This window comes from Pantoea endophytica, from assembly GCF_002858935.1.
GTDB classification, from domain to species: domain Bacteria; phylum Pseudomonadota; class Gammaproteobacteria; order Enterobacterales; family Enterobacteriaceae; genus Pantoea; species Pantoea leporis.
The window spans coordinates 115344-172456 of sequence record NZ_PJRT01000028.1; the positions used below are offsets into that span (position 1 = coordinate 115344).

Below are 57113 nucleotides of genomic sequence, written 5' to 3' on the forward strand. Positions count from 1 at the left end.
AGCCGACCCGCAGATTATTTAGCGCGAATCACTGGTGCTCAGCGTGACCGGTTCAGGGATGGCTTTCTTTTGCTGATGATGCTCGATGGCACCGGGAATGATGAAAAGCAGGCGGCCGAACAAAATTAAGAAGCTGACCAGTAAAACAATGCGGGTCATGGTGCCAGTTTTGCGACGTCTTCGTGCAGAGATAGCGCTGTTCACGCGGGGTGGTTCCTGTAAATGCCCGATGGGCGGAGGCAATATTTAGTCACACTTAGATCGCTAAAGCAATCGCTGTGTGAAAAATGAGCAAAAAAGATTCAGCGCACTGATCGACATCAGACAATCTAACGGCCGCACAAAGCGGCCGTTAATTCAGTAACTGGCTTTCTGCGCCAGCAGCGTGGCAAAACGGGTTTTAATGCGGTTACCGTTTTCATCACGACGATGCAGTTCACCGACCTCTTCGTTGTATTTCACAATATGCCAGTTGCGGTAATAGTGGCTGAGTTCACCGGATTTAAACGCAAATGGGAAGTTTTGCGTATTGGGATAATCATCGGTATCCATCGCCGCCACAATCAGGTTGTAGCCATATTTACGCGTGCTGGCCTGCATATCGGCAATCAGCTGCGGAATGGTTGCCGGCTGCAGGAACATCATCACCACGGTCGACAGCACAAACTTATAGTCGCCGTTGAAGCGCACGCTATTGAGATCGCACAGCTCGGTGTGAATGTTCTGTAGATTCTCTTCCGCAATGATGCTGTTCAGGCGCTCCAGACTGGCGGGATTGCTGTCCCAGGCCGTCACGTCAAAGCCATGCTGATTGAGAAACAGACTATTGCGGCCCTGGCCGCAGCCCAAATCCAGTGCTTTCCCTACTTCAAGATGAGGCAGGGCCGCCAGCACTTCAGAATGGGTCGGCGTGAGGCCGTATTTTTCAGCGTAATAGTTATCGGGGCGTGTAGTCATAACCAGATTGCGGGCCAGCTGCCCGCATTACTCCTCTTCTTCCAGCATCAGTTTCCAGCCGGTGACATCATTCCAGTAAGCTTGCTCGCGTTCCAGATCCAGCTGCACCAGCGTATTCTGGCTCAGGAAGCCGGCAGGGAAGGTCAGCGTCCAGTGGCCGTCGTCGGTGCTGAGCTTGAGAGAATCCGGTTTGGTGGTCGCCTGGCGCTGATTATTCAGCAGCGTGCCAAGACGCAGCAGGAATACCATCGGCAGAAACTGTTTCTTTTTAAACAAGGTGAAACGCGGCATCTCATCCTGCTTCACCGCTTTGCGGTGATAACGTACCAGCGTGGCCAACAGCATCTGTTGATCCTGATTAAAGCCCGGCATGTTGGAGTTCTGCAGGATGTAAGCCGAATGGCGCTGCATGCCGCTGTGATTGATGGTCAATCCCACTTCATGCAGCAGCGCGGCCCATTTCAGCAGCGCCGACAGTTGTGGATTAGCTTGCTTTGGATTCTGCTCCTGCCATTGCAAATAGAGCTTCTCGGTGGTTTCCAGCACACGGCGCGCCTGATCGCTATCAATCGCATAGTGATTTGCCAGACTTTGCGCGGTGCGGCTGCGAATGTCCTGATGACGGAAACGGCCTTCCATCTCATACAGCACGCCTTCACGCAGTGCGCCGTCAGAGAGACGCAGCTCGCGAATCGCTAACGCATCAAACACGCCACACAAAATTGCCAAGCCCGGTACAAATACCGCCTTACGCTCTTCCGACAAGCCTGGCAGGCTCAGCGCATTAAACGACTTATGCTTCAGCACTTCGCTGGTCAGCAATTCCAGCGTTTCTGGCGTAATCAGCTTCTCTTTTTCGCCCATCGCTAGCAGCACTTCGCAGGCCGCTTTAATGGAGCCCGACGCGCCTAGCGCATATTGCCAGCCGTGCAAACGATATTGCCACGCCATGGTTTCCAGCTTTTGCGCAGCGGACAGGCGCGCACGGCGGAAGTTTTCTGGCGTGATTTCGCCTTTGGGGAAGAAGAGATTGGCGAAGCTGACGCAGCCCATGCGGCGGCTTTCAACCAGCTGCGGCTCAAAGTCTTCCCCAATCACCAGTTCGGTGGAGCCGCCGCCGATATCGATCACTAGCTTGCGGCCTTTTTCCGGCTGCGTGTGCTCCACGCCCATAAAAATCAGACGCGCTTCTTCGTTGCCGGAGATCACCTCGATCGGATAGGGAATCACCTCGGCCGCGCGCTGCAGAAACTCTTCCGCATTGCTGGCGATACGCAGCGTGTGCGTGCCGACGATCGTCACGTTGGCGGAACTGAAGCCCTGCAAACGTTCGGCGAACAACGCCAGACAGCTCAGCCCGCGCTCAATCGCTTCTTCGCTCAGGCGATTATGCGCATCCAGCCCATCGGCGAGATGCACGCGCTGTTTCAGGCGTCCCAGCACTTGCAAAGCGCCATCCACCACGCGGGCAATGACCATATGGAAGCTGTTCGAGCCGAGGTCGATTGCCGCGAATTCCTGAGGTTTCGGCGTACTTTTATGTGAGATTGGCATAGGCGTTATTCGGGTTGTTCCAGTTTCTTGATGTAGTCATAAATGGCCAGTTGCGAACGCACCTTTTTACGGTTGCCGCGCGGCACATAACGATTACTCAGCTCTTTATCGACGATGCGGGCTTTCACCGTATCACTAAACAGAATGGCGATGATGTCCAATATGCGCTGCTTTACGCGGGGATCAAGAATCGCCACGGCTACTTCAATGCGGTGGTCTATGTTACGCGTCATCCAGTCCGCGGAAGAGAGGAACACCTTTTTCTCGCCGCCGTTCTCAAAAATATAGACGCGGTCGTGTTCGAGATAGCGGTCAACGATGCTGGTAATGCGAATATTTTCACTGATGCCCGGTAAATCAGGAATCAGCGAACACATGCCGCGCACCAGCAGATTCACTTTCACGCCTGCCGACGAGGCGGCGTAAAGTCGATCAACTAAACCATTATCCACCAGGTTGTTGATCTTCAACGTAATGCCAGCAGGATTGCCTTGCTGCGCGTTGGCGATCTCGGCATCAATGAACTTATACAGCACGTCACGCGAGTTCTGCGGTGACACCAGCAAATGCTCGAAGGTGACCGGACGATACGGATTCTCAATGAAGTTGAACACGCGACGCACTTCATTGGTGATGCGCGCATCGGCGGTCAGCAATGAATAGTCAGTATAAATGCGCGCGGTTTTTTCGTTGAAGTTCCCGGTACCGATATGCGCATAACGCACCACTTCTTCGCCTTCACGGCGCGAAATCAGGAACAGCTTGGCGTGAATTTTCAGACCCGGCGCGGAGAAGATCACATGCACGCCCGCTTCGGTCAGGCGTTTCGCCCAGCGGATGTTGGCCTCTTCATCGAAGCGCGCCTGCAGTTCCACCACCACCGTGACTTTCTTACCGTTATAGGCGGCGTGAATCATCGCATCCATGATGCGCGAGTTTTTCGCTACGCGGTAAATATTGATCTTAATCGCCAGCACGTTCGGGTCGAACGAGGCCTGACGCAGCAGCTCCAGCACATGCTCAAAGGTGTGATACGGATAGTAGAGCAGCACATCGCGATTGCGGATGGCGTCGAAGCCGTTGCGGAAGCCGTCAAAGCCGATGTGGCGAATTTGCGGCAGCGGACGGTTTTCCAGATTGCTTTTACCAACGTTCGGGAAGCCGATGAAATCTTTGAAGTTATGGTAGCGGCCGCCGGGCACAATCGAATCGTAGTTCGAAATCGACAGCTTATGGCGCAGCATTTCCACCATCGCATCCGGCATATCGCGCTGATAAACGAAACGGACCGGCTCGGCATTGAGACGCTGCTTCAGGCTCGACGACATCAGCTCCAGCAGGCTCGATTCCATCTCTGTAACCAGATCGTATTCGGCGTCGCGCGTCATCTTCATCGAATAGGCGTTCAGCGTATCGTAATCGAAGAAGCCTTTGAAAATTTCATCGAGGCAATAGCGCAGGATGTTATCCAGCAGAATCATTGGCTTGCGCCGGCGTGGCGACTCAGCCGGCAAGTTAATAAAGCGCGGCACTTTATCAGACGGGATCTCCAGCAGCGCATAACGAATATCGTCGCCGCGAATGATCTCCACCGCCAGATAGGTGTAATCGTCTTTCAGGAATTCGATCAGATCGGTGTCATGGTTAATCAGAATCGGCGTAACGTGCTGGCGTAATTGATGTTTGAAGTAGTAGCGCAGCCACTCTTGCTGATTCGGTGACAGTTGACGTTCGTTAATCAGGAAGATCTGATTACGCGCCATTTCCAGCAGCAGATCGTTGTAGAGCGCATCAAACTCCTGATCCGATTTCTGCACCCGCAGCTGAATTTTCTTTAACAGATGCCGCAAAGAGGTCGGTTTGCCTTGCTCTTCGCTGATCAGAATTCGCCGCTTGAGATCGGCAAAGCGCACTTTATAGAACTCTTCGAGGTTATTGGAGTAAATCCCGAGGAAGCGCATGCGTTCAATCAGCGGATTACTTTTATCCGAGGCTTCCTGTAACACACGTTCATTGAAGCTTAACCAGCTTAATTCTTTTTCTATATACAGCTTATCCTGACCCATTCTGACTCCGAGATGCTGATGCTGGACGGAATGTCCGGCGGAAAAGACGCAAAAATGCGTTACCGCTCAGTGTCCGTCACCATTATGGCGAGAGTATGGCAGGCTTGTCCAACGTCAAAGGTTGTCTTATCAATCAGCTACGGGCAACATAGCGACTTGTTTCCACCGGTAACCTGGCCTGCATGAGCATAAATCGTATTCCCGTCCACTTTAGCGACCGTCGTCGACGCGCCACTGATAATTTAGTGCGCCGCGTCGTCACAGCTTGCGGCGTGGGAATTTTGCTGCTGATGTTACTGCTGTTCTTCTGGTTGATCTGGGTGGTGTTGCCGCTGTTTAGCGCGCCGGGAATGCATGCCACCACCAATATTCAGCTGTGGGACAAAGCCCCAATGCTGGCGATGGGCAGCGACGGCCATTTAGGCTGGCGCATCAGCCGCAACGAAGCGCGCTTTATTCCGCTTGATGGTCAACCTGCCGCTCCCGCACTGGCGCTGAATGGCGAACCCGATGCGGCGATCGCAAGCTTTGATAACCGCAGCGTGCTGCTCAATATGCAGGGCGAACTGCTGTTAATGCAACCGGTTATCCGCAACGGCAGCGGCGAATGGGGCTTCCCGCTCGGCGATCGTCCACTGCGCTTACCGCAAGGCCCGGTCAGTAACATGGCGTTGACGTCGCTCAACGACCATCAATGGTTGATCGCGGCGCAAACCGCAGCTGGCATCAGCTTGCTGACGCTGGAAAATCAGCAAAAGGTGAATCAGATCCTGTTGCCGCAGCAGCAGGCCGATCATCTGCTGCTGTCACCGGATGGCTCTTTGCTTTACGCCAGCAGCGGGCGTTTGCTGCGCGTGTGGCAAATCACATCTGATGGCGCACAGTTACGTGAAACGCAAACCCTCAATCTGCCGCCGCAAAGCCTGCATATGCTGGCCGGTGGGCGCACCTTGCTGATTCAGGATGCGCGAGGCGTACAGCAATGGTTCGCTATCGCCAGTGATCAAGGGCCGCGCTTACAACAGATTCACACCTTCAACGGTAGCCAGCAGGTGCGCGGAATAACGCCGGAGCCGCAGCGCCGCGTGTTTGCCACTTACGATGCGCAGGGCAAGGTTCAGCTGTTCGCCAGCAAGCAGCAGGGCGCGATTTTAACGCGTCAGCTGGCACCGGGCATTCAGGCACTGGCCTTCGCGCCGCACGGTGATGCCTTGATCATTGAACGCGCCGGGGAGTGGCAACAGTTTGCGCTGGATAACCCGTGGCCGGACTTCACCTGGCGCAACCTGTGGCAAAAAATCTGGTACGAAAACTATCCTCAGGCCGATTGGGTATGGCAATCCACCGCGGCGGGTGACAGCTATCAAGCCAAGTTCAGCCTGATGCCGCTGGTACTGGGCACGCTGAAAGCCGCCAGTCTGGCGCTGCTGTTTGCCACGCCGCTGGCGCTGGCCGCCGCGATGTATACCGCCTGGTTTATGTCGCCGGGTTTACGTCGCTGGGTGAAACCGGCGATCGAAATGATGGGCGCGCTGCCCAGCGTGGTAATTGGTTTAATCGCTGGCGTGTGGCTGGCGCCGCACATCAGCACCGCGCTGGTTGGCGTGCTGCTGCTGCCGCCGGTGTTGGCCGTGACCTTATTATTGTGCGGCGTGCTGAGTCCGCGTTTGCCGGCCAGCTGGCGACGTCCCGGTTTTGAAGTGATTCTGCTGCTGCCGGTATTGTTAGTGGTGACGTTGCTGACGCTGTGGCTGCCAACGCTGTTCTGGCCGGAGATTGGCGAGCGTTTAGCCCATTACGAACAGCGCAACTTATTAGTTGCTGCGCTGGCGATGGGTTTTGCACTGGTGCCGCTGATTTTCACCCTATCGGAAGATGCGCTGTTCAGCGTGCCGGGCGCGCTCGGGCAGGGCTCGCTGGCGCTGGGCGCCACGCCGTGGCAAACCCTGACGCGTGTAGTGCTGCCGGGTGCCTCCGCGGGCATCTTCGCCGCCTTAATGATTGGCTTTGGCCGCGCCGTCGGCGAGACGATGATTGTGCTGATGGCCACTGGCAACACGCCGGTTAGCGAAGGCGGCTTATTTGCTGGCATGCGTGCGCTCTCCGCCAACATTGCCATTGAGATGCCCGAAGCCGCAGCGGGCAGCGCGCATTATCGCATTCTGTTCCTCAGTGCGTTGTTGCTGTTGATCTTCACCTTGGTGATCAACACCATCGCCGAGTTGATTCGTCAGCGCTTGCGCCAACGCTACAGCCAGCATGAGGGCCACGGATGACGGCGATGAAACAAAACGATCGCTGGCGCTGGCTCACCGCTGGCGCCGTCGCGGTTTGCCTGCTGGCGTTTACCTTGCTGATTGGTTTGCTCGGCTGGCAGGGCGTGCGTGCCTTCTGGCCGCAGCCGGTCGATCAATATCAGTTCCAGCCGCCGCAAGGCAGCCCGGTGATGGTGCTGGGTGAAACCTTGCAAAAGCAGCAGCAGGGCGAACAGTGGCGCTATGTGGTGAAAACCGGCAACCGTGATTTTGCCGCGCCGGATTTCCGCGTGCTCTACAGTCAGGGCGAGGCGAAAACCCGTCGTCCTGCTGATGTGTTGGTGCTGCAGCGCCGCAACGGCGGCAACGCCTATGGCTGGCTGGTGGAGCTGCGCCAGGATAACGAAGTCATGACCGCTCAAAGCCGCGATGCCTTGCTGCATCAGCGTTTGCAGCAGGTACATGAGCAGCTGCGCCAGGCGAGTAACATCCGCCGCATTGAGATGGCGCGCCTTAATGCACAGCTGGAAAGCCTGCAGCAGCAGGCCGATGAGCAGCAGCGTAACGGCCGCTTCAGCCTGGAGGTGCAGTCTGAGTTTGATGCCAATCGCACGGCGTTACAGCGCCGCTTTAACGCGCTGGCGCAGCAGTTAACCCATCTGCAGCACGAAAGTCAGCGCGATACGCTGGTGCTGCGCGATGTGAACGGCGTGGATCACACCATCCCATTGGCGCAGGTGGTGGATGCGTGGTACCCGAATGCCATGACTTTGACCAACAAAACGCTGCACTTTTTCGGTCAGATTTGGCAATTCGTCAGCGATTCACCGACTTCCGGTGGCGGCGAGAGCGGGGCGTTTCCGGCGATTTTTGGCACAGTGCTGATGGTGCTGTTGATGTCGATCATCGTCATGCCGCTCGGCGTCATCGCGGCGGTATGGCTGCACGAATACGCCGGACGCAATGCGTTGACGCGGCTGGTGCGCATCGCGGTGGTTAATCTTGCGGGCGTGCCGTCAATTGTCTACGGCGTGTTTGGCCTCGGTTTCTTTGTCTGGCTGATTGGCGGCACCCTCGACCAGCTGTTTTTCTCCAGCGCCTTACCCAATCCGACTTTTGGTACGCCGGGCTTGCTGTGGGCCGCGCTGACGCTGGCGCTGCTGACGCTGCCGGTGGTGATCGTTGCCACCGAAGAGGGATTGTCGCGCATTCCGGATAATCTGCGTCAGGGATCGCTGGCGCTGGGCGCAACGCAGGCGGAAACGCTGTGGCGCGTGGTGCTGCCGCTGGCGGTACCGGCCATGCTCACCGGCTTGATTCTGGCGGTGGCGCGTGCGGCCGGAGAAACCGCGCCGCTGATGCTGGTGGGCGTGGTGAAGATGGTTCCTGAGCTGCCGGTTGATGCGGTGTTCCCTTATCTGCACCTCGATCGCAAATTCATGCACCTCGGTTTTCAGATCTACGATTTGGCGTTCCAGAGCCCCAACATCGATGCTGATCGACCGCTGGTTTACGCCACCGCTTTGCTGCTGGTGGTGATCATCCTGTCGCTCAATCTGCTGGCGATGGCGTTGCGCCATCGGCTGCGTGAGCGTTACCGGATTATGACGCACTAAAAAGGTTTCTGATGACGCCCGATTACGACATTGCCCTTAGCGTTAATCAGCTTTCGCTGTGGTATGGCGAACGCCAGGCGCTGAATAACATTGATCTGCAGATTCCGAAGAACCGCATCACGGCGTTGATTGGTCCTTCCGGCTGTGGCAAATCGACGCTGCTGCGCTGTTTCAATCGCATGAATGATGTGATCGATCGCTGCCGCATTGAAGGCGAGATTCTGCTCGGTGATTACGCGGTGATGCAGGCGAATCAGGATCTTCCCGCGCTGCGTCGCCGCATTGGCATGGTGTTCCAGCGGCCGAATCCGTTTCCTAAATCGATCTATGAAAACGTGGTTTACGGCCTGCGCTTGCAGGGCGTGCGCGATCGTCGCGTGCTGAATGAAGCCTGTGAGCGTGCGCTGCGCGCGGCGGCGTTGTGGGGCGAAGTGAAAGATCAGCTGGGGCAGAACGCGTTAACGCTCTCTAACGGCCAGCAGCAGCGTTTGGTGATTGCGCGCGCCATTGCCATCGAGCCGGAAGTGTTACTGCTGGATGAGCCCACTTCGGCACTTGATCCGATCTCAACGCTGGTGATCGAGGAGTTGATGACCACGCTGAAGCAGCATTTCACACTGGTGCTGGTGACGCACAATATGCAGCAGGCGGCACGCGTGTCGGATTACACCGCGTTTATGCACAACGGTCAGTTGGTAGAGTTTGACGAAACCGACAGAATCTTCACCTCACCGAAAGCGCGGCGAACCGAAGATTATATTACGGGAAGATTTGGTTAAAAAAGTCTGCGATTTGTAGCGGCGCAATTTATTGCGCAATGCCCGGATGGGCACGATGTTGCCATCGAAATGCGCGATAAATCGCGCCGCTTCGGAATATGCATAACATTCAATCGTGAGCATAGCCTTGCGTCGGTAATAACTGACCATCCAGCCATGCTTTACCTTCACGCATCTGCAAACGCCCATCAACAAACCAGCTGATCACCAGCGGATAGATCGCGTGTTCCTGATTCTGCACGCGCGCGCTGATCTCGTCTTCGCTATCGCCAGCAAACACCGGCACACGCGCTTGCAAAATAATGGGTCCGCCATCCAGCTCGTCAGTGACAAAATGCACTGAGGTGCCATGCTCCTCATCGCCGTTTTCCAGCGCCTGACGATGTGTGTGTAAGCCTGGATATTTCGGTAACAGCGACGGATGAATATTCACCAGACGATCGTGATAGTGCGCGACAAAAGCGCTGCTGAGGATGCGCATATAACCGGCCAGCACCACCAGATCCGGCGCGTAAGCATCAATCTCCTGCATCAGCTGGCGATCAAAGGCTTCGCGGTCGGCAAAATCACTGGCGGCTAACGCATGTGACGGGACATTGGCTTCCCGCGCGCGCGTTAAACCAAACGCGCTGGCTTTATTACTGAAAACGGCAGCGACGCTGCCGTTTATACGCCCGCTTGCGCAGGCGTCGAGGATGGACTGAAGATTGCTTCCGTTGCCGGAGATCAGTACAACCAGTTTTTTCATGGATTGATAACCACACGCTCTTCTGAATCAGACGCTTTAATCACACCGATTTTCCACGCTTTTTCGCCCGCGTCGGTCATCAGCTGTACCGCTTTATCGGCTTCTGCCGGGCTCAGCGCAATCACCATGCCCACGCCGCAGTTAAAGGTGCGGTACATTTCGTGACGGCTAACGTTGCCTGCCTGCTGCAACCAGCTGAACACTGACGGCCACTGCCAGCTGCTCTCTTCCAGCACCGCCTGGGTGTTATCTGGCAACACGCGCGGGATGTTTTCCCAGAAGCCGCCGCCGGTCAGATGCGAAATCGCATGCACATCAACCTGTTCGATCAGGCTAAGGATGTTTTTCACATAGATGCGGGTTGGCGCCAGCAGGTGATCGGCCAGTGATTTGCCATCCAGCTGTTTGGTCGCCGGATCGGTCTGGCTGACTTCAAGAATCTTGCGTACCAGTGAATAACCGTTCGAGTGTGGGCCGCTGGAGCCCAGCGCGATCAGCACGTCGCCGTCCTGCACTTTCGAACCGTCAATGATTTCTGATTTTTCCACCACGCCGACGCAGAAACCCGCCACGTCGTAATCTTCGCCGTGGTACATGCCTGGCATTTCAGCGGTTTCACCGCCGACCAGCGCACAACCCGACTGCAAGCAACCTTCGGCGATGCCGGTGATTACCGATGCAGCGGTATCCACATCCAGCTTGCCGGTCGCGTAATAATCGAGGAAGAACAGCGGCTCAGCACCCTGAACAATCAGGTCGTTAACACACATTGCGACCAGATCGATGCCGATGCTGTCGTGGCGTTTGAGATCCATCGCCAGACGCAGCTTGGTGCCGACGCCATCGGTTCCGGAGACCAGCACAGGCTCGCGGTACTTCTGCGGCAGCGCACAGAGCGCGCCGAATCCGCCCAATCCACCCATGACTTCCGGGCGGCGGGTTTTTTTCACTACGCCTTTAATACGGTCAACCAGATCGTTACCAGCATCGATATCAACACCGGCGTCTTTGTAGCTGAGAGAGGTTTTGTCGGTCACTGCGGAATCCCCACGCGAGTTGCGGTTGGTGGCAAAAATTAAGCGCGGCAATTCTAACAGCGCAGGCAAACGTTTGCGAGTCCCATCTCATGCTGCCTTTGCATCGCCTCAGATTTTCGCCAATCCTTAGAGTAAGCAGGCTATTGACCGATGACATGTGGCGCAGCGGCGAAAAGGCGGTATAATCCGGCGATTTTTTTTAGCTCAACTCAATTCCGGGAGAACAATCATGAAGATCGTGGAAGTCAAACACCCGCTGGTCAAACATAAACTGGGCCTGATGCGTGAGCATGATATCAGCACCAAGCGTTTCCGCGAGCTGGCCTCGGAAGTGGGCAGCTTGCTGACCTATGAAGCCACCGCCGATCTGGAAACCGAGCGCGTCACCATCGAAGGCTGGAATGGTCCGGTTGAAATCGACCAGATCAAAGGTAAAAAAATCACTGTGGTTCCGATTCTGCGTGCTGGCCTCGGCATGATGGAAGGCGTGCTCGAGCACGTTCCAAGCGCGCGTATCAGCGTGGTTGGCGTGTATCGTGATGAAGAGACGCTGGAGCCGGTTCCTTATTTCCAGAAGCTGGTTTCGAACATTGAAGAGCGCCTGGCGCTGGTGGTCGACCCAATGCTGGCAACCGGCGGTTCGATGATCGCCACCATCGATCTGCTGAAGAAAGCCGGTTGTACCAGCATCAAAGTGCTGGTGCTGGTGGCCGCACCTGAAGGTATTGCTGCGCTGGAGAAAGCGCATCCGGATGTGGAGCTTTACACTGCATCTATCGATCAGGGATTGAACGAGAAGGGATACATCATTCCTGGACTCGGCGATGCCGGGGACAAGATTTTCGGAACCAAATAAAGAAACCAGCCGGCCAGAGAGTCGGCTTTTTTTTGGCAAAAACACAACATTGTCATCCTCGAGTTATTCGAGCCAGGGCAAGGCGGCAAACGAGTTCATCCCGATGAGCTTACTTAAGTAAGTGATTCGGGTGAACGAGAGCAGCCAACGCAGCCATGGCTCGAAGAACGAAGAGGATAGGGGAAAATAATGACTCGTCGTGCAATCGGCGTCAGCGAACGCCCACCGCTGTTACAAACCATTCCACTCAGCCTACAGCATCTGTTCGCCATGTTCGGCGCAACCGTGCTGGTGCCGATTCTGTTCCACATCAACCCGGCCACGGTGTTGCTGTTTAATGGCGTCGGAACGCTGCTCTATCTGTTTATTTGTAAAGGCAAAATCCCGGCTTATCTCGGATCGAGCTTTGCCTTTATTTCGCCGGTGCTGCTGCTGTTGCCGCTGGGTTATGAAGTGGCGCTGGGCGGTTTTATTCTCTGCGGTTTGCTGTTTTGTATTGTGGCGCTGATCGTCAAGAAAGCCGGTACCGGCTGGCTTGATGTGATGTTCCCACCGGCAGCGATGGGCGCGATTGTCGCGGTTATCGGTCTGGAACTGGCGGGCGTGGCGGCGAATATGGCCGGCCTTCTGCCTGCTGACGGCACATCGCCAGACAGCAAAACCGTGATCATCTCGATGGTGACGCTGGCGGTGACCGTGTTTGGTTCGGTGCTGTTCCGTGGTTTCCTCGCCATCATCCCGATTTTAGTCGGCGTGTTGGTCGGCTATGCGCTCTCTTACGCGATGGGCATTGTGGACTGGACCGCGGTGGAAAATGCGCCGTGGTTTGCGCTGCCAACCTTCTACACGCCGCGTTTTGAATGGGTGGCGATGCTGACTATTCTGCCAGCCGCGCTGGTGGTGATTGCCGAGCACGTGGGTCACTTGGTGGTCACCGCGAATATCGTGAAGAAAGATCTGATCCGCGATCCGGGTCTGCACCGCTCGATGTTCGCTAACGGTTTATCCACCATGATCTCCGGTTTCTTCGGCTCCACGCCGAACACCACTTACGGCGAGAACATCGGTGTAATGGCGATTACCCGCGTGTACAGCACCTGGGTAATTGGCGGCGCGGCGATCTTTGCCATTCTGCTTTCGTGCGTCGGCAAGCTGGCGGCGGCGATTCAGGCGGTTCCTGTGCCGGTGATGGGCGGCGTATCGCTGCTGCTGTACGGCGTAATTGGCGCGTCCGGTATTCGTGTGCTGATCGAGTCGAAAGTGGATTACAACAAAGCGCAGAACCTGATCCTGACCTCGGTGATCCTGATCATCGGCGTGAGCGGTGCCAAAGTGCATATCGGCGCGGCCGAGCTGAAAGGTATGGCGCTGGCGACTATTGTTGGCGTCAGCCTGGCGCTGATCTTCCGTTTAATCAGCGTGTTGCGCCCGGAAGAGGTGGTGCTGGACGCTGAAGAGAAGCGCGAAAGTTAAGGCTGCAAGCCGGGCAGGGAAGCCCGGTTCATCTCCGGCAAAGATCGTGATAAACTTGCGCGGTTTTCTGCCCGCTCATCCGTTGAGGTACTTCTGAACACGCCGGCACAGCTCTCATTGCCACTCTATTTACCCGATGATGAAACCTTCGCCAGTTTCTGGCCGGGGGAAAACACGTCTCTGCTGGCGGCGCTGCAAGGCGCACTCTCTCAGCAACACGGTAGCTATCTCTATTTCTGGTCGCGCGAAGGCGGTGGCCGCAGTCATCTGCTGCATGCCGCCTGTGCGGAACTCTCGGCGCGCGGCGAAGCGGTGGGCTATGTGCCGCTGGATAAGCGCACCTGGTTTGTGCCGGAAGTCCTGGAAGGCATGGAGAATCTGGCGCTGGTGTGCATCGATAATATCGAGTGCATCGCGGGCGATCCGGAGTGGGAAATGGCGATCTTTGATCTCTACAATCGTATTCTGGAAATCGGTAAAACGCGTTTGCTGATTACCGGCGATCGACCGCCGCGCCAGCTCAATCTCGGCTTACCGGATCTGGCTTCACGTCTCGACTGGGGACAGATTTACCGTTTGCAGCCGCTTTCTGATGACGACAAATTACAGGCGATGCAGCTGCGTGCCGGATTGCGTGGTTTTGAGTTGCCGGAAGATGTCGGGCGCTTCCTGTTGAAACGCCTCGACCGTGAGATGCGCACGCTGTTTGATACGCTGGATCGTCTCGATCGCGCCTCCATCAGCGCCCAGCGCAAACTCACCATTCCTTTTGTTAAAGAAGCGCTGGAGCTTTAGATAATCTCCAGCACCGCTTCGGGTGGACGACCAATACGCGCCTGTTCGCCCTTGATCACAATCGGGCGTTCGATCAGTTTCGGATGATCCACCATCGCTTGCAGCAGCTGAGCCTCGCTTAACGCGCTATCCGCTAAAGCCAACTCTTGATACAAATCCTCTTTACGACGCATCAGTTCGCGCGCGCTGTGCATGCCGAGCTGTTTCAACAGACGTTTTAGCGTGGGGACATCGGGCGGCGTCTCAAGATAAAGCACCACATCGGGCTTGATACCTCGCTCCTGCAACAGCGCCAGCGTTTCGCGGCTCTTGCTGCAGCGCGGGTTGTGATAAATGCTGACCATCTTCTTATCCTTTTCGATAAACCTTAAAACGCTTCTGCAGTTCACGGAACTGGTCGATACGTGCGTCATAGCGCGCTTGTTTCAGGCTGCCGAGCGGCACCTGCGCGCTGGCGCTGCTCAAGGTGGAGATCGCCTGATCGAGCTGGCCGTTGAGCGCCAAACCTTCCGCGCGCGCCGAAAGTTCTTCATCGCGCAAACCCTGCGCCGCAGAGGCCTGCGCCAGCAGATCAAAGGCGTTAACATCGTCTGGATGGGCAAAGGTGTAGCGATTGAGGATGCGGCTGGCGTTGGCGGGCTGCTTCGCTTCAACATAGGCATTAGCCAGATTCAACTGCAACACCGGATTGCTGTTGCTGCCTTTGGCGCTGCTGAGCATGGCGATCGCCTGCTGCGGCTGATTCAGGCCGATGTCGATGTCGGTCATGATATCAAGGAACCAGACGTTATCCGGCTGCTTCGCCAGCAGCGGGGCGATCACCCGTTTGGCGCTATCAAAGCTTTTGGCCTGCAGGAACTGTATCGCTTTGCCGTACTGTGCCGCCTGCTGCTCGCGCACGTTGCCTTTGGCGTATTCGTTCAGCAGGTCATCGGTCAGCTGATTGCGGCCAGTGGCGTACATGCCGAGCGAGCGCACTTTCGCCATGTAGAAATCCTGCGACGACTGCACCACCACCGGACGCATCTGGTTGGCGCGGTTACGCGCATCGGCAAGTCGGCTGTCGGGTAACGGGTGCGTCAGCAAAATTTCCGGCGGCTTGGAGGAGAAGCGGCTCTGATCCGCCAGCTTCTGCAGAAAAGTCGGCATCGCTTGCGGATCGAATCCAGCGCGTTGCAGCACCTGAATACCGATGCGGTCAGCTTCCTGCTCGTTGCCCTGGGTAAAGCTGATAATGCCTTGCTGCGCACCCGCCAGCGTACCGGTCAACGCCGCCATGCCGGCTTGCGGGCTGGCCATTGCCAGCAGAATCGATCCCAATGCGCCGACCCAGGTCAGCGGCGCATTGCGTCGCTGCTCTTCCATGGCGCGCGCCAGATGGCGCTGCGTGACGTGCGAGATTTCGTGCGCCATCACCGACGCCAGCTGGCTTTCGTTATCGGTATAGCGGAACAGCGATGAATGCAGCACCACGTTGCCGCCAAAGAAGGCGAAGGCGTTGAGTTCGTCGTTCTGGATCAAAAAGAAGTGGAACGGCGTGCGCACCGAGTTGGCATGCGCCACCAGTCGCTGACCAAGCTCGTTAATGTATTGATTCAACAGCGGGTCGTTAATCAGAGGCGCACTGGCGCGCAGCTGGCGCACGTAGAAATCGCCCATCTGCAGTTCCTGATTAATCGAAAGCGTTGAACCTGCTGTGGTGCCCATGTCGGGCAGCGTATCACTAACGTCAGCGCGCGCACTCAGCGCAGGCGTCAGCAGCAGCGTAGGAATAAGGGCCGCCAGCACTGATTTTTTCAACCGGTTAAACATGCCTTGATCCTGTAAAAGTCACCCGAAATTGGACAGGTAAGTGGTTCAAATGTTCTGCACTATTTTTCCCTTTGCGGAACGCGCTCTATCTTAACCAGACTGCGGCGACAAGCAAACGATGAAGATTCATGCGCTTTAAATGAAAAAAGGGTTACAGCATGACGAAATTGCAGCAAAAAATTGAATAGTACGCCGCGATTTAAACAGGCTTCTTCACTCGTAAAAGTTAAAGTTACGTAAAGTTGCTCAAAATTATTGAATTTGGCATGAACTTTTCCAGGTTTACTCTGAAAAGCGGCGGCAAATCAGCGGTGTTGGCCCGCTTTATCCATCAGTGTTTTTAATCGTGAAGACGACGCGCAGAGCATGCTACACAGTTATCATCGGACGGATTTTAAACGCACGTAAACTTATTCCCTCTGTATTAGGATCACAATTTCACGGCCACGCATTTCTCAACTGCTGCCAAAGCGACAATCGAAACCCTTTTTCAATTAACCTTGCTAATTATTTTTCACGCAATGAAAACGCCGGACAGCCCGTCACTACAGGACTTTTGCCTTGCTCACGCTGTGGTATAGATAAGGCACTTTATTCAAACGGACTGTGAATTGACGCGCAGTGTAAGCCGGAGAGTTTTTATGCGTTCTGTAGTTTCATACGCCCTTATCGCAATTGTCGGTGGCTTTGTTGGCGCCACCGTGAGTAAAGGTGATGACCTGTATCAGCGTGTTGTCAGCCATTTTTCCTCTGCACCCGCCGATCCCGACGGCTTCTGGAGCACGCCCGCCGTCGACGGCTACGGCAAAATCCATTACGAACCGGATGCGGCTTTCAAACCGGTGGTCGGTTTAAGCAACAAAGTGGTGTTTCAAATTACCCGCAGTGAAGGGGAGATGACGCGCCCAAATCTTGGACTGGAGCGCGTAGCGCGCGTGGTCAATCTCTATATCGCTTCGGGCGTGCCCGCTGACGACCTGCACTTTGTGGTATCGGTCACCGGTGATGCCACGCCAGCGATGCTGGATAACGCGCATTTCCAGCAGTTCTACCAGGCGGACAACCCCAATCTGGCGCTGATCGGCGCACTGAATAAGTTGGGCGTGAAGGTTTCCGTATGCGATCAGTCGGTGGCGTTCCATCACTTCCCGAGAGAGTGGATTGACCCATCGGTGATTCATGCACTCTCCAGCCCGACTACCGTGTCGACGCTGGAAAATCAGGGTTATGCACTCTTACAGATGTAAATTTCAGGCACAGGAGAAGTGAAATGCGTCCAGCATCCTATATCGTTATTGCGGCTCTGGCAGGGTTTGTCGGCGGCAATGTATTACAGCTCCCCGATTTGGTCGACAAGGTCAGCGACAAATTTGCTGACAAGAAAAGTGAACCGGCGGATTTCTGGAGCACGCCGGCGATCGAAGGTTACGGCAAAATCCACTTTGTGAATGTGCCGGACTACAATCCGGCCACCACGCCAGGGTTGAGCAATAAAATCGTTTTCCAGATCAACCGTAATGAAGGCGATGTGCGTCAGCCGAACCTTGGGCTGGAGCGCGTGGCACGCGTCACCAATCTCTATTACGCGGCGGGCGTACCGCTCGATCAGCTGAAATTTGTGGTGTCGATTAACAGCGATGCGGTTCCTGCGGCGTTGAATAATGAGCAGTTCCGTAAAACCTACGGCACCGATAATCCCAATCTCAAGCTGATTGATGAGCTGAAAAAAGCCGGCGTGAAGGTGACCATTTGCGATCAGTCGGTGGCTTTCCATCAGCTGGAGCGCAACTGGATCGACACGCGCGTCACTCACACGCTGTCGAGCGGCACCACCGTGGCGTCGCTGCAGAACGAAGGTTACGCCTTCCTGATGCTCTGATTTCTGCCTGACAGCAGTTCGCGCTGCTGTCATCCCGCTGTCATTTATCCGCGATGTTGCTGTCACAGTTCGCCGCTACTTTAAGCGCCAATGAGATCGATCTCATTGGCACTTTACGAGGCGAACATGTCCGATTTAATCAGCGTGGCCAAACTGGCTGGCGTTTCTCGCGCTACCGCCGCCCGCGCATTCTCTGATCCGCATCTGCTGCGAGCTGACACGCTGGAAAAGGTGTTGAGCGCCTCTGAGCAGCTCGGCTTTCGCCCCAATCACATTGCTCGCCAACTGCGTACCCAAAGTTCAACCACCTTCGGCGTGCTGCTGCCGTCGCTGCTGAATCCGATTTTCGCCCGTCAACTGCAAGCGATGGAGCGTCAGGCGCGTGCCGCCGGTTACGGTCTGCTGGTGGCAACCAGCGATTATCAGCCCGAGCGGGAAGCGGCGATGGTGGAGCACATGCTGAACCAGCGCGTTGCCGGTTTGGTTCTTACCGTCGCCGACGCCGACAACAGCGCCATCCTGCATACGCTGCATCAAGCCAGCATGCCGTTTGTCCTGACGCATAACGTGCCGCAAGCCACGCACTGGCCCGCGATTTGCGTCGATAACCGCCAGGCGATGCAGCAAGCCACCGAACACCTGCTGCAGCTCGGCCATCGCCACATCGGTATGGTGGCCGGTCCCATGCTGCAATCGGATCGCGCCCGTCTGCGCTATCAGGGCTATTGCGATGCCATGCAGCAGGCCGGATTGCGTGCGCTGCCGGTACTCGAAATGCCCAGCCATACCCAATCTGATTTCGCGCTGCTGCAGCCGCAGCTGAGTGGCGACACGCCGCTCAGCGCGGTGATCTGCACCAACGATCTGCTCGCCATCAGCCTGATTGGTGCGGCGGCGCGCGCCGGAGTGCGCATTCCGCAGCAGCTGTCGGTGATGGGTTTTGATGGCATCGATATCGGCGAGCACATCGCGCCGTCGCTGGCGAGCGTAAGCCAGCCAGCTGACATGCTCGGCGCCGGTGCGATCGACATGCTGTTACAACAAGCCAGCCGCGGCACGCGCGTGCTGCCACATCGATTAAGGCTCGGCGCCAGTATCGCCGCGCCAGCAACCTCTTTTTCTTCCATTGCCAATATCAGGGAACCATCATGAAAAAAGTCACAATGATTGCCGGGGCGCTCGCACTGTCCGCCGGTTCGCTGTTCAGTTCGCTGGCGCAGGCCGCCGATACGGCGATTTGCTACAACTGTCCTCCCGAATGGGCGGACTGGGGAACCCAGCTTAACGCCATTGCTAAAGACACTGGCATTCAGGTGCCGCAGGACAACAAAAACTCCGGCCAGGCGCTGGCGCAGCTGGTGGCGGAGCAGGGTAATCCGGTGGCAGATGTGGTGTATTACGGCGTCAGTTTTGGCATCCAGGCGGATAGCGCCGGTGTCATCAGCGCCTATAAGCCCGCGCATTGGGACGAGCTCCCAGCCGGAATGAAAGATCCTAACGGCAAGTGGGTGGCGCTGCACTCCGGCACCATGGGCTTTATGGTTAACCTTGATGCGCTGGGCGGCGCGCCGGTGCCGCAATCCTGGGACGATCTGCTGAAGCCTGAATACAAAGGCATGATCGGCTACCTCGATCCTGCTAGCGCCTTTGTCGGTTACGTGGCGGCCGTGGCGGTCAACCAGGCGAAGGGCGGCAACATGCAGGACTTCACACCCGCGCTGACATGGTTCAAAAAACTCCAGGCTAACCAGCCGATCGTACCGAAGCAGACCGCCTACGCGCGCCTGATCTCCGGTGAGATTCCGATCCTGCTCGACTACGACTTCAACGCCTACCGCGCCAAATATAAAGATCACGCCAATGTCGCCTTTGTGATCCCGAAAGAGGGCACGGTTACGGTGCCGTACGTCATCAGCCTGGTGAAGAACGCGCCGCACGCAGACAACGGCAAGAAAGTGATCGACTACGTTTTGTCGGATAAAGGTCAGGCGATTTGGGCGAATGCCTTCCTGCGTCCGGTACGCACCTCGGCGATGTCCGCTGACGCTAAGAAATTCTTCCTGCCAGACAGCGATTATGCGCGTGCGCAAACCGTAAACTATCAGCAGATGGCCGATGCGCAGAAGGCCTTCTCGGCGAAATACCTGAGCGAGATGCGTTAATGTCGATGGCTGACACGCTGGCGGCCTCGCGCCGCCAGACACCCACGCAACCGGGCAGCCGCTGGTTGTGGCTGACGCTGCCCGCGCTGCTGTTCTTCTGCGCTTTCTGGCTGCTGCCGTTTGCCCGCCTGCTGCAAATCGGCATGCAGAACGATCGCAGCACCCAGCACAGCGGTTACTGGACGGTGAACACGCAGCCGCACTATCTGCTGAGCCTGCTGAACACCGTGCTGCTGTCGCTGGCGGTGACGCTGGTGACGTTACTCATCGCCGCTATCGTCGGCTGCTTTCTGGCACGCCAGCGCTTTACCGGGCGCGGCACCTTGCTGGCGTTGCTGACCTTTCCGCTGGCGTTTCCCGGCGTGGTGGTGGGTTTTCTGGTGGTGATGCTGGCTGGACGTCAGGGATTGCTGGCGCAAATCAGTATGAGTTTGCTGCATGAGCGCTGGACGCTGGCCTATTCGCTGGCGGGTCTGTTTATCGGTTACCTCTATTTCTCGCTGCCGCGCGCCATCGTCACGCTGGTAGCAGCCAGTGAAAAACTCGATCGCTCGCTGGAAGAAGCGGCGCGTTCGCTCGGCGCCAGCCAGTGGCGCATCACCTGGGATGTGATTGTGCCCGGCCTGCAACCGGCGCTGCTCTCCACCGGCGCACTGTGCTTCGCTACCAGCATGGGCGCTTTTGGCACCGCCTTTACGCTCGGCACCGATTTGGCGGTGCTACCACTGACCATTTACGGCGAGTTCACCAATTACGCCAACTTCGCCACCGCCGCCGCGCTGTCAGTGTTGATGGGTGGATTCGCCTGGCTGGCACTGATGCTGGCGCGCCGTCTGGCGCAGGCTAAGGAGGCGCAATCATGAAACGTCGTGGACTGTTTAGCCTGCAACTGCTGATCACCGCCATCACCGCGCTGTTTATGATCGTGCCGGTGGTTCTGTCAATGCTGGCGGGCGTCACCAATAACTATTTCATCGGCCTGCGCAGCGGCTTCACGCTGAAGTGGGTGGAGCAAGTGTGGCAGATGTACGCCGATACTTTCTGGCTGTCGCTGCTGATCGCGCTGTTCTGCCTGCTGGTTACCTTGGTGATTGGCGTTCCCGCTGCGTGGGGATTGCTGAAAGCGCCGGGCCGCTGGGCGGCGCGTATTGAAGAGTGCTTGATGCTGCCGGTGGCGCTGCCCGGTCTGGCAACCGCGCTTGGCATCATTCTGCTCTACGGCCAGTTTTCCGGCCTGCGTGATAGCTGGCTGTTCATCCTGATTGGTCACGTGCTGTTTACCTTGCCGTTTATGATGCGGCCGGTGCTGGCGGTGATGCAGGCGGTGGATATGCCGCGCCTGGAAGAAGCATCGGCCAGCCTCGGCGCCAGCTTGTGGCAGCGCTTCTTCACCGTGGTGGTGCCGAACTGTCGCAACGGCATTCTTGCTGGCGCGTTTATGGTGATCACGCTGTCGGTGGGTGAATTCAACATTACATGGATGCTGCACACGCCGCTGACCAAAACCTTGCCGGTTGGCCTTGCCGACAGCTATGCCTCAATGCGGCTGGAAGTGGGTTCCGCCTACACGCTGATTTTCATTCTGATGATTCTGCCGCTGCTGCTGATGCTCAATGCCGTGAATCACTGGCTTAACCGCGCGGTTTCGCGCCAACACAAGGAGGCAGCATGAACCCTGCGGCCGTTACCGTGACGCTGCGCGGCTGCGCACGTCATTTTAATCATCATCAGGCGCTGCAACCGCTCGATCTTACTGTCCATGCCGGCGAAACGCTGGTGCTGCTGGGGCCGTCCGGCTGCGGCAAAACCACCACGCTGCGCATTATCAGCGGGCTGGAAAGCTGCGATGTCGGCGGCGAAGTGTGGTTTGACGATCGCAACGTTACCGCCTTACCGATTGAAAAACGCAACGTCGGCATGGTGTTCCAGAACTACGCGCTGTTTCCGAATCTCAATGTGGCGGGAAACGTAGCGTACGGCCTGAAAGTGCAGGGCGTGGCGCGTGCCGAACGGGAAGCGCGCGTACAGGAGATGCTGGCGCTGGTGGATCTCACCGCGCTGGCGCAGCGTAGCATCGCCAAACTCTCCGGCGGCCAGAAGCAGCGTGTGGCGCTGGCGCGCGCGTTAGCCGCGCAGCCCAAAGTGCTGCTGTTTGATGAGCCGCTGGCGGCGCTGGATGCGCGCCTGCGCGATCGTCTGCGTCTGGAGATCGGCGCGCTACTGAAGAAGCTGGCGATCACCGCCGTTTACGTGACGCACGATCAGCAGGAAGCGATGGCGCTCGGCGACCGTATTGCGGTGATGGAGCAGGGACGTTTGGTGCAGATCGATACGCCGCAGAAAATTTATCAGCATCCGGCGTCAAAATTTGTCGCCGATTTTGTGGGTGCGATTAACTGCGTAGATGTGGATACGCGCGGCCATCCGCAGCGCTTTTGCCGCCCGGAAGATGTGCTGCTGGCCAGCGATGAGCGTTATCCGCGCCAGGGTTTTATTGTTGCCAGCACCTTTCTGGGCGCGTCGCAGCGGTTGATGATCGACATCGGGCTGGCGACGCCCATTCAGGTGGATCGCCACGCGCGTGAAGCCTGGCATGCCGGACAAGCGGTGAGCTGGACGTTGGCGCAGGACGCCGCGCTGCAGTTTTCTTAATTGGCCCGATTGCCATAAATGGCGACCGCCGCGCTTAAACATCCAAAGGAAAAAATTCGTGTCTGAAGCAATGACGCTCATCGCGCAAATCAGCGATTTACACATCAAGGCCAACGGCCGTTTATCCTACAAAAAAGTCGACACTCAAGCCGCGCTACTGCGGGTGATTGAGACGCTAAACCGCCTTGCGCCGCGCCCCGACATGGTGGTGATGACCGGCGATCTGGTCGATTTCGGCACCGCGGCAGAGTATCAAACGTTAAAGCAGGCGCTGCGTCAGCTGCAGCTGCCGTTTCTGCTGATGGCGGGCAACCACGACGATCGCCAGGCGCTGCGTGCGGCGTTTCCGGATCATCACTATCTGCAGCACGGAGCAACCCTGAACTGGCAGATGCAGGTGAAAGGCGTGCAGCTGCTGGCGCTCGATTCCAGCGTGCCGCAGCAGCCGTGGGGCTATGTGGATGAAGCGCAGCTGCACTGGCTTGATGAGCAGTTGCAGCGCCAGCCGCAGTTGCCGACGCTGGTGATGCTGCATCATCCGCCGTTTCTTTGCGGCATCGAACATATGGATAACCAGCCGCTGCGCAATCCGGCGGCGCTGGCGGCGATTATCCAGCGCCATCCACAGGTGGAACGCGTGCTGAGCGGTCATCTGCACCGCTCGGTGCAGGCGCGTTTTGCCGGTACGCTGGCGTGCGTGGCGCCGGGCGTATCGCATCAGGTGGCGTTTGATCTCGCGGAAAATGCACCGGCGAATTTTGTGCTGGAGCCGCCCGGTTTTCTGCTGCATCGCTGGCATGCGCAGCAGGGCATGAGCACGCATTTGTGTGCTATCGGCGATTATCCCGGTCCGTGGCCGTTTTACGATGCCAACGGTTTGATCGATTAGCGCCAGCGCAGAGAAAGAATTGTGTGAGGCTGACAGGATGCTTCGTGCTCAATTTGCGTTGTGGGTGTACAATCGCCCGTTAGCTCACCAGGGCAAGTGCATCCAACTATAACAAGACTGTCAGGCACACATATCGATGAATCTATTCACTAAGGTCGGTGCGCTATGCTAACGCGCCTGCGGCCAAAAACTGACCTGCGCACGCTGATCGCGCTGTTGGCGATCACCAGCATCGTCATCACACTTGCCAACACGCTGTACGCCACCTGGCGCGTGCAACGTATGGTCCTGATCGAAAGCACCCTCGAAGCCAATCGCGCTTACGCCACTAAACTGGCGGCGACGACGGAGGTCTTCTTTCAGCTGGCTCAGTCGCAGCTGCACTACAGCGCGACGCAGCTGGGCAATGATTTTGATGATGCCGATTTAGCGCAGCAGGAAGTCAATCGCCTGCGTGAGCAAACTAATAGCTTCAACTCGGTGGCGGTGGTGGACAGCAACGGCATCGTGAAAGCCATTTCACCCGAATCGCTGATGCTGAAAGGCATGCAGCTCACCAGCCAGGCTTCGCGTGAAGCGCTGGCGCAGCGTCAGCCGATGGTCAGCAAACCCAGCATCTCCGCCGCCAATAATTTGATTGTATTTGTCTCCTGGCCAATCTGGAGCAAAGACGGACGTTACCTTGGCTACGTCGGCGGCACCATCTATCTGAAGAAGAAAAGCATCCTCAACGCGCTGCTCGGCGAGCAGTTCTATCGCGATGGCACGCATGTTTACGTGCTGGATCGCAATAATCAGGTGCTGTACCACCAGAATACCCAGCTGATTGGTAAAAGCGTGCCGGGCATCGTTAGCGATCGCCAACGCGAGGAGAAAACCAACGGTGAAGTGCAACTGACGGAAGAGAACGTGCCTAAGCTGGCCGGTTACGCCATCGTGCCCACCACCGGCTGGATGGTGGTGGCGTTGAAACCCACCGATGTGACGCTGGCGCCGCTCACCGGCTTGCTGCTGAAAGTGTTGAAAAACTCGGTGCCATTTGCGCTGCTGACCTTGCTGGTAGCGGTGATTCTGGCGCGTCTGATTGCGCTGCCGCTGTGGCAACTGGCGCGCAAAGCCAGCCAGATGGATTCCCAGGGCGTGTCGAACGAGATTGGCGGCATTCGCGCCTGGTATTTCGAAGCGGCGCAGGTCAAACGCGCGCTGCTCACCGGTATTGGTTTAGTGCAGGATAAGATTGGTCGCCTGAAATCGGAAGTGCAGAGCGATCCCATGACCAATCTGCTTAACCGGCGTGGCCTGAGCGCAGTGCTCGACTACTTCGCCACCATGCGCCAGCCGTTCTCGGTGCTGGCGCTGGATATCGACCACTTCAAACGGGTCAACGATACCTTCGGTCATGACGTTGGCGATGAGGTGATTAAACATGTGGCACGAACCTTACGCAGCAGCGCCCGTCAAACCGATGTGGTGTGCCGTAACGGCGGGGAAGAGTTCCTGATGTTGCTGCCTGCGACGTCGGTGGAAGACGCACGCATTCTGGCCGAGCGCGTGCGCATCAGCATTGCAGAAAACTGGATTGATCAGGTTGGCAATGTCACGCTGTCGGTGGGCATTGCCGACTGGCAGCCGGAAAGTGGTTCGCAGGAGCAGAGCCTCAAGCAGGCCGATGCCGCGCTTTATCAGGCGAAAAATGCCGGACGCAACTGCGTGATGATCTCCGGTCAGGATGCATTGGTCAGCAGCATTACGCATTAACGCTCCGGGTGCGGCCTGCGCACCCGTTTATCTCAGGCTGACTTCAGATAATCCAGCACGATGTCGTGGTGATTGGAGGTTTTGAAATCGTCGAACACTTTCTCAACTTTGCCGTTGGCATCAATCAGGAAGCTGATGCGGTGAATGCCGTCATAGGTTTTGCCCATAAAGGTTTTCTCGCCCCAGACGCCAAACTGCTCGCACACCTGATGATCTTCATCCGATAACAGCGTGAAGTTCAGCAGCTCTTTATCGGCAAAGCGTGACAGCTTCTCCGCTTTGTCGGTGCTGATACCCAGCACAACAACGCCTTCAGTTTTCAACTCATCCATGTTGTCGCGCAGACCGCAAGCCTGCACGGTGCAACCCGGCGTCATGGCTTTCGGATAGAAATAGACCAGAACGCGCTGTCCCTGGAAGTCGGCCAAATTTACTTGTTCGCCGTCCTGATCGGGCAAACTAAATTTCGGTGCGGTATCACCGGCTTTCAGTGGATTCATCACAACTCTCCATTTTTTTACATGCTGTGGGTAATACACCATCAAGAGCAAAAGTGCCAGGTGGTGTTTACCGTCAGGGTTATTTCACCACACGGTTTGCCGCAGCGGCAGAGTGTGTGGCGAAATAACCCGGAGCCTGATTAAACGGTGCTATTAGCATCGTCGGTGACACTATAAAGACGAATTGAGCCTTGTGCATGCAGTTCTTCGCACAGCTGATTGAAAGCCTGCTCGATGGGCGCACTGAATTGATTGGCCGGGCTGTGCGCCGTTATTTGAATATAGAGCGTCGGTGCCACGCCATCCTGCGCCGGTTTAATTCTGGACACCAGTTCGGCAATGTTCATCTGATGTTTATCGAACAGATCGGTGAAGCGCTCAATGATATGCGGTGAATCTGGCACTTCAATCTGCACCCACACGGTGGCGGGCATCGGTGGCGTGGCGCGCGCATTGGTGCGCTTCATTACAATCAGCAACTCCAGCTCGGCACCTTTCATCGGCAGCGTCGATTCAATCAGGGTGATCGCGTTCCAGCTACCGGACAGCAGCATGATAAAAGTGAACTCATCGCCCAGCATCGCTAAACGGCTGTCCTCGATATTGCAGCCGCAGCTGCTAACGTGACGGGTGATGGTATTGACGATACCCGGACGATCAACGCCCAGTGCGGTGATCACCAGATGGTGAGGCTGTGACTGCGACAAAATGGCATTTCCTGTACGTTCGCTAATAACTATAAGGTAAACATAAAAAAAACTGCTGACAAGCGCGGGAATGGCGTGGCTCGCTTGCTTTTCTTTCAATGTAAAACGTAACATGAGGCACTTGTTTGTCGAGGGGATAGCCCATGTTCACCGGAAGTATTGTTGCGCTCATTACGCCAATGAATGAAAAAGGTAATGTCTGCCGCGAAAGTTTGAAAAAACTGATTGATTATCATGTTGCCAGCGGCACCGCGGCGATTGTTTCTGTTGGCACCACCGGCGAATCAGCCACGCTCAGCCATGACGAGCACGGTGATGTGGTTATGCAAACCCTGGAACTGGCGGATGGCCGTATTCCGGTTATAGCCGGCACCGGCGCAAATGCCACGGCTGAAGGCATCTCTCTGACCAAACGCTTTACCGGCAGCGGTGTGGTGGGCTGTTTAACGGTCACGCCTTATTACAACCGTCCGACGCAGGAAGGTCTGTTCCAGCACTTTAAAGCTATTGCGGAAAGTACCGATCTGCCGCAGATGCTGTATAACGTTCCTTCGCGTACCGGTTGCGACATGCTGCCGGAAACCGTCGCGCGCTTGGCCGAAATTAAAAATATTATCGGAATCAAAGAGGCCACCGGGAACTTATCGCGTGTCTCACAGATCCAAGAGCTGGTTAATGATGAGTTCATCATCGTCAGCGGCGATGACGCTACGGCGCTGGACTCCATGCAACTGGGCGGCAAAGGCGTAATTTCGGTCACGGCTAACATTGCAGCGCGTGAAATGGTTGAACTCTGTGCCTTAGCGCAACAGGGCAAATTCGCCGAAGCGCGTCGCCTGAATCAGCGTCTGATGCACCTGCACCAGACGCTTTTCTGTGAACCCAATCCAATCCCGGTGAAATGGGCAGCAAAACAGCTAGGATTAATCGCGGATGACACGCTGCGCTTGCCAATGACGCCACTGACCGAAGCCGGTCAGACGAAAACGGCGCAAGCGTTGATTAAAGCGGGTCTGCGATAATTTAGGGAGAATCAATGAGTTATTCAGTTAAGCGCTCGACGCTGGCAACGGTAGTGGGCCTTTCCACCCTGATGCTGCTCACAGCGTGTTCCAACGATCAGCGTTATAAGCGCCAGGTCAGCGGGGATGAATCTTACCTGCAGGCGCCTGAGCTGCATGATTTAAAAGCCCCCGCGGGCATGATTCTGCCGTTGCAGAATGGCGATTACGATGTTCCGCACAGCGTGGCGAAAGGCGCGGTTGGCAAAGAGCTGGATATTCGTCCGCCAGCCCAGCCGCTGGCGCTGCTGAACGGCACGCGTGCGCAGTTCACCGGTAACACGGGCGTGCTGGCCGTGGAAAGCAGCCGCGGTTCTATCTGGTCGCAGGTTGTGGGTGTGATTCAGTCTTACAAGTTCCCGATTGCCCAGCGTGATGACGCTTCGCAACAGCTGACCACCGATTGGGTGCAGTGGAACCGTGCTGACGAAGATAACCAGTATCGCGGTCGCTATCAGATCAGCGTGCAGAATCAGAGCTATCAGCAAGTGCTGACCGTACGTTTGCTGGAACTGCAGCAGTCTGGTCAAGCCGTTACTTCTCCGGCACAGATTCAACGCTATACCGGCCAGATGTTGAACGACATCAGCACCGGTCTGGATAAAGTCGATTCTGCCAGCCAGGATGCGGCGGCCAACCGTGCCACCGGACAGATTGATGTGCAGAGCGGCGCGGATGACACCGGTTTACCGCTGTTGATTCTGCGCGCACCGTTTAACGTCACCTGGCAGCGTTTGCCAGCGGCGCTGAAACGCGTGGGCATGGAAATCACGGATGACAACCGTTCGCAGGGCAGCCTGAAAGTGACCTACAAACAGCCGGGCAGCGGCGTATGGGATCAGATTGGCGCCAAAGATCCAGAACTGCCCAACGGCGATTACAAGTTGCAGGTTGGCGATCTGGATAACCGCAGCAGTCTGCAGTTCATCGATCCGAAAGGTCACGTGCTAACCCAGGCGCAGAACGACGCGCTGGTGCAGGTGATTCAAGGTGCGCTGAAATAAATTGCCAAAGGGCCGGAGATTCTCCGGCCTTTTTGTTTTGATTTGGCATATACACAAATCCTTCAAACTGCAGATGCGTTGGCTGCTCTCGTTCACCCGAATCACTTACTTGAGTAAGCTCATCGGGATTCATTCGTTTGCCGCCTTCCTGCATCTCGAATGATTTTGTGTATAATAGCGCCCGGCGAAGTAAACGATTGCGTCACGCAATCGGCGCGCGGTGAAACACCGCTGAACACGGGTTCTTTCATGTTTGGAGTTAACAAGATGCAAAAGCGAGCTGAGTTGTATCGCGGTAAAGCGAAAACCGTATACAGCACCGATAATCCGGATCTGCTGGTACTTGAATTCCGCAACGATACGTCAGCAGGAGACGGTGCACGAATCGAGCAGTTTGATCGCAAAGGAATGGTAAACAACAAGTTTAACCATTTCATCATGACCAAATTGCAGGAAGCGGGCATTCCGACCCAGATGGAAGCGCTGCTGTCAGATAACGAAGCGCTGGTGAAAAAGCTGGAGATGGTGCCGGTGGAGTGCGTGGTGCGCAACCGAGCGGCAGGATCGCTGGTAAAACGTCTGGGTGTGGAAGAGGGCATTGTGCTCAATCCACCGCTGTTTGATCTCTTCCTGAAAGATGACGCCAAACACGACCCGATGGTCAACGAATCCTATTGCGAAACCTTCGGCTGGGTGAGCAAAGCGAATCTGGCACGCATGCAAGAGCTGACCTTCAAAGCCAATGATGTGCTGAGTAAACTGTTTGATGACGCAGGTTTGATCCTGGTCGACTTCAAGCTGGAGTTTGGTCTGTTCAACGGCGAAGTGGTGCTGGGTGATGAGTTCTCGCCAGATGGCGCGCGTCTGTGGGACAAAAACACCATGGATAAAATGGACAAAGATCGTTTCCGTCAGAGCCTTGGCGGCTTGGTTGAAGCGTACGAAGAAGTTGCACAGCGTTTGGGTGTGAAGCTGGATTAAGTCCTGTTTGCACCGGCCCGTAGCGGCGCGATTTATCGCGCTCTTTTACGGTCGGTGCACCTTCCAGACATTGCGCGATAAATCGCGCCCCTACAAATTCCTTCCTCCTTTATCACACCGTTTCTCTCATTCTTACCGTGCTGTCACTACAACACTGGTGCTTACCGCTGCCGCCAACTAAAATCATGCCAAACATGTTTAAAGGAGTTAGACCATGCGCTGGCAAGGGCGTCGTGAAAGCGACAATGTAGAAGATCGACGCAATGATTCACCTGGCCTTGGCGGCGGCGGGGGACGGCAAATCCGCATTCCACGCGGCAAAGGCGGCCTTATCTTGCTGGTGGTGGTCGCTGTTGCCGGCTATTACGGCTACGACCTCACCGCGTTATTGGAAGGCGGCGGCGGCAGTGTCGCGCCAACGTCGCAGCAGCGTCAGGTAAACACCGCGCAGAGCAACGAAGATGCCAAATTCACCTCGGTGATTCTGGCAACCACCGAAGATACCTGGAGCAAGCTGTTCCAGCAGATGAACAAACAGTATGTGCCGCCGAAGCTGGTGATGTATCGCGGGGCAACGCGCACCAACTGCGGCACTGGCCAATCGGCGATGGGGCCGTTTTACTGTCCTGCCGATCAAACCGTGTATATCGATTTGTCATTCTACGATGACATGAAAACCAAACTCGGTGCCGGTGGCGACTTTGCGCAAGGCTACGTGATTGCGCATGAAGTGGGGCATCACGTTCAAAAGCTGCTGGGCATTGAGCCAAAAGTGCGTCAGATGCAGCAGGGCGCGAGCCAGGCGCAGGCGAATCAGCTGTCGGTGAAAATGGAGCTGCAGGCGGATTGCTTCGCCGGCGTTTGGGGCCATTACATGGAGCAGCAAAACGTTCTGGAAGTGGGCGATCTGCAGGAAGCACTTAACGCAGCTGAAGCGATTGGCGACGATCGTCTGCAGCAGAAAGTTCAGGGCCGCGTAGTGCCGGATAGCTTCACCCATGGCACCTCTCAGCAGCGTTACACCTGGCTGAAACGCGGTTTCGATAGCGGCGATCCTGGCCAGTGCAACACCTTCGCTAGCAAGTGATCTCCCTGGTTGAACAAACGGCGGCGATGCAGCGTGCAGGCATTCGCCGCCTTTGCGTGATAGCGGGTGATGCGGAGTGGGCGCAGCAGCAGGCCACAGGTTGGCACACCGCGCTGCCCGGCGACTGGCTGACGGTGAGCGACAGCACCGATTTCTCGCACGCCGTTGCGCCCGCTGCCTTACGCACCTTGTTGGGACGTGAGTTTCAGCATGCGATATTCGATGCCCGCCGCGGTTTTCACGCCGAAGCTTTTGCAGCACTGGCCGGAACCTTACGCGCGGGCAGCTGGTTATTGCTGTTAACGCCTGATTGGGAAAGCTGGCCCAAGCAGACCGATGCCGACAGCCTGCGCTGGGCGGATGTCGCTGAACCGATCGCCACGCCGCATTTTATCCACCATCTGCAATCGCTGATGCGGCAAGACGCGCAGGTGATGTTGCAACGTCAGCATCAAGCGGTGCGTTATCCGGTGGAAACGCATCTGCCCGACTGGCGCTGTCAGGTACCGCAGCAGCAGGCGCAAATCCTTGAACAGCTTGAAGCGATGCCGCCGGGCGTGGCAGTGATCACCGCCGCGCGCGGTCGCGGCAAATCGGCGTTGGCCGGCATGCTGGCGCAGCGCAATCAACACTGTTTAGTCACGGCACCGGCCAAAGTCTCCACGGCGGTGCTGGCAGAATTTGCTGGTGAGCATTTCAGTTTCATGGCTCCCGATGCCGTTCTCGCGCAGGAAGCGACGCCTCAGGCGCAGTGGTTGATTGTCGATGAAGCGGCCGCCATTCCCGCGCCCATCCTGCAACAGCTGGTGCAACGTTTCCCGCGCGTACTGCTTATCACTACCGTGCAAGGTTATGAAGGCACCGGACGCGGCTTTATGCTGCGCTTCTGCGCCACCTTGCCGGATGTGCGCCTCTTCCAGCTCGACGAGCCGTTGCGCTGGTCGCCGAACGATCCGCTGGAGCAGTGGCTCAGCCAGGCGTTGCTGTTTGAAGAGGCGCAGGAGAGCCGCGCAAGCGATGAGATCGCCATTTATCCGGCAACGCCGGAACACAACATAACGGCGCTGGAAGCGGGCTATCGCCTGCTTGCCAGTGCGCACTATCGCACTTCGCCACTGGATTTACGGCGCATGCTGGATGCGCCCGGCATGCGTTTTTGGTTGGCGGGTGCAGCCGAACAGGTAACCGGCGCGTTGTGGCTGGTAGAAGAGGGCGGATTGGATCAGCCATTGGCTGACGCGGTGTGGGCCGGTCATCGTCGGCCGCGTGGCAATCTGGTGGCGCAATCGCTGGCGGCCCATGCCGGTTTCGCGCAGGCGGCAACGCTGCGCTCACTGCGCATTAGCCGGATTGCGGTGCAGGCGTCACAGCGTCAGCGTGGGATCGGCAAAGCATTGGTGGCCACCGCACGTCAGCAGGCGCAGAAATGTGATTATCTCTCGGTGAGTTTCGGCTACACCGAATCCTTGTGGCACTTCTGGCGCGCCTGCGGTTTTACGCTGGTGCGGATTGGCTCGCAGCGCGAAGCCAGCAGCGGCTGCTATGCCGCGATGGCGCTGCTGGCAATCTCGGCGGCAGGTGAAGCGCTACAACAGCAGGCAGCGCAGCGCCTGGCGCGTGATTGGCTGTGGCTGCAAGCGATTATAGATTTACCGTTAACGCTGGTAAGCGATGCCAGCCAGCAGCTAAACGAGGATGACTGGGCGCTGCTGGCCGGCTTTGCCTGGGCGCAGCGCCCGTTCGAAGCCAGCTACGCGGCGCTACAGCGGCTGGTGCGCCAGTCTCCTTCACCGTTGTTGAATGCCATCCTGCTGCAAAAACAGACGCTAACCGATGCCGCGCAACATGCCGGTCTCAGCGGTCGTAAAGCCTTGATAAACCAGCTGCGATCGGAAGCTGGCGCAGCACTGATTCGCCTCAATCCCGACGCGGCGCAGCGGCTGCGTTCATTGCAATAAATCCATTATCTCGTTCAAATTTTCCCGATATCTCTGTGCCAGCAGCGGCGTATAGTGATTTGAGGAGGATCTTATGGCACTACGATATGTAATTGTTCAGCAACCCAGCAGTGCAGCACAGCTGTTTCTGCTGTATCACGGCATCAACGACAACCCGGATTCGATGGCGCAGATTGGTAGCTGGTTCGCGAAAGCGTTCCCGCAAGCGCTGGTGGTGTCGGTCGGCGCACCTTACGCGGGCAGCGTGCCGCAAGGACGTCAGTGGTTTGCCGATATACCGCCGCACGATCGTTCGGAACAGCAGGGCGTGGATGCGATCATGCCAGAGTTCGTGGCATCGGTGCGTCACTGGCAGCAAGAGAGCGGCGTGCGTGCCGAAGCCACGGCGCTGGTGGGCTTTTCCCAGGGCGGCATCATGGTGCTGGAAGGCATGAAAGCGCAGCCGGATTTGGCGGGACGCGCGATTGTGTTCAGCGGCCGCTATGCCACGCTGCCGTTGCGGGCCAGCACGCGCAATACCATTCATCTGATTCATGGCGATTACGACGAACAAATCCCGCTGCAGCACGCCGAAGAGGCGAAGCAACGTCTGATTTCGTTGGGCGGCGATGTCACGCTGGATGTGGTGGAAGATTTACCGCACGCGATTAACGATCGCAGCATGGAACTGGCGCTGAATCATCTGCGTTATACTGTGCCGCGTCGTTACTTCGATGAGGCGCTAAGCGGTGCGAAGCCGGGCGATGATGATGTGGTGATGATGATGTAGCAGGATGCGTAACGGCGCGAGTTATCGCGCCGTTTGCGATATGACGATTATTTCTTTTTCGGCCAGTCGTCCTCGTCATCCCATTTATCGTTGAAATCACGATGCGGCGGTAACGTCGGTTTGTTGTCCATGAATTTTTTATGGTCGATACGTTTTAGGTCTTTGTAAACGTTCATCAAAATACCAACCATCAGCAGGATCACCAGGATCCACCAGTACTCTTTAAAGAATTCCATCCCCTTTCTCCTTTCGCGCTTAGGCGATCAGCTGTTCCATGATGCGCTGATACATACGGCTCAGCATCTGCAAATCTGACGCTTTCACGCACTCATTGATCTTATGAATGGTGGCGTTCACCGGGCCCAGTTCCACCACCTGCGCACCCATGCGCGCAATGAAGCGCCCATCGGAGGTGCCGCCGGTAGTTAGCAACTGCGGCTTAATTTCATTATAGTGCGCCACAGCGTTCACCACGGCATCCACCAGCTTACCGCGTGATGTCAGGAATGGCTGGCCGGAAACATTCCACTCCAGCGTATAGCGCAGCTGATGACGATCGAGCAGCTCCGCCACGCGATCTTTAATCATCTGATCGGTCAACTGCGTGCTGAAACGGAAGTTGAACTGCACAAAGAATTCGCCAGGAATCACGTTGTTGCTGCCGGTTCCGGCTTGCACGTTGGCGATCTGCATGCTGGTCGGCGGGAAGAATTCGTTGCCTCCATCCCACACGGTTTCTACCAGCTCATTCAGCGCCGGCATGGCGCGATGCACCGGATTATCCGCCAGATGCGGATAGGCTACGTGGCCCTGCACGCCATGAATAGTGAGATTCGCGGTCATCGAGCCGCGACGGCCATTCTTCACCACGTCACCCACAATCTCGGTGCTCGACGGTTCGCCGACCAGGCAATAATCCATGCGTTCGTTGCGCGCCATCAAGCGCTCAACCACTTTCACCGTTCCGTTAACCGCGCTGGCTTCTTCATCGGAGGTAATCAGAAACGCCAGACGACCTTTATGCTGCGGATTAGCGGCCACAAAGCGTTCCGCTGCCACCACCATCGCCGCCAGCGAACCTTTCATATCGGCGGCACCGCGGCCAAACAGCATGCCGTCGCGGATGCTGGGTTCAAACGGCGGGCTGATCCAGCGGTTGGCGTCGCCCGGCGGCACCACATCGGTATGACCGGCAAACGCCAGCGTTTCGCCCTGGCCGCGCGTCGCCCAAAAGTTCAGCGTATCGCCAATGTGCATTGGCTCAACCGTGAAGCCGATGGCTTCCAGACGCGCAATCAGCAGCGCCTGACAACCGGCATCATCCGGGCTGAGTGACGGGCGACGGATAAGCTGCTGAGCCAGCTCAATAACCGGACAGAACATATTATGACTTCTCCTGGATAAAGGCGGAATAAAGGGAATCTTTGAAGCCGACCAGCAGATCGCCATTCGGCGCGGCTAACACCGGACGCTTGATGATGGCAGGCTGCGCCAGCATCACCGCTTTGGCGCTGGCGGCATCGTTTACCGCGTCGCGTTCGGCTTCCGGCAGCTTGCGCCACGTGGTACCGCGCGTATTCAGCAGCGCCTCATAACCGAGTTGATCGATAAACGATTGCAGCAGCGCGTCGTCAATGCCCTCCACGCGATAGTCGTGAAAACAGTAGTCGATACCGGAAGACGCTAAATAGTTGCGTGCTTTTTTAATCGTGTCGCAATTTTTAATTCCGTACATCACCCACTGCGCTGTCATCGCTTATTCCCGTTGAGTAAAAAATAAAGCGCGAGTTTACCACAGCGCTCTAAGGGCTGTGAGCGCTGACGGTGAAAGCCGGCCTTATTCACCCATTTTTCATGACCTTTAAGCCGTTATAAATTTTATTACTTAGGGCCAAGAAGCGCTTTCACTTACGCACCTAATAATTGCCTGCGACATCATTAAGCCACTAAGGATTATCCTAAACGCAGATTTCTGCTACCCGATTTAATTCAGCCATTTTTCCTGCCGCATTATAGAGTTGCTGAAATGTGCGTCAGTACGCAATTTCAACAGATTGAAGCTTTTCTACGCTTTTGCCGATAGTGATAACAGGTGGAAACGTATTCACCACCAGAAAAAAACGGCGTAGAATTGCCGCTACAATAAGAGAGGGTTTTATGGTCGACACCGAAATGGGAAACTGGAAAGAATTCATCGAAGCGATGTTACGTAAGTAACGCGTGAAGAGAAAAGCAGGGCACTTCCCAACTTGCTGTAATTCTTACCACACACAACAATAAAGCCGCCATGGATGTTCATGGCGGCTTTTTTATTCATTTAACCGCGCGCGATATATCACGCCGCGACAAGTGTGTGCACTTGATATGCGCGGAACCTGATGTCCGCACAAGCCTTAGCGGCGCAATGGCCTGCTTAATCGTGCGGCTTCTCTTTCAGCGGGAAGCGGCGGCGTACCACCACAAAGAACAGCGGCACAAAGAAAATCGCCAGCACGGTAGCGGAAATCATCCCGCCCATCACGCCGGTACCCACCGCGTGCTGGCTGCCGGAACCGGCACCGCTGCTGATGGCCATCGGCAGTACCCCGAAGATAAACGCCAGCGAAGTCATCAGGATCGGGCGCAGACGCTGACGCGAAGCCTCCAGCGTAGACTCCATCAGCTCGCGGCCTTTACTGTTGATCTCATTGGCGAACTCGACAATCAAAATGGCATTCTTCGCCGACAAGCCAATCACCGTGAGCAAGCCCACCTGGAAATAGACATCGTTCTCCAGCCCGCGCATCCAGGTTGCCACCAGCGCGCCCACCACGCCGAGCGGCACCACCAGCATCACTGAGAATGGAATCGACCAGCTCTCATACAACGCCGCCAGACACAGGAATACCACCAGCAGCGAAATCGCATACAGCGCCGGCGCCTGAGAACCGGACAAACGTTCCTGATAGGAGGCGCCGGTCCACTGGAAGCCTACGCCCAGCGGCAGCTGCCCAACCAGTTTCTCCATCTCGTCCATCGCGGTACCGCTGCTGACGCCGTTCGCCGCTTCACCGACAATCTCCAGCGCAGAGTAACCGTTGTAGCGCTCCAGACGCGGTGAACCGGTTTGCCAATGGCTGGTGGCGAAGGCAGAGAAGGGCACCATGCTGCCGCTGTTGTTACGCACATACCACTTATTTACGTCTTCCGGCAGCATGCGGAACTCTGCCGCCGCCTGCACGTAGACTTTCTTCACGCGACCGCGATCGAGGAAGTCATTGACGTAAGTTGAGCCCCACGCGGTGGTTAAGGTGTCGTTGATGGTATCCAGCGACACGCCAAGCGCCTGCGCTTTGCGCTGGTCGACATCAATCTGCAACTGCGGGCTGTCGTCGAGGCCGTTGTGACGTACCCGCGACAGCGCCGGATTGCTGTCAGCCATCTCCAGTAACTTATCGCGCATTGCCATTAGTCGCGTGTGGCCGATGCCACCGTGATCCTGCAGCTCCATATCGAAGCCCGACGAACTGCCCATGCCGGTAATCGCGGGCGGGCTGCTGGCGATAACGCGCGCTTCGTTGATCTTGTGGAAGGCTTTAGTCGCGCGCTCAATGATGGCGAAAGAGGTGCGATCGCTGCCCGGACGCTCCTCCCAATCTTTCAAGCGAACGAACAGGCGCGCGACGTTTTGACCGTTACCGCCAGGACCCGCTCCGATAGTGGAGAACACCGAAACCACATTGTCTTTCTCCTGGGTCATATAATAATTTTCGACCTTCGCCACCACGTTCGAGGTTTGTTGCAGCGTCGAACCGGCCGGCAATTGCACCTGCGTCAGGAACACGCCGCGATCTTCCAGCGGCAGGAACGAGGTGGGCAGACGAATAAACAGGAACGCCATCACGCCGATAATCGCCAGATAGAGCAGCAGCCAGCGGCCGCCTTTACGCAGAATTTTAGCGACGCCGCGCTCGTAACGTTCTGCGCTGGCGTTGAAGGTGCGGTTAAACCAGCCGAAGAAGCCACGACGACCGTGATGATGGCCTTGCTCCAGCGGTTTCAGCAGCGTGGAACAGAGCGCGGGCGTCAGAATCATCGCCACCAATACCGAAAGCACCATCGCCGAAACGATAGTGATTGAAAACTGGCGATAGATGGCGCCGACGGTGCCGCCAAAGAACGCCATCGGCACAAACACCGCCGACAGCACCAGCGCAATGCCAACCAGCGCGCCCTGAATCTGGCCCATCGATTTACGCGTGGCTGCGCGCGGCGACAGACCTTCCTCACTCATGATGCGCTCGACGTTTTCCACCACCACGATGGCATCATCCACCAGCAAGCCGATGGCGAGCACCATGGCGAACATCGTCAGGGTGTTGATGCTGTAGCCGAAGGCGTAGAGCACCGCAAAGGTGCCGAGCAGCACCACCGGCACGGCAATAGTCGGAATTAGCGTGGCACGGAAGTTTTGCAGGAACAGATACATCACAAGGAACACCAGCAGGATCGCTTCCAGCAGGGTCTTCACCACGTCTTTAATCGAGGCCTTAACAAACGGCGTGGTTTCGTAAGCGACTTTGGCTTCCAGCCCGTGCGGAAAGTAATGCGACAGCTCAGCAATACGCTCACGCACCAGTTTGTCGGTATTCATCTCATTGGCACCGGAAGCCAGCTTAATGCCGAGCCCCGATGCCGCCTGACCATTGTAGCGGCTGAGGAAGTCATATTTTTCCGCGCCCATCGCCACATCCGCCACATCGCCGAGCGTCACCACCGAGCCGTCGCTGTTGGTTTTCAGCGTCACCGCTTTGAACTGCGCCGGGGTTTGCAGCATCGACTGCGCATTCACCGTGGCGTTGAGCGCTTGCTTGTCCACCGACGGCAATCCGCCTACCTGACCCACCGCCACCTGCGCATTTTGCGATTCAATCGCGCTCACCACGTCTTCGGTGGTCAGCGCGTAGGCAATCAGCTTGTTGGGATCGAGCCAGATACGCATCGCATATTGCGAGCCGTAAGCATCCACCTGGCCGACGCCATCAACACGGCTGAGCGGATCCTGAATGTTACTGGCGACGTAATCTGAAATATCCTGTTTGTCCATGCTTCCGTCGGTAGAGACGAAGGCAATCATCAGGATATTGCTGTCACCGGTTTTATTCACCGTCACACCTTGTGACTGTACAGCCGCAGGCAATTTACGCAGCGCACTTTGCAATTGGTTTTGCACCTGCTGGCGCGCTTCGTCGGGGTTGGTGCCAGCGGTAAAGGTGAGGGTGATCTGGGCCTGGCCGGTGTTGCTGCTGTTGGAGGACATGTACATCAAATTATCGATGCCGGTCATGTTCTGTTCGATAACTTGCGTAACGGTGTTTTCCAGCGTTTCCGCGGATGCGCCGGGATAGTTGGCGGTGATACGCACGTTAGGCGGCGCGAGGTCGGGATATTGCTCAACCGGTAGCGAGACGATCGCCAACGTACCGCACAGGCAGAGCAGAATAGACAGAACCCAGGCAAAAATGGGCCGGTCGATAAAGAAATTCGACATGAAACCGACACTCCTCAACTGCGTATTTTTTACTTTTATTATGATGAGCGCGATGCGCGGACGGCGTCACGCTGGCGGAGTGCAAACTGCTCTCTCGAAAGACTCCTGCTGCAGACACTCTACGCGGCACAAATTAGAGAATCGTGAGTAAATTATGGAGAAAGTGTAAATATAGTGACGGTTTTTTGTGCGCGACTACAGATGTCGGCTTTCGAGCCACAGTACCGTAGCGGCAACGCGCGAACGGACATCCAGCTTGCGCAGCAAGTTGCGAATGTGCACTTTTACCGTCTCTTCGGAGATATGCAAGGTGGCAGCAATTTCCTTATTCGATAAGCCACGCGCCACTTCCTGCAGCACATCCAGTTCGCGTTCGGTGAGCTGTTTGAACGGATTTGTCGTCGGCTGGCGCGTCGCCAGATAATCGGCCACCACCTCGCTAAACACGTTTTCACCTTTAGCGCCGCGCATCACTTGCGCCAGCAGTAGTTCGGGTTCGCTGTCCTTGAGCAGATAGCCATCGGCACCAGCATCCACCATCGCATAAATATCACTGCGCGCATCGGAAACCGTCAGCACCAGAATCCGTGCGGCGATGCCTTCGTTACGCAGCGCTTTCAGCGTGTCCAGCCCGGACATGCCTTTCATGTTGAGATCCAGCAGAATGACATCCGGCGACAAACGGCGTGCTTCGGCCAGCGCTTCGGTGCCGTTATTGGCTTCCGCTACCACGTCCAGCCGGGGCTCCAGCGCCAGCAGCTGGCGAATACCACGGCGCATCAGTGGATGATCGTCAACGATCATAATTGTCAGGGAAGGGTTAGCCATAATGTCTCCAGTATCAAAGGCAACTTTCTTTCATTAACGCATCTGCCGTAGCGGCGCAGTTTATTGCGCGATGAATCGCGCCGCTACAGCAGGTGCGCTCTATAATCTGTCAGCTCAACCGGTGCGTCGGGCGCGGTGGAAAACGCAGCGTGACGCGCGTGCCTTGCGCCTGCGGGGTGATCATCAGCGTGCCGGATAATCGCGCGGCGCGCTCCGCCATGATGGTGAGACCATAATGTCCTGGCGGCTCTTCGAGGCTGCTGATGCCGCAGCCATCGTCTTCGATGGTCAGTAAGTGGTCCTCATCAGCGACACGCTGATAGTGAATCTGAATATTGTGCGCCTGCGCATGGCGAATCGCGTTAAGCAGCGCTTCGCGCGCAATCTGCAGCACATGAACTTGCTGCTGCGCATCCAGCATCTGCAAGCCGGGCTGATAATCGAAGTCGATTGCCGCCTGCGATTGCTCCTGCAGCGGCGCAATCATCGCCTGCATCGCCTGCACTAAATCAGCCTGTTCGATGGTCAGACGGAAGGTGGTCAGCAGTTCGCGCAGCTGCTGATAGGCTTCGGCCAGCGCGCGATCGAAATCAGCGATAATCGCCAGCGCCTGCGGTTGCGACCCATCGACATTGCGTCGCAGCAGCGCCAGCTGGATGCGCAGGAAAGAGAGCGACTGCGCCAGCGAATCGTGCAGTTCACGCGCAATGGTGGCGCGCTCTTCTATTAATAGCATCTGCTGATACTGCTTTTGCGTCTGCCAAATCCACAGTGCGCGCGCCAGCATGTTCGCCAGGCTCTGCATCAATTCGTCGGCGGGCGGTGCGCGGTGGGTTTGCCAGCACAGTTCGCCCAGCCGCTGCTCTTCCTGCATCAACGGCAAACGCTGCCAGCTCACCTCATCCGCCGCCACACCGGCCTGAAACTCAATCCCTTCGCTGACAATTTTCAGCACCGTCAGCGCTTCACGGCGCTGTACCAGACGCAGCAATCCCTGAAACAGTTCGGGATTGGGTGGGCTACTGGTGAGAATTTGTGAGCTTTCATACAGTAGAGAAAGTGTGCGATTGGCTTGAGTGAGATCTTCGGTTTTATCACGCACCGCGCACTCCAGCAGGCGATAGTGCGAATGCAGCCGTTCGGCCATGGTAGTAAAAGCCTGCGCCAGCACGCCCAGTTCATTCGGCTGTTGCACCGGCAGCGGCGGAAAAGCGAAATTCGCCTGCTCAACATATTGGCTGGCGGTCACCAGCGCGTTGAGCGGTCGCACCACGTTGCGGCGGATAAAGCGAATCGTCCACAACGCCAGCGCCACAATCGCCAGAAAACCGAACAGGCTGCTGGCGGCCACCAGATGCATCTTCAGTTCAGCATAATGCTGTAATGCCAGCACGAAGCGGTCGATCTCGCTGACGTAGCCCGCGACACGCTGCTGGTAGATTTGTGCCCGCTTGGGCTGCAACGTTTCCTGCAGCATCGGCCAGCTGTGACGCAGATAGCGATAGCGGCTACTCACTTCAAGCGGTACCCACGCGCGCTCCAGATGCTGCAGCGCCGGGGATTCCAGCGTTTGCCGGTAGAGTTGGATGTGATGATCCAACTGTTGCGGATCGCGCGTGCTGTCCCATGCCAGACGGTATATCTGCATGCGCAGCGATCCGGCGACATTCACTGCTTCGGCATCGCGCAGGCTGCTGGAGAGCGTCATCAGCGCCAGCCCGGTGGTCAATAGCGACAGCAGCACAATCACGCTAAGTGCGCGCGCAATGGTACGAGTAACGGGACGTTTCACAATCACAGTAATAACCCTTGTAAGAGCGGGGGATTATAGGGCAGCCGTGCGGTGACGGCGAGTGTCATCTCGTCACATCAGGTTACTTTTAACAGAGAAAACCCTTTCTCTTTACCTTTCTCTAAATAACCCGCGCTAAGCTGGCGAATTATTAAACGGCTTTACGGCTTGCTCAACCTGGTTTTCATTCCCTGCGTGATAATAAGTCCTGTAACGCTTAACCCTTAACGGAAGACAACAGGAGCATCACATGAAGAGACGTTATGCCGTTCTGACTGCTGCACTGCTTGCCACCGCAAGTTTCTCGACGTTGGCGGCCCAGCCCGTAAGCGCCACGCAAGCGCAAAACCTGCAAAGCGCGGGCACCGTTTCCATCAGCGGCGTACGCGGCTCGCTGGATGATGCAACGCGCCATCTGTCGCAAAAAGCGCAAGAGGAAGGTGCCAGCGGCTATCGTGTTATTGGTGTACAAACTCCGGGCGACTCCAGCCTGTGGAGCGGCACCGCAGAGATTTATCGTTAATTCCCTCCAGTAGTTATCCCTGTAGCCATCCCTTTACCGGTCAGCCCTCTGGCCGGTTTTTTTGTGCACCGCGACGGATTATTACAATTCATCTTGTGCAGCCTGGCGGTATTTTTTGCTTCGTTCTTGCAGAACGGGTAGGATTCATCGCCGTAAATTCCCAGCCCGCCACGCGACATCGTTCCGCCGCTGTGACACCGGGTTTTTACCCCATTTCGCACCGCCATACGCAATCGTTTGGTTACGCGGTGATTGATGGTCAGGACAAACAGGATAGCTATGAAATCAACTAAAAAAACCGCAGCCGAACAACGCGCTGCGAAAAGACGCTGGCTCAACTCGCACGACAGCGGTTACCACAAAGCAATGGGTAACCGCCAGGTACAAATGATCGCCATCGGCGGTGCTATCGGTACCGGTCTGTTCCTCGGTGCTGGCGCGCGCCTGCAAATGGCCGGTCCTGCACTGGCGCTGGTTTATCTGGTGTGCGGTATCTTCTCCTTCTTTATCCTCCGAGCGTTGGGCGAACTGGTGTTACATCGTCCTTCCAGCGGCAGCTTTGTTTCTTATGCACGTGAATTCCTTGGGGAAAAAGCGTCTTACGTTGCGGGCTGGATGTATTTCGTTAACTGGGCGATGACCGGTATCGTCGATATCACCGCAGTCGCGCTTTATATGCACTATTGGGGCGCGTTTGGCGATGTGCCGCAGTGGGTGTTTGCGCTAGGCGCGCTGGCGATTGTCGGCACCATGAACATGATCGGCGTGAAGTGGTTCGCGGAGATGGAGTTCTGGTTCGCGCTGGTGAAAGTGCTGGCTATCGTGGTGTTCCTGATTGTCGGCGTGGTGTTCCTCGGCAGCGGTAAACCGCTGGACGGCAATACCACCGGCTTCCATCTGATCACCGATAACGGCGGTTTCTTCCCGCACGGCTTGCTGCCAGCGCTGGTGTTGGTGCAGGGCGTCGTGTTCGCCTTCGCCTCGATTGAGCTGGTAGGTACCGCAGCAGGCGAATGTAAAGATCCCAAGACCATGCTGCCAAAAGCCATCAACAGCGTGATCTGGCGTATCGGCCTGTTCTACGTCGGTTCCGTGGTGCTGCTGGTACTGCTGCTGCCGTGGAATGCCTATCAGGCGGGGCAAAGTCCGTTCGTGACCTTCTTCTCCAAACTGGGCGTGCCTTATATCGGTAGCGTAATGAACATCGTGGTGCTGAGCGCCGCGCTGTCGAGCCTCAACTCGGGTCTCTATTCCACCGGCCGTATTCTGCGCTCCATGTCGATGGGCGGTTCTGCGCCACAGTTTATGTCGAAGATGAGCAAGCAGCAGGTGCCGTATGCCGGCATTCTGGTCACCGTTGCCGTTTACATCATCGGCGTGGTGCTGAACTACTATGTGCCGTCGCAGGTGTTTGAAATCGTTCTGAACGTGGCGTCACTCGGCATCATCTCGTCGTGGGCCTTTATCGTGGTGTGCCAGATGCGTCTGCGCAAAGCGATCAAAGAGGGTAAAGCCGAAGATGTCAGCTTCAAGCTGCCGTGGGCGCCGTTCACCTCCTGGTTGACGCTGCTGTTCCTGGTGAGCGTGCTGGTGCTGATGGCGTTCGACTATCCGAACGGGACGTACACCATCGCCTCGATTCCCCTGATTGCCGTGGTGCTCGTGCTGGGTTGGTTTGGCGTGCGCAAACGCGTTAATGCCGAAGCGATGAAAGAGCACGAACATCATGCTGACGACCAGGATGATGTATCGCCGAAACTGGCGGACGATAACGCGCGTTAATCGTAGCGATTCTCATCTACGGGGGCCTTTTGGCCCCCGTTTTTATTTCAATTCCCCTTCACTTGATCCCACGTCGGGATTTACCCCTTTGGGGTGATATAGCCCTCTTTAGAGTCAGGTTATTTTACGCACCATCTCTCTTTCCCCCGTTTAAGGTGAACCGATGGCGCTGTCGCGACGTGAACTCTTTACCGGGCAGCGCGTAGCGTCTGCTGACGGCATCGCTTTGCCATGGTGGCGGGGAGAGAAGGGTTGTGATGGCTGCGGCACATGCGTCTCGGCCTGCGAAACCCACATCATCCGCTTGGCTGCCGGTGAAGTGCCGCACCTCGATTTTCTGCAGGGCGAATGCACGTTTTGCGCCGCGTGCATAGACGCTTGCCCGCAGCCGCTGTTCCACGCGCGTGAAACCGAGCCGTTTCCACAGCGCATTCGCATCGACAACCGCTGCATCACCTTCCTGGGCGTGAACTGCCGCAGCTGCCAGGAGAGTTGTGAACAGCAAGCCATCCGTTTCCAGCTGATGCCGAACGGCATCGCACAGCCTGAAACCCTTCCGCAGCATTGCACCGGTTGCGGCGCCTGCATCGCGCCTTGCCCGGTCTCAGCCACAGGATTACATCATGAACCATGAAAACAGTTGGCACGTCTGCGGCCTGGTGATTCAGGCGCGGCCGGCGTCGATTCCCGCCGTTAAAAGTGCGCTGCTGGCCTTTGCCGATTGCGACATCGCCGCGGAAGACGCCGCGCGCGGCACGCTGGCGGTGACGCTGGGTGCGACGGATAGCGCCGCGCTGCTGCGCAATATTGAAGAGAGCCGCAACATCGCTGGCGTGTTGGCGGTATCGCTGGTCTATCACCAGCAAGACGAAATTGAAGAACCTTGTAAGGAAGCATCATGAGCATAAGTCGTCGTGATTTTATGAAGGCCAATGCGGCGGCTGCTGCTGCAACGGCTGCAGGACTCACCATTCCCACCGTCACCAAAGCCGCGACCTCATTGGCTGCGCCAATTCGCTGGGAAAAAGCGCCGTGCCGATTCTGCGGCACCGGCTGTGGCGTGCTGGTTGGCACCCAGGATGGCCGCGTAGTGGCGTCGCAGGGCGATCCGCAGGCAGAAGTGAACCGCGGTCTCAACTGTATCAAAGGCTATTTCCTGCCGAAGATCATGTACGGGAAAGATCGTCTGACCCAGCCGCTGCTGCGCATGACCGACGGTAAATATGCCAAAGAGGGCGAGTTCACCCCGGTCAGCTGGGATCAAGCCTTCGACATCATGGAAGAGAAGTTCAAAGCGGCACTGAAAGCCAACGGCCCGGATTCGGTCGGCATGTTCGGTTCCGGTCAGTGGACGGTGTGGGAAGGTTACGCGGCCTCCAAGCTGATGAAAGCCGGTTTCCGCACCAACAACCTCGATCCCAATGCGCGTCACTGCATGGCTTCAGCGGTGGTGGGCTTTATGCGCACCTTCGGCATGGACGAACCAATGGGCTGCTACGACGACATCGAGCAGGCCGACGCTTTTGTGCTGTGGGGCTCGAACATGGCGGAGATGCATCCGATTCTCTGGTCACGTATCACCGCGCGTCGTCTCAGCAGTGAGAATGTCAAAGTGGCGGTGCTTTCCACCTATCGTCATCGCAGTTTTGAGCTGGCCGACAACGCGATGGTGTTCACACCGCAGAGCGATCTGGCGATCCTCAACTTCATCGCCAACTACATTATTCAGAACAACAAGGTTGATAAAACCTTCCTGCAGAATCACGTTACGCTACGCAAAGGCGTGACCGACATCGGTTACGGTTTGCGCCCCACCGATCCGCGTCAGGCTTCGGCGAAGAACCCGGACAGCGGCGAATCCACGCCGATGAGCTTTGACGAGTTTGCGAAGTTTGTCTCTGAGTACACGGTGGAAAAAGCCAGCGCAATGAGCGGTGTGGAGAAAGATCAACTCATCGCCCTCGCCGAGCTGTATGCCGATCCGAAAGTCAACGTGGTGTCGTACTGGACCATGGGCTTCAACCAGCATACGCGCGGCGTGTGGGCCAATAACCTGTGCTACAACCTGCACTTATTGACCGGCAAAATTTCACGTCCGGGCACCGGTCCGTTCTCGCTCACCGGCCAGCCGTCGGCGTGCGGCACGGCGCGTGAAGTCGGCACCTTCTCACATCGTTTACCGGCGGACATGGTGGTTAATAATGACAAACACCGCGCTACCGCCGAGAAGCTGTGGAAGCTGCCGCAGGGCACGGTGCCGGCCAAAATTGGTTTGCATGCCGTGGCGCAGGATCGCGCGCTGAAAGATGGCAAGCTCAACGCCTACTGGGTGATGTGTAACAACAATATGCAGGCCGGTCCGAACCTGACGCAGGAGCGTATGCCGGGCTGGCGCGATGAGCGCAACTTCATCGTAGTCTCCGATCCCTATCCCACCGTCAGCGCCTTGTCAGCTGACCTGATTCTGCCCACTGCGATGTGGGTGGAGAAAGAGGGCGCGTATGGCAATGCCGAGCGTCGCACTCAGTTCTGGCATCAGCAGGTGAAAGCGCCGGGCGACGCGAAATCCGATCTGTGGCAGTTGGTGAATTTCTCCAAACGTTTCAAGGTAGCGGAAGTGTGGCCGGAAGCGCTGCTGGCGCAGAATCCGGAGCTGCGCGACAAAACGCTGTTTGATGTGCTGTACGCCAACGGCCAGGTCAACCAATTCCCACTGAGTGAAGTGGCAGATGATCAGTTGAATGATGAAGCGCGCGAGTTTGGCTTCTACATCCAGAAAGGCTTGTTCGAGGAGTACGCCAGCTTTGGTCGCGGTCACGGCCACGATCTTGCGCCGTTCGATGCTTACCATCAGGCGCGCGGCCTGCGCTGGCCGGTGGTGGATGGCAAAGAGACGCGCTGGCGCTATCGCGAAGGTTACGACAGCTACGTCAAAGCCGGTGAAGGCGTGCGTTTCTACGGCAAGCCGGATGGTAAAGCCACCATTTTCGCGCTGCCCTACGAAGCGCCAGCCGAATCGCCGGATGAAGAGTACGACCTGTGGTTCTGTACCGGTCGCGTGCTGGAACACTGGCACACCGGCACCATGACGCGTCGCGTGCCGGAGCTGCACCGCGCAGTGCCGCAGGCGCTACTCTATATACATCCGCTGGATGCCAAAGAGCGCAATTTCCGCCGCGGCGAGAAGGTCCGCGTGGTGTCGCGTCGTGGCGAAACCCTTGCCACCGTGGAAACGCGCGGTCGCAATCAGCCGCCCAAAGGTCTGGTATTTATGCCGTTCTTTGATGCGGGCGTGCTGGCCAACAACGTCACGCTGGACGCCACCGATCCGCTGTCGAAGCAGACCGATTACAAAAAATGCGCCGTCAAGCTGGTAAAAATTTAAGGCAGGATGCAATGAAACCCTTAATCACACTTGTTACTTTGGCCGCCCTGATGCTGGGCGGCACGGTTTACGCCCACAACGGCGTCGATCTCAATCAGTCACCGGAAGTGACGGCCACGCAACAGGGCACCATTCATCAGCCCAAAGAGCAGAGCCGCAAGCCGTTGAACTATGTGAATCAGCCGCCGGTGATCCCGCATAGCGTCGATGGCTATCAGGTGACGAAAAACGTCAACCGTTGTCTGCAGTGTCACGGCACGCAGAGCTATCTCACCACCGGCGCGCCACGCGTTAGCCCAACGCACTTCACCGATCGCGATGGACTGGTGAGCAGCACCGTGTCGCCGCGTCGCTACTTCTGCCTGCAGTGTCACGTACCGCAAACCGATGCCAAACCGGTGGTGGAAAACACCTTCAAACCGGCTGACGGCTTCGGTAAGTGAGGACATGATGAAAGAGAAACTTCTGCGCATCTGGCGCTGGTGGCGGCGTCCGAGCCGTCTGGCGCTCGGTACGCTACTGATTCTGGGCTTTGCTGGCGGCATCATTTTCTGGGGCGGCTTCAATACCGCAATGGAGATGACCAACCGCGAGCAGTTCTGTATTGGCTGCCATGAGATGCGAAATAACGTCTATCAGGAATATATGCAGACGGTGCACTACAACAACCGCAGCGGCGTGCGCGCCACCTGTCCGGATTGTCACGTGCCGCACGAGTGGGGCCCGAAAATGCTGCGTAAGATCCAGGCGAGCAAAGAGGTGTATGCCAAGATTTTCGGCATCATCGATACGCCGCAAAAGTTCGAGGATCATCGCATCAAGCTGGCGCAAAACGAGTGGCGCAGGATGAAAAACAACAATTCGCAGGAGTGTCGTAACTGCCACAACTTCGATTATATGGATTTCACCGCGCAGAAGACCGTGGCCGCGAAGATGCACAGCAAAGCAGTTGAGGAAGGGAAAACCTGTATCGATTGCCACAAAGGTATCGCGCACCATCTGCCCGATATGAAAGACCAACCCAACGGTTTTTGAGGCCTAACAACGCGGCATGAATTGGCGTAATGCCGATCACTACCGCAGCGCATCAAACCACTGCACAATCCGTAGCGGCGCGATTTAACGCGCAACCCATTGCGCCGCTACAATCTCTGTGCACTGAGCCAGGAGCGCCCATCACGGCGACCGGCCTCACAATTCAGATAGTTTTCCCCGCCGCTTCGGCCTATCATCTCAGGCTCCCTCAATTTAGCAGTGGAGCGGTTATGTCGTTAAAGATCAACATCATCAAAGACAAGTTGCTGTCAGAAAACTGGTTTGTGCTGCGCAACTTCACCTACGAACTCACCCGCAACAACGGCGAAGTCGTGCGTCACAAGCGCGAAGTGTACGATCGCGGTAACGGCGCCACCATCCTGCTGTACAACACTGAAAAAAATAGCGTGCTGCTGGTGCGTCAGTTCCGCATTGCCACTTATGTCAATGGCAATGAAAGTGGCGAACTGATTGAGACCTGCGCCGGGCTGCTGGATGACGACTCGCCGGAAGATTGCATCCGCAAAGAAGCGATAGAAGAGACCGGCTATCAGGTGGGTAAGGTCGATAAAGTTTTTGAAGCCTACATGTCGCCGGGCGGCGTGACTGAACTGATCCACTTCTTCGCCGCGGAATACAGCGATGCACAGCGCGCCAACAAGGGCGGTGGCGTTGAGGATGAAGAGATTACCGTGCTGGAGCTGAGTTTCCCGGAGGCGCTGGCGATGGTGAAAGATGGCCGCATTCGTGACGGTAAAGCCATTATGCTGCTGCAGCATGCGCAGATCGCCGGTTGGTTGCAGGCGTAGTTTTGACCGTAGCGGCGCAATTTATTGCGCTCTTTTGACCTTTTCATCGAGGTGAAAATGCGCAATAAATTGCGCCGCTAAAGGAATGTGTGGCCATCTTGCCTTACACACACTCTCCCAACGTTTCCGGGACACATTGCGGATACGCCTGCAATCTTGCCAGCGCTTCGGCATACGAAGGCATCGAGTGCGCTGCACCGGAGCGTTCCACACACAGCGAAGCATAAGCTGAAGCAAACAGCGCCGCCTGTGGCAGTTCATCGCCGGAAGCCAGCCGCGCCGCCAGTGCGCCATTAAACGCATCGCCCGCGCCGGTGGTATCCAGCGGCTGAGCCGGGAACAGCGGAATACGCAGCGGCGGCTGGTCTGCTACTGACAGCAACGCACCGCAAACCCCCAACGTAATAATCACCTGACGCGCCCCTTTGCGATGCAGCTTCTCTGCGGCTTGCTGCGCGCTGGCGAAGTCGGTGACCTTCACGCCGGTCAGCTGCATCGCTTCGGTGCTGTTAGGCGTCAGCAAATCCACTTTTGCCAGCAGCGCATCGGTGACCTTCTGCCACGGCGCAGGATTCATAATCACAAAGGTGCCACCGGCGCGCGCGTTGTCGATCATGCGCTGGATGGCGCTGAGATTATTCTCCAGCTGCACCAGCAGAATATCGGCTGCCGCAACGGTGGGTTGGCAGCGCGTCACCTCGGCGGCTGTTACGGTGGTGTTCGCGCCGGGATAGACTGAAATCATATTCTCGGCATCGTCCCCGGCGACATAAATCAGCGCATTGCCGGTCGGTTTCTCCTTGCAGGTAAACAAGGTAATGGCATCGAAACCGGTCTTTTCCAGATGGCGACGCGCAAACATGCCGAAGTCATCATTACCAATCTTACCGATATAGTGCACGCGCGCGCCGGCGCGCAGCGCGGCCGTCGCCTGGTTCGCGCCTTTGCCGCCCGGTCCCATCATGCTGGTATGGGCGGTGAGCGATTCGCCCGGCATCGGAAAGCGGTTCATTACCGCGACTACGTCGAGGTTGAACGAGCCAAACACACACACTTTTCCTTTCATCATGCACTCCTGAACAGACGTTCGGCGGCTAAACAGGCACCGCGACAACCGGTGTGGTCGGTGGATTGGCTAAACACGATCTTCAAACCCTCACGCGTGGCGGGTGGACGAAGATGCTGCTGAATCTGGCTGCGCAGCTGTGCCAGCGGGAAGTCCGCCATCGCCAGCACGCCGCCGCCCAGAATCAGGTATTCCGGATCGAGGATGTTCATCTCGGTGGCAATCAGTTGCGCCAGCCGCTGTACAAAAGCCTGCAGCTCCGGATGCTCACGATGCTGGGTAAATAGCGCTGACATGTTAGTTTCCGGCACATGGGTGCTCGCCCAGCGGCTCAGCCAATGGCCCGACGTCACGGTTTCCGCACAGCCACGATTGCCGCACGGGCAGGGCAGATCGTTGCCGGCAACAGGCACATGACCAAGCTCACCCGCGCCACCGTGTTGACCATGATAAAACTGGCCGTTAAGCCACAGGCTGTTGCCCATGCCGGTGCCGGGATACAAACCCACCGCGCTGTCTGGCAGCTGCTCCAGCTGCAGTAAATCCCACAGCATCAGATGGTTAACATCTTTGTCCATCGCCACCGGTACGCCAAGGCGTTCGGTGAGGCGCGCGGCAACCGGTTGCTGGTCCAGCGCCTGAATAAACGGCAGCGAAATCACCTGCTGGCGGTCACGGCTGAGAATGCCGGGTAATCCGAGCATCACGCCGCTAACTGGCTGCTGCTCCAGCGTTTCGCTGATTAACTGGCCCAACGCGTTAAGCGCATCAGGCTGCTGCGCCCAGCTGGCCGTCGGCACTTTACGGAAGCTCGACCAAACGCGCTCCTCTTCCATCAGCTGCAGACGTGTGCCGGTGCCGCCAATGTCGATACCGAGCCAGCATTTTTTCATGCGGATACCTGCGCCAATCCCTGAGCCTCATCAATGCTTTCGCGCATCATATTCCAGGCGGTTTCCAGATCGTCGTGAATATTGAACAGACCGGAGGTGCCGACAATCAGCACTTCTGCGCCCGCACCGACCAGCGTGTTGTAGGTGCGGGTATTGCAGGAACCGTCAATCTCAATCAGATATTGATAGCCGTTGGCCTGCTTCAGCGCTTTCAGCTCTTGCACCTTCTGCACCATTTCCGGGATAAACGGTTGTCCAGCGTAGCCGGGATCCACCGTCATCACGGTGATCTTATCCACCAGATGAATGTAGTGATGAATAAAGGAGACCGGCGTAGCAGGATTAAGCACCACGCCAACTTTCTTGCCGAAGCTGCGGATCATATTGATCACCCGGAATGCATCGCGGTTGATGGTTTCGGCGTGCGGGCAGATGTAATCGGCACCCGCTTTGGCAATCACTTCAATGAAATCGGTGGGCTGCTCGACCATCAAATGCACATCCAGCGCCACTTTGGTGAACGGGCGAATCTGCTCAATAAAGAACGGTGACAGCGTGATATTTTTCACGTAGTGACCATCCATAATGTCGATATGCAGGAAGTCGGCGCGGGAGTCCAGCACGGCGAGCTGGTGCTTGATCTCCATCAGATTCATACACATCAACGACGGGGAGACTTGAATACGCATCATACTTCCTTTTTTTCGGTCAAAGGGTTAAGCGCCGCCGCCAGTTTGCTGAGCTTGACGGCACGATGTTCGTTAAAGCGAGTTTTGAATTGTTTGAAGGCCAACACCACAATCAGCACCGCGCCCCACATTGCCAGGCTAACGTGCTGGCTGATGTTCATCAGGTTGAAGCCGGTGGAGAGCACTTGCAGGGCGATCAACGCCAGCACCACGCCGGTCACGCGACCAAAGCCGCCATTCGGGTCGGTGCCGCCAAGGATAATGGCCAGCACCGTCAGCAGCAGATACGCATCGCCGTAACCCATACGCGCCGAGTTGAAGCGCGCCATCATGATCAAACCGGCCAACACACACAGCAGGCTGGAGATGACGTACACCAGAATCACCATGCGATGCGTATTGATGCCGCTAAACCAGGTGGCGTTGATGTTGCTGCCGCCCATATAGATGCATTTACCGGCGCGGGTTTTGCCGAGGAACAGCGCCAGCAGCGCGGCGGCAAACAGGAACACCCACAGCGGCAGCGGAACGCCAAGCAGCGTGTTGGAACCGAGCGCCTGCACCACCGACGGCATGCCGCTGACGGCCGCGCCTTTGGTCAGCCAGATGCCGATACCGTTCAGCGTCATCATGGTCGCGAGCGTCACCAGAATCGGGTGCGCACCGATGCGCGTCACCATCACGCCGGTAATCACGCCGATTACCGCTGCAATCAGCATCGCGCCGATAATCGCAATAAACAGCCACAGCAGTTGCATGCCGGTGCCGGCATCGGCGGGCAGGGCGCGCATCAGTGTCCAGGCGATAAACAGCGCCGTCAGGTTGGCGGTGGCGATGATCGCCAGATTCAGTCCGCCGCTGAGAATGGCGATAAACATCGCCAGCGTCAGCAAGCCCAGTTCGGGCAGCTGAAATGCCATGCTCATAAAGGTCGAATCAGTGAGAAAGCGGCCCGGTAACATGACGGTGAAGATCGCCAGCGCCAGCGCAATTAACAGCATCAGGCCGATATTGGTGCCGTCCGGACGCAGAGCAGAGAGTGATTTCATGTTAATGCGGCTCCCGTTAGACGAAACTGACATCAGTTTCTTTACGTTTTTTGTAGTGAGTCACGGCAATAGCCACCATGATCACGCCGCCCACCACGATGTTCATGAAGTAGTTGGAGACGCCAATCAGGTTGAGGCCGTTCTTCAGGATGGCGATGAGGAACACGCCCATTAAGGTGCCGCTCACCGTGCCTTTGCCGCCCATCAGGCTGGCACCGCCCAGCACCGTGGCGGCCAGCACATCCAGCTCGCCGCCGACCAGCGCATTTGGCACCACTTCGCCCATGCGATAGACCTGCACCAAGCCGCCAATCGCCGCCATGGCACCCAGCCAGCCATAGGCGAAGACATGAATCAGACCGACGCGAATACCGATGCGGCGCGCCGATTCCGCATCGCCGCCCACCGCATACAGTTGGCGACCGAGATTGGTTTTGTTCAGCAGCAGCGCGGTGAGTCCGGCAATCACCAGCATGGTCACCAGCGGCAAGCCAATCTGGAAGCTGTTGCCTTGCCAGGTGAACGGCAGCACGCTGCGCAGCGTGATCCACCAGTCCGGCAGCGAATAGAGGCTTTTGCCGCCGGTTACCCACATCAACAGGCCAAACAGCAGCGACTGCATGCTGATGGTGATGATGATTGAGACCACTCGCAGCGTGGTGATCAGCAGGGCGTTGATCACGCCAAACAGCGTGCCGCACACCACCGCCAGCAGGATGCTGAGCAGGGCGTTATCGAACTGGAACTGCACAAACAGCGAGGCGATCAGGTATTGCACCACCGACGCCACCGCAGCAAAGGAGATATCGATGCCGCCGGTCACCAGCACCACAAACAGGCCGAGGGCGAAGATGCCGGTCACAGCGTAGCTTTCTGCCAGATCCAGCAGGTTTTGCACCGTCAGGAACTGATCGCTGGCGGCAGAGAAAAACACGATGAACGCCAGCAAAACCCAGGCCAGCCAGCCCTGGCTGGAACTCGGACGTAAACGAGAAAAATCAGGCATTGATCACCTCCGCTAGCTGCTGTTGCTCAACGGTATCGGGTTGGTATTCGGCATGAACGGTGCCATCACGGAAGTGCAGGATGCGGTCGCAGTTGTACCAAACCTCCGGCACTTCGTCGGAAATCAGGATGATCGACAAACCCTCTTTCGCCAGCAGATGAATTAGCTGATAGATGCTGGCTTTAGCGCCGACATCCACGCCAACGGTGGGCGAATCGAGGATCAGGATGCGCGGCTGGGTCAGCACCCATTTCGCCAGCACGATTTTCTGCTGGTTGCCGCCGGAGAGCGTGGAGATGGCCAGATTGGGATCGGCAACACGCACGCCAAGCTGCTGAATCCACTGCAGGATCAGCTTGTTCTTACGGTATTCATCAATCAGGTGGAAACGGTTTTGCAGCTTGTCGAGGATCGGCAGCACCATGTTGTCGGCCACCGATTGTTGCTGCACCAAACCCAGGGTTAAGCGATCTTCGGAGACGTAGCCGATGCCGGCTTTGATCGCATCTTCGTGTCCACGGAAACGCACCGGTTTGCTGTCGAGCCAGATCTTGCCGCTGTCCGGTTTGGTCATGCCAAACAGCGACAGCGCCAGTTCGGTGCGGCCCGAGCCCAGCAGGCCGCACAGGCCCAGCACTTCGCCCTGATAGAGTTTGAAATTAACGTCATGGTATTGTCCGGCGCGCGTGAGTTTTTCGACTTCGAGGATCAGGCGATCGTCATGGCGCGTCGGCGTTTTCAGCTGATAGTCGAGCTTCAGGCCGGTCATCAGCTCGGTCAGATGGTGCGGCGTCATCGCTTTGGCGGGCCAGCAGCCCATTTTGCGGCCGTCGCGGATCACCGTCACGCGATCTGAGATCTCCAGCACCTCATCCAGACGATGGCTGACAAACACCACGCAGATGTTTTTGTCTTTCAGGTAACGCACGGTGCGCAGCAGCTGATTCACTTCGGTGCGCGTCAGCGACGCCGTCGGCTCATCCATGATCACCAGCCGCGCATCGGCGACCAGCGCGCGGCAGATCGCCACCTGCTGACGCTGCGCAATCGACAGCGACGCCACTTTCTCATCGAGATCGAGTTCAAACTTCAGTTCATCAATGATGCGCTGCGCGGTTTCACGCAGTTTGGCTTTGCGGTGCCAGCCGAGCAGGCTATTCAGGTTGTGCTCGAAGGCGATGTTTTCCGCCACGCTGAGGTTGGGGAACAGCGACAGATCCTGATAAATCACCTGGATACCGAATTCACGCGCCTGGCGAGTGGTCAGACGCGGAAAGCTCGGGCCTTCGCCCAGCGTGATGCGGCTGCCGCTATCCGGGGCGTGCACCCCGGAAATGACTTTGATTAAGGTGCTCTTGCCACAGCCGTTGGTGCCAGCGAGACAGTGCACTTCGCCAGCCAGTAAGGTCAGCGAGATATCGCTCAGTGCGCGGTTGCCACCAAATGTTTTCGACAAGTTGTCGAGCGCAATCAGCGTCTGTGGGATCACCTCATTCATCATTACAGCCCCATTTTCACCAGTTTTGGCAGGTTCTCTTTGTCCAGGCTTTCGGTGTTGTTGCCGAGGATGGTGTGGGTCGCCTCGTCAACTTTCACTTTGCCCAAACCCTCGATGGTCATTCCGTCGGTGATTGGCTCTTTCTTCTGCATCATGTCGGCGATACGCACGAACACTTCGCCAGCGGTTTGTGGATTCCAGATGTAGCCGCCTTTGATCGCGCCACGCTGCACCAGCGATGCGCCCTGGCCAGGACTAAAGGCACCAATTACGCAGACCTGATCGATCTTGTTACGGTTCATCACCGCGCGACCGGCGCCAATCGGACCTTGTGAACCAAAGGCCATAATCCCTTTCAAATCCGGAAACTTGGACATCAGTTCGTTAGTGGTGCGAATCGAGTCATCCAGCGATTCGCCGACGCCAAACTTGTCGGTGACCATCTGCATCTTCGGATAGTGTTCTTTCTGATAATTCAGCGCGGCGTCGGTCCACTGCTGGTGCAATGGCACGGTCAGGCTGCCGACGTACATGGCGTATTTGCCCTCTTCATGCATGCATTTCGCCAGCGCTTTCATATGGTTGATGCCGTGCGTCGGCGCATCCACCAGTTCGAAGTCCCAGTTAGCGCCTTTCTGATCCGGCGATTCATGGGTGATCACTTCAATGCCAGCATCACGGGCGCGCTTCAGCACCGGCTCCAGCACTTTCGGGTCATTTGGCACCACGCCAATGATGTCGACCTTCTGGGCAATCAAATCTTCGATAGCGCGCACCTGCAGAGCCGGATCGGCCGCCGTTGGTCCCACCATCCACGCGTCAATGCCGCGTTTCGCTGCTTCACTCTTGATGCCCGCTTCCATAGCGTTGAACCACGGAATACCGCCAATTTTCACCACGATGCCCATGCGTAATTTGTCAGCAGCCTGCGCGCCGGAGGCGGCAAACAGGGCGAGCAGAGAACAGGCGATAAGATGTTTTTTCATAAAGACTCCGATTTAATTTTTTATTAGCTGCATAGAATGGCTGCGCTGGGAGCAATCAATAATATTGACGCCGTTCCACGCTAATTCTTGTTCCAGCTCTTTGTCTTTTAATTGGTCAGTAATGAGAAAGTCCACATCGCGATAATGACAAATACGCGCGAATGAGGGCCGCAGGAATTTACTTCCGTCCAGCAGCAGATGTTTTCTTTCCGCTGCTAATAACATTTGCTGTTTTAAATGTGCGTTGTTTTCGTTACCTTCACGTAAATAACCGTCATTGCCTAAACTGCTACAGGAGAAAAAGATCTTATTGATCTGAAATTCCCTGAGCGGTTGCTCGGCGACGACGCCGTGGAAATCTTCATAACGGTCAGAATATTCCCCTCCCAGACAGATGGTGCGGATGCTGCCGCGCGCCGCAAGGGTTTGCACAATCCTGATGGAGTTGGTTAATACCGTTAATTCAATATCCGGCAGCTGTCGCGCTAAATACCAGCAAGTGGTGCTGCTATCGAGTAATATACAATCGCCGGGGCTAATGAAATCGAGTGCGCGTTTGGCAATAGCCATTTTTGCATCAACATGTTCATTGACTCTCTGGCGGAAAGATAATTCATACTCGTTAACACCTCGCGTATTTCCCTGAATGTTGGCGGCCTGTCGTTTTGCTGGTACCGCACCACCGTGACTGCGTTGTAACAGACCACGTTTCTCCAGCTGGGTTAAATCACGCCGAATAGTTTCTTGTGAAACCTGACATAACGTGACTAATTCAGCGACAATGACCCGACCATTTAAATTTAATTCGTCAATAATTCGCTGCTGTCTTTCAATCGGCAACATAACTAACCTCCGATGGCTATAAATTACTGGATAGCGCATTTGGA

The 57113-nt window shown here is 56.6% G+C and carries 54 protein-coding genes; 30 read left to right on the forward strand and 24 right to left on the reverse strand.

What is annotated here, in order from left to right:
- Positions 1-18 precede the first annotated feature (18 nt).
- From PZBJ_RS17315 to ppk1, 4 genes are all read right to left on the reverse strand, one after another.
- On the reverse strand, positions 19-204 hold the full coding sequence (locus tag PZBJ_RS17315) for a YfgG family protein (protein WP_101763503.1): 186 nt from the start codon (positions 202-204) through the stop codon (positions 19-21).
- Between the two features lie 153 nt (positions 205-357).
- Positions 358-963: a tellurite resistance methyltransferase TehB gene (tehB, locus tag PZBJ_RS17320; RefSeq protein WP_101763504.1), complete on the reverse strand. Its 606-nt coding sequence runs from the start codon at positions 961-963 to the stop codon at positions 358-360.
- A gap of 21 nt (positions 964-984) precedes the next feature.
- Positions 985-2511 carry an exopolyphosphatase gene (gene ppx, locus PZBJ_RS17325; protein ID WP_101763505.1) on the reverse strand — a complete coding sequence of 509 codons (1527 nt, stop codon included), beginning with the start codon at positions 2509-2511 and terminating at the stop codon, positions 985-987.
- Positions 2512-2516: 5 nt separating this feature from the next.
- Entirely contained in the window at positions 2517-4577 is a 2061-nt protein-coding gene (ppk1, locus tag PZBJ_RS17330; protein WP_101763506.1) for a polyphosphate kinase 1, read from the reverse strand.
- Between the two features lie 182 nt (positions 4578-4759).
- Between ppk1 and PZBJ_RS17335 the strand changes: the two genes are divergently transcribed.
- From PZBJ_RS17335 to pstB, 3 genes are read left to right on the forward strand one after another with little or no spacing between them, the layout of a single operon-like run.
- The gene (locus tag PZBJ_RS17335; RefSeq protein ID WP_101763507.1) at positions 4760-6853 is read left to right on the forward strand and encodes an ABC transporter permease subunit; all 2094 of its coding nucleotides are present in this window, start codon (positions 4760-4762) and stop codon (positions 6851-6853) included.
- Positions 6850-8448 (forward strand): phosphate ABC transporter permease PstA, encoded by a 1599-nt coding sequence (pstA, locus tag PZBJ_RS17340; RefSeq protein ID WP_101763508.1) that lies wholly within the window; start codon positions 6850-6852, stop codon positions 8446-8448. Before PZBJ_RS17335 ends, pstA begins: the two co-directional genes overlap by 4 nt.
- An 11-nt stretch (positions 8449-8459) precedes the next feature.
- Positions 8460-9227, forward strand: a complete 768-nt coding sequence (gene pstB / locus PZBJ_RS17345) for a phosphate ABC transporter ATP-binding protein PstB (protein WP_101763509.1) — start codon at positions 8460-8462, stop codon at positions 9225-9227.
- A gap of 109 nt (positions 9228-9336) precedes the next feature.
- Here pstB and purN read toward each other — a convergent pair whose 3' ends face one another.
- Positions 9337-9975, reverse strand: a complete 639-nt coding sequence (purN, locus tag PZBJ_RS17350) for a phosphoribosylglycinamide formyltransferase (protein ID WP_101763510.1) — start codon at positions 9973-9975, stop codon at positions 9337-9339.
- Entirely contained in the window at positions 9972-11012 is a 1041-nt protein-coding gene (purM, locus tag PZBJ_RS17355) for a phosphoribosylformylglycinamidine cyclo-ligase (protein ID WP_101763557.1), read from the reverse strand. Before purM ends, purN begins: the two co-directional genes overlap by 4 nt.
- A gap of 229 nt (positions 11013-11241) precedes the next feature.
- Here purM and upp point away from each other — a divergent pair, with 229 nt between their 5' ends.
- The 3 genes from upp (at position 11242) to hda (ending at position 14136) form a co-directional block, all read left to right on the forward strand.
- Positions 11242-11868 (forward strand): uracil phosphoribosyltransferase, encoded by a 627-nt coding sequence (upp, locus tag PZBJ_RS17360; RefSeq protein ID WP_008108331.1) that lies wholly within the window; start codon positions 11242-11244, stop codon positions 11866-11868.
- Between the two features lie 189 nt (positions 11869-12057).
- Entirely contained in the window at positions 12058-13341 is a 1284-nt protein-coding gene (uraA, locus tag PZBJ_RS17365; protein ID WP_101763511.1) for a uracil permease, read from the forward strand.
- Positions 13342-13434: 93 nt separating this feature from the next.
- Entirely contained in the window at positions 13435-14136 is a 702-nt protein-coding gene (gene hda / locus PZBJ_RS17370) for a DnaA inactivator Hda (protein ID WP_036649513.1), read from the forward strand.
- On the opposite strand, the gene arsC is transcribed toward hda, so the two are convergent.
- Together arsC and bepA are read right to left on the reverse strand one after the other, a co-directional pair.
- Complete coding sequence (arsC, locus tag PZBJ_RS17375) at positions 14133-14480, reverse strand: arsenate reductase (glutaredoxin) (protein WP_101763512.1); 348 nt, start codon at positions 14478-14480, stop codon at positions 14133-14135. The genes hda and arsC overlap by 4 nt on opposite strands.
- 4 nt (positions 14481-14484) lie before the next feature.
- Positions 14485-15948 (reverse strand): beta-barrel assembly-enhancing protease, encoded by a 1464-nt coding sequence (gene bepA / locus PZBJ_RS17380; protein ID WP_101763513.1) that lies wholly within the window; start codon positions 15946-15948, stop codon positions 14485-14487.
- Positions 15949-16589: 641 nt separating this feature from the next.
- Between bepA and PZBJ_RS17385 the strand changes: the two genes are divergently transcribed.
- The 9 genes from PZBJ_RS17385 (at position 16590) to PZBJ_RS17425 (ending at position 25288) form a co-directional block, all read left to right on the forward strand.
- Positions 16590-17195 (forward strand): DsrE family protein, encoded by a 606-nt coding sequence (locus tag PZBJ_RS17385; RefSeq protein ID WP_101763514.1) that lies wholly within the window; start codon positions 16590-16592, stop codon positions 17193-17195.
- Positions 17196-17218: 23 nt separating this feature from the next.
- The gene (locus tag PZBJ_RS17390) at positions 17219-17827 is read left to right on the forward strand and encodes a DsrE family protein (RefSeq protein ID WP_101763515.1); all 609 of its coding nucleotides are present in this window, start codon (positions 17219-17221) and stop codon (positions 17825-17827) included.
- 126 nt (positions 17828-17953) lie between these two features.
- Positions 17954-18979 carry a substrate-binding domain-containing protein gene (locus PZBJ_RS17395; RefSeq protein ID WP_101763516.1) on the forward strand — a complete coding sequence of 342 codons (1026 nt, stop codon included), beginning with the start codon at positions 17954-17956 and terminating at the stop codon, positions 18977-18979.
- Positions 18976-19989 (forward strand): ABC transporter substrate-binding protein, encoded by a 1014-nt coding sequence (locus PZBJ_RS17400; RefSeq protein ID WP_101763517.1) that lies wholly within the window; start codon positions 18976-18978, stop codon positions 19987-19989. Before PZBJ_RS17395 ends, PZBJ_RS17400 begins: the two co-directional genes overlap by 4 nt.
- Positions 19989-20852 carry an ABC transporter permease gene (locus tag PZBJ_RS17405; protein ID WP_101763518.1) on the forward strand — a complete coding sequence of 288 codons (864 nt, stop codon included), beginning with the start codon at positions 19989-19991 and terminating at the stop codon, positions 20850-20852. The genes PZBJ_RS17400 and PZBJ_RS17405 overlap by 1 nt, the downstream gene beginning before the upstream one ends.
- The gene (locus PZBJ_RS17410; RefSeq protein WP_101763519.1) at positions 20849-21661 is read left to right on the forward strand and encodes an ABC transporter permease; all 813 of its coding nucleotides are present in this window, start codon (positions 20849-20851) and stop codon (positions 21659-21661) included. The genes PZBJ_RS17405 and PZBJ_RS17410 overlap by 4 nt, the downstream gene beginning before the upstream one ends.
- On the forward strand, positions 21658-22641 hold the full coding sequence (locus tag PZBJ_RS17415) for an ABC transporter ATP-binding protein (RefSeq protein ID WP_101763520.1): 984 nt from the start codon (positions 21658-21660) through the stop codon (positions 22639-22641). The genes PZBJ_RS17410 and PZBJ_RS17415 overlap by 4 nt, the downstream gene beginning before the upstream one ends.
- Positions 22642-22711: 70 nt before the next feature.
- Positions 22712-23530 carry a phosphodiesterase gene (locus PZBJ_RS17420; protein WP_254633554.1) on the forward strand — a complete coding sequence of 273 codons (819 nt, stop codon included), beginning with the start codon at positions 22712-22714 and terminating at the stop codon, positions 23528-23530.
- A 165-nt stretch (positions 23531-23695) separates the two neighbouring features.
- Positions 23696-25288, forward strand: a complete 1593-nt coding sequence (locus PZBJ_RS17425) for a sensor domain-containing diguanylate cyclase (protein WP_101763522.1) — start codon at positions 23696-23698, stop codon at positions 25286-25288.
- Between the two features lie 32 nt (positions 25289-25320).
- On the opposite strand, the gene bcp is transcribed toward PZBJ_RS17425, so the two are convergent.
- Positions 25321-25788, reverse strand: a complete 468-nt coding sequence (gene bcp, locus PZBJ_RS17430) for a thioredoxin-dependent thiol peroxidase (RefSeq protein WP_101763523.1) — start codon at positions 25786-25788, stop codon at positions 25321-25323.
- Positions 25789-25928: 140 nt separating this feature from the next.
- Complete coding sequence (locus PZBJ_RS17435) at positions 25929-26495, reverse strand: glycine cleavage system transcriptional repressor (RefSeq protein ID WP_101763524.1); 567 nt, start codon at positions 26493-26495, stop codon at positions 25929-25931.
- Between the two features lie 143 nt (positions 26496-26638).
- Here PZBJ_RS17435 and dapA point away from each other — a divergent pair, with 143 nt between their 5' ends.
- The 6 genes from dapA (at position 26639) to ypfH (ending at position 33355) form a co-directional block, all read left to right on the forward strand.
- Positions 26639-27517 carry a 4-hydroxy-tetrahydrodipicolinate synthase gene (gene dapA / locus PZBJ_RS17440; RefSeq protein WP_101763525.1) on the forward strand — a complete coding sequence of 293 codons (879 nt, stop codon included), beginning with the start codon at positions 26639-26641 and terminating at the stop codon, positions 27515-27517.
- Between the two features lie 14 nt (positions 27518-27531).
- Positions 27532-28560: an outer membrane protein assembly factor BamC gene (gene bamC / locus PZBJ_RS17445; RefSeq protein ID WP_101763526.1), complete on the forward strand. Its 1029-nt coding sequence runs from the start codon at positions 27532-27534 to the stop codon at positions 28558-28560.
- 267 nt (positions 28561-28827) lie between these two features.
- A complete protein-coding gene (gene purC, locus PZBJ_RS17450; protein ID WP_007884822.1) occupies positions 28828-29541 on the forward strand; it encodes a phosphoribosylaminoimidazolesuccinocarboxamide synthase in 714 nt (237 codons plus the stop codon).
- Between the two features lie 214 nt (positions 29542-29755).
- Entirely contained in the window at positions 29756-30628 is an 873-nt protein-coding gene (gene ypfJ / locus PZBJ_RS17455; protein ID WP_101763527.1) for a KPN_02809 family neutral zinc metallopeptidase, read from the forward strand.
- Positions 30628-32586, forward strand: a complete 1959-nt coding sequence (locus tag PZBJ_RS17460) for a tRNA(Met) cytidine acetyltransferase TmcA (protein WP_101763558.1) — start codon at positions 30628-30630, stop codon at positions 32584-32586. Before ypfJ ends, PZBJ_RS17460 begins: the two co-directional genes overlap by 1 nt.
- 73 nt (positions 32587-32659) lie before the next feature.
- On the forward strand, positions 32660-33355 hold the full coding sequence (gene ypfH, locus PZBJ_RS17465) for an esterase (protein ID WP_101763528.1): 696 nt from the start codon (positions 32660-32662) through the stop codon (positions 33353-33355).
- A gap of 47 nt (positions 33356-33402) precedes the next feature.
- On the opposite strand, the gene PZBJ_RS17470 is transcribed toward ypfH, so the two are convergent.
- From PZBJ_RS17470 to PZBJ_RS17480, 3 genes are read right to left on the reverse strand one after another with little or no spacing between them, the layout of a single operon-like run.
- On the reverse strand, positions 33403-33591 hold the full coding sequence (locus PZBJ_RS17470; RefSeq protein ID WP_008108368.1) for a YpfN family protein: 189 nt from the start codon (positions 33589-33591) through the stop codon (positions 33403-33405).
- Between the two features lie 19 nt (positions 33592-33610).
- Entirely contained in the window at positions 33611-34738 is a 1128-nt protein-coding gene (dapE, locus tag PZBJ_RS17475; RefSeq protein ID WP_101763529.1) for a succinyl-diaminopimelate desuccinylase, read from the reverse strand.
- Position 34739: 1 nt separating this feature from the next.
- Positions 34740-35108 carry an ArsC family reductase gene (locus tag PZBJ_RS17480; protein WP_101763530.1) on the reverse strand — a complete coding sequence of 123 codons (369 nt, stop codon included), beginning with the start codon at positions 35106-35108 and terminating at the stop codon, positions 34740-34742.
- A 404-nt stretch (positions 35109-35512) separates the two neighbouring features.
- Between PZBJ_RS17480 and ypfM the strand changes: the two genes are divergently transcribed.
- The gene (gene ypfM / locus PZBJ_RS24530; protein ID WP_137386901.1) at positions 35513-35572 is read left to right on the forward strand and encodes a protein YpfM; all 60 of its coding nucleotides are present in this window, start codon (positions 35513-35515) and stop codon (positions 35570-35572) included.
- Between the two features lie 196 nt (positions 35573-35768).
- On the opposite strand, the gene acrD is transcribed toward ypfM, so the two are convergent.
- The 3 genes from acrD to narQ form a co-directional block, all read right to left on the reverse strand.
- Positions 35769-38885, reverse strand: coding sequence for a multidrug efflux RND transporter permease AcrD (gene acrD / locus PZBJ_RS17485; protein WP_101763531.1), 3117 nt, complete (start codon positions 38883-38885; stop codon positions 35769-35771).
- A gap of 195 nt (positions 38886-39080) precedes the next feature.
- Positions 39081-39713: a response regulator gene (locus PZBJ_RS17490; protein ID WP_101763532.1), complete on the reverse strand. Its 633-nt coding sequence runs from the start codon at positions 39711-39713 to the stop codon at positions 39081-39083.
- 109 nt (positions 39714-39822) lie between these two features.
- Positions 39823-41511 (reverse strand): nitrate/nitrite two-component system sensor histidine kinase NarQ, encoded by a 1689-nt coding sequence (gene narQ / locus PZBJ_RS17495; protein ID WP_101763533.1) that lies wholly within the window; start codon positions 41509-41511, stop codon positions 39823-39825.
- Positions 41512-41755: 244 nt separating this feature from the next.
- Here narQ and PZBJ_RS17500 point away from each other — a divergent pair, with 244 nt between their 5' ends.
- From PZBJ_RS17500 to nudK, 8 genes are all read left to right on the forward strand, one after another.
- Positions 41756-42028: a YdgH/BhsA/McbA-like domain containing protein gene (locus PZBJ_RS17500; RefSeq protein WP_101763534.1), complete on the forward strand. Its 273-nt coding sequence runs from the start codon at positions 41756-41758 to the stop codon at positions 42026-42028.
- Between the two features lie 279 nt (positions 42029-42307).
- Positions 42308-43810 carry an L-asparagine permease gene (gene ansP, locus PZBJ_RS17505; RefSeq protein ID WP_101763535.1) on the forward strand — a complete coding sequence of 501 codons (1503 nt, stop codon included), beginning with the start codon at positions 42308-42310 and terminating at the stop codon, positions 43808-43810.
- A gap of 163 nt (positions 43811-43973) precedes the next feature.
- Positions 43974-44444 carry a ferredoxin-type protein NapF gene (napF, locus tag PZBJ_RS17510; protein ID WP_101763536.1) on the forward strand — a complete coding sequence of 157 codons (471 nt, stop codon included), beginning with the start codon at positions 43974-43976 and terminating at the stop codon, positions 44442-44444.
- Entirely contained in the window at positions 44434-44712 is a 279-nt protein-coding gene (locus PZBJ_RS17515) for a chaperone NapD (RefSeq protein ID WP_101763537.1), read from the forward strand. The genes napF and PZBJ_RS17515 overlap by 11 nt, the downstream gene beginning before the upstream one ends.
- Positions 44709-47195, forward strand: a complete 2487-nt coding sequence (gene napA, locus PZBJ_RS17520; protein WP_101763538.1) for a nitrate reductase catalytic subunit NapA — start codon at positions 44709-44711, stop codon at positions 47193-47195. The genes PZBJ_RS17515 and napA overlap by 4 nt, the downstream gene beginning before the upstream one ends.
- Positions 47196-47206: 11 nt before the next feature.
- Positions 47207-47638, forward strand: coding sequence for a nitrate reductase cytochrome c-type subunit (gene napB, locus PZBJ_RS17525; protein ID WP_101763539.1), 432 nt, complete (start codon positions 47207-47209; stop codon positions 47636-47638).
- Between the two features lie 7 nt (positions 47639-47645).
- Positions 47646-48230 (forward strand): cytochrome c-type protein NapC, encoded by a 585-nt coding sequence (napC, locus tag PZBJ_RS17530; RefSeq protein ID WP_101763540.1) that lies wholly within the window; start codon positions 47646-47648, stop codon positions 48228-48230.
- A gap of 230 nt (positions 48231-48460) precedes the next feature.
- Positions 48461-49039 (forward strand): GDP-mannose pyrophosphatase NudK, encoded by a 579-nt coding sequence (nudK, locus tag PZBJ_RS17535; RefSeq protein WP_101763541.1) that lies wholly within the window; start codon positions 48461-48463, stop codon positions 49037-49039.
- Positions 49040-49142: 103 nt separating this feature from the next.
- Here nudK and PZBJ_RS17540 read toward each other — a convergent pair whose 3' ends face one another.
- From PZBJ_RS17540 to PZBJ_RS17575, 8 genes are read right to left on the reverse strand one after another with little or no spacing between them, the layout of a single operon-like run.
- Positions 49143-50105: a ribokinase gene (locus PZBJ_RS17540; protein WP_101763542.1), complete on the reverse strand. Its 963-nt coding sequence runs from the start codon at positions 50103-50105 to the stop codon at positions 49143-49145.
- On the reverse strand, positions 50105-50998 hold the full coding sequence (gene alsK, locus PZBJ_RS17545) for an allose kinase (RefSeq protein ID WP_101763543.1): 894 nt from the start codon (positions 50996-50998) through the stop codon (positions 50105-50107). The genes PZBJ_RS17540 and alsK overlap by 1 nt, the downstream gene beginning before the upstream one ends.
- Positions 50995-51687, reverse strand: coding sequence for a D-allulose 6-phosphate 3-epimerase (alsE, locus tag PZBJ_RS17550; RefSeq protein WP_061717928.1), 693 nt, complete (start codon positions 51685-51687; stop codon positions 50995-50997). Before alsE ends, alsK begins: the two co-directional genes overlap by 4 nt.
- Positions 51687-52736, reverse strand: coding sequence for an ABC transporter permease (locus PZBJ_RS17555; protein ID WP_101763544.1), 1050 nt, complete (start codon positions 52734-52736; stop codon positions 51687-51689). The genes alsE and PZBJ_RS17555 overlap by 1 nt, the downstream gene beginning before the upstream one ends.
- A gap of 16 nt (positions 52737-52752) precedes the next feature.
- Positions 52753-53742 carry an ABC transporter permease gene (locus tag PZBJ_RS17560; protein WP_101763545.1) on the reverse strand — a complete coding sequence of 330 codons (990 nt, stop codon included), beginning with the start codon at positions 53740-53742 and terminating at the stop codon, positions 52753-52755.
- A complete protein-coding gene (locus PZBJ_RS17565) occupies positions 53735-55240 on the reverse strand; it encodes a sugar ABC transporter ATP-binding protein (RefSeq protein ID WP_101763559.1) in 1506 nt (501 codons plus the stop codon). Before PZBJ_RS17565 ends, PZBJ_RS17560 begins: the two co-directional genes overlap by 8 nt.
- 2 nt (positions 55241-55242) lie before the next feature.
- Positions 55243-56226 (reverse strand): substrate-binding domain-containing protein, encoded by a 984-nt coding sequence (locus PZBJ_RS17570; protein WP_101763546.1) that lies wholly within the window; start codon positions 56224-56226, stop codon positions 55243-55245.
- A gap of 12 nt (positions 56227-56238) precedes the next feature.
- Complete coding sequence (locus PZBJ_RS17575) at positions 56239-57069, reverse strand: DeoR/GlpR family DNA-binding transcription regulator (RefSeq protein WP_101763547.1); 831 nt, start codon at positions 57067-57069, stop codon at positions 56239-56241.
- Positions 57070-57113 lie beyond the last annotated feature (44 nt).

Bases quoted from the DNA above. Each gene is read 5' to 3' on its own strand.
- ypfJ (WP_101763527.1), top strand. From the start codon at position 29,756: ATGCGCTGGCAAGGGCGTCGTGAAAGCGACAATGTAGAAGATCGACGC.
- napB (WP_101763539.1), top strand. From the start codon at position 47,207: ATGAAACCCTTAATCACACTTGTTACTTTGGCCGCCCTGATGCTGGGC.
- PZBJ_RS17470 (WP_008108368.1), bottom strand. From the start codon at position 33,591: ATGGAATTCTTTAAAGAGTACTGGTGGATCCTGGTGATCCTGCTGATG.
- upp (WP_008108331.1), top strand. From the start codon at position 11,242: ATGAAGATCGTGGAAGTCAAACACCCGCTGGTCAAACATAAACTGGGC.
- PZBJ_RS17395 (WP_101763516.1), top strand. From the start codon at position 17,954: ATGTCCGATTTAATCAGCGTGGCCAAACTGGCTGGCGTTTCTCGCGCT.
- PZBJ_RS17570 (WP_101763546.1), bottom strand. From the start codon at position 56,226: ATGAAAAAACATCTTATCGCCTGTTCTCTGCTCGCCCTGTTTGCCGCC.
- PZBJ_RS17405 (WP_101763518.1), top strand. From the start codon at position 19,989: ATGTCGATGGCTGACACGCTGGCGGCCTCGCGCCGCCAGACACCCACG.
- alsE (WP_061717928.1), bottom strand. From the start codon at position 51,687: ATGCGTATTCAAGTCTCCCCGTCGTTGATGTGTATGAATCTGATGGAG.
- dapA (WP_101763525.1), top strand. From the start codon at position 26,639: ATGTTCACCGGAAGTATTGTTGCGCTCATTACGCCAATGAATGAAAAA.
- ypfH (WP_101763528.1), top strand. From the start codon at position 32,660: ATGGCACTACGATATGTAATTGTTCAGCAACCCAGCAGTGCAGCACAG.
- purN (WP_101763510.1), bottom strand. From the start codon at position 9,975: ATGAAAAAACTGGTTGTACTGATCTCCGGCAACGGAAGCAATCTTCAG.
- napA (WP_101763538.1), top strand. From the start codon at position 44,709: ATGAGCATAAGTCGTCGTGATTTTATGAAGGCCAATGCGGCGGCTGCT.
- PZBJ_RS17560 (WP_101763545.1), bottom strand. From the start codon at position 53,742: ATGCCTGATTTTTCTCGTTTACGTCCGAGTTCCAGCCAGGGCTGGCTG.
- PZBJ_RS17425 (WP_101763522.1), top strand. From the start codon at position 23,696: ATGCTAACGCGCCTGCGGCCAAAAACTGACCTGCGCACGCTGATCGCG.
- PZBJ_RS17490 (WP_101763532.1), bottom strand. From the start codon at position 39,713: ATGGCTAACCCTTCCCTGACAATTATGATCGTTGACGATCATCCACTG.
- ansP (WP_101763535.1), top strand. From the start codon at position 42,308: ATGAAATCAACTAAAAAAACCGCAGCCGAACAACGCGCTGCGAAAAGA.
- bcp (WP_101763523.1), bottom strand. From the start codon at position 25,788: ATGAATCCACTGAAAGCCGGTGATACCGCACCGAAATTTAGTTTGCCC.
- PZBJ_RS17575 (WP_101763547.1), bottom strand. From the start codon at position 57,069: ATGTTGCCGATTGAAAGACAGCAGCGAATTATTGACGAATTAAATTTA.
- pstA (WP_101763508.1), top strand. From the start codon at position 6,850: ATGACGGCGATGAAACAAAACGATCGCTGGCGCTGGCTCACCGCTGGC.
- nudK (WP_101763541.1), top strand. From the start codon at position 48,461: ATGTCGTTAAAGATCAACATCATCAAAGACAAGTTGCTGTCAGAAAAC.
- PZBJ_RS17410 (WP_101763519.1), top strand. From the start codon at position 20,849: ATGAAACGTCGTGGACTGTTTAGCCTGCAACTGCTGATCACCGCCATC.
- PZBJ_RS17420 (WP_254633554.1), top strand. From the start codon at position 22,712: ATGACGCTCATCGCGCAAATCAGCGATTTACACATCAAGGCCAACGGC.
- bepA (WP_101763513.1), bottom strand. From the start codon at position 15,948: ATGTTTAACCGGTTGAAAAAATCAGTGCTGGCGGCCCTTATTCCTACG.
- ppk1 (WP_101763506.1), bottom strand. From the start codon at position 4,577: ATGGGTCAGGATAAGCTGTATATAGAAAAAGAATTAAGCTGGTTAAGC.
- arsC (WP_101763512.1), bottom strand. From the start codon at position 14,480: ATGGTCAGCATTTATCACAACCCGCGCTGCAGCAAGAGCCGCGAAACG.
- PZBJ_RS17335 (WP_101763507.1), top strand. From the start codon at position 4,760: ATGAGCATAAATCGTATTCCCGTCCACTTTAGCGACCGTCGTCGACGC.
- PZBJ_RS17385 (WP_101763514.1), top strand. From the start codon at position 16,590: ATGCGTTCTGTAGTTTCATACGCCCTTATCGCAATTGTCGGTGGCTTT.
- PZBJ_RS17400 (WP_101763517.1), top strand. From the start codon at position 18,976: ATGAAAAAAGTCACAATGATTGCCGGGGCGCTCGCACTGTCCGCCGGT.
- PZBJ_RS17390 (WP_101763515.1), top strand. From the start codon at position 17,219: ATGCGTCCAGCATCCTATATCGTTATTGCGGCTCTGGCAGGGTTTGTC.
- napC (WP_101763540.1), top strand. From the start codon at position 47,646: ATGAAAGAGAAACTTCTGCGCATCTGGCGCTGGTGGCGGCGTCCGAGC.
- PZBJ_RS17415 (WP_101763520.1), top strand. From the start codon at position 21,658: ATGAACCCTGCGGCCGTTACCGTGACGCTGCGCGGCTGCGCACGTCAT.
- napF (WP_101763536.1), top strand. From the start codon at position 43,974: ATGGCGCTGTCGCGACGTGAACTCTTTACCGGGCAGCGCGTAGCGTCT.
- PZBJ_RS17500 (WP_101763534.1), top strand. From the start codon at position 41,756: ATGAAGAGACGTTATGCCGTTCTGACTGCTGCACTGCTTGCCACCGCA.
- PZBJ_RS17555 (WP_101763544.1), bottom strand. From the start codon at position 52,736: ATGAAATCACTCTCTGCTCTGCGTCCGGACGGCACCAATATCGGCCTG.
- uraA (WP_101763511.1), top strand. From the start codon at position 12,058: ATGACTCGTCGTGCAATCGGCGTCAGCGAACGCCCACCGCTGTTACAA.
- alsK (WP_101763543.1), bottom strand. From the start codon at position 50,998: ATGAAAAAATGCTGGCTCGGTATCGACATTGGCGGCACCGGCACACGT.
- PZBJ_RS17515 (WP_101763537.1), top strand. From the start codon at position 44,434: ATGAACCATGAAAACAGTTGGCACGTCTGCGGCCTGGTGATTCAGGCG.
- ppx (WP_101763505.1), bottom strand. From the start codon at position 2,511: ATGCCAATCTCACATAAAAGTACGCCGAAACCTCAGGAATTCGCGGCA.
- pstB (WP_101763509.1), top strand. From the start codon at position 8,460: ATGACGCCCGATTACGACATTGCCCTTAGCGTTAATCAGCTTTCGCTG.
- acrD (WP_101763531.1), bottom strand. From the start codon at position 38,885: ATGTCGAATTTCTTTATCGACCGGCCCATTTTTGCCTGGGTTCTGTCT.
- purC (WP_007884822.1), top strand. From the start codon at position 28,828: ATGCAAAAGCGAGCTGAGTTGTATCGCGGTAAAGCGAAAACCGTATAC.
- PZBJ_RS17565 (WP_101763559.1), bottom strand. From the start codon at position 55,240: ATGAATGAGGTGATCCCACAGACGCTGATTGCGCTCGACAACTTGTCG.
- dapE (WP_101763529.1), bottom strand. From the start codon at position 34,738: ATGTTCTGTCCGGTTATTGAGCTGGCTCAGCAGCTTATCCGTCGCCCG.
- bamC (WP_101763526.1), top strand. From the start codon at position 27,532: ATGAGTTATTCAGTTAAGCGCTCGACGCTGGCAACGGTAGTGGGCCTT.
- PZBJ_RS17540 (WP_101763542.1), bottom strand. From the start codon at position 50,105: ATGAAAGGAAAAGTGTGTGTGTTTGGCTCGTTCAACCTCGACGTAGTC.
- PZBJ_RS17480 (WP_101763530.1), bottom strand. From the start codon at position 35,108: ATGACAGCGCAGTGGGTGATGTACGGAATTAAAAATTGCGACACGATT.